Genomic DNA, 57671 nt, shown 5'->3' with positions numbered 1-57671 from the left:
AACCGCATTGCGAACCGTGCAGATCGACCATTGCGCTCTGGACTGGATGAGGTTCATCACTTGGGCCGCTTGCGCCCTCGACGGTGCGGACGGCTCTGCCATGCAGTTGGGGTAAGAACAGGATGCAGGCGTTCAGGGCCTTGGCGCTGCCCTCTTCGGTGACCATCACGGTGCAGGCGCCGCAATCGCCTTCGTTGCAGCCTTCTTTCGTGCCGGTCAGGCCACGCTCTTCGCGCAGCCAGTCCAGCAGGGTGACCGTCGGACTGACATCCGAAAGCTGCACTGTCTCTCCGTTCAGAAGAAACGTGATGTCCATTCGTGAAACCCGTCGCCTTACCCGGTTGCGCCCGTTGGGCCCTCCTTCGATGCGACGTAGAAAGAGTGGCGGGCGAAGTGCTTGCCGTCAGATGTTAGAAACAGCGCACCTTATCTGGCAAGAAAAACTGCCTATATGATGCACCATTGGACCCGTGCGACCTGTGAATGTTGTAGTTGTTTAGAAGCCAGGCATTTGTAAATAAAGACCATTTTTGAAGCGGTGCTGAGTCTGACCCGAAGCACCTTCTAAAAAATCAGAATAATCGCTGCTGATTTTTTAAGCAGTCAACAGAGTCGGTTCCCGCTTTTTCGTCGCTGCTGACTGGGATAGCGTGCGGGGTATGAGCAGTACCCCTCGATTCATTCACCTTCGCGTTCACACTGAATATTCCCTGCTGGAAGGCGCTGTGCGGCTCAAAAAGCTGCCCGGTCTTTGCGAGAAGGCCGAGATGCCCGCCGTTGCGGTGACAGACACCAATTCGATGTTCTCGGCGCTGGAGTTTTCGGTGACCGCCAGCGGGGCTGGAATACAGCCGATAATGGGGTGTCAGGTTGATCTAACCTATGTGCAACCGCAACCCGGTGAAAAGCCGAAAGCGCCTGCGCCTCTGGTGCTGCTGGCGCAGTCTGAGGTTGGGTATGAGAACCTCATGAAGCTGAGCTCCTGTCTCTATGTGGACAAGGGCGGGCAGTTGCCGCAGGTCACCTTGGAAGAGCTGGCGGATCGGTCCGAGGGTCTGATCTGTCTGACTGGTGGACCAGAAGGCCCAGTGGGAATGTTGCTCCAGCAAGGGCAGCGCCCGGCGGCTGAGGCTCTGGTCGACCGTTTGGCGGGGATGTTCCCGGATCGGTTGTATATCGAACTGCAACGCCATCCGGGCGAGGACGGCCAGCCTGAGGCCGAGCGCCTGACCGAGCGTGGTCATGTCGAAATGGCCTATGCCAAGAACCTGCCTCTGGTCGCCACCAATGACGTCTACTTTCCAACCTCGGATATGTATGAGGCCCATGATGCGCTGATCTGTATCGCCGAGGGGGCCTATGTCGATCAGCAAGCCGGTCGCCGCCGTCTGACCGCGCAGCATTATTTCAAGTCGCAGCATGAAATGGTGACTCTGTTCGCGGACCTGCCCGAAGCCATCGAGAACACGGTCGAGATCGCGCGCCGTTGCGCCTTTATGGCGTATCGCCGTGATCCGATCTTGCCGAAATTTGCCGATGATGAAGTGGCCGAACTGCGCCGCATTGCGAATGAAGGTCTCCAGAAGCGGCTGGCCGTGATCCCTCATGCGGTGACGCCTGAGGAATATCAGGAACGTTTGGATTTTGAGCTCGGGATCATCGAAGGCATGGGGTTCCCAGGCTACTTCCTGATCGTTGCGGACTTTATCCAATGGTCCAAGGATCATGACATTCCGGTGGGGCCGGGGCGGGGCTCGGGTGCGGGGTCTCTGGTGGCCTATGCGCTGACGATCACCGACCTTGACCCGCTGCGCTATAGCCTGCTGTTCGAACGGTTCCTGAACCCCGAGCGAGTCTCGATGCCCGACTTCGACATCGATTTCTGTATGGACCGCCGGGAAGAGGTGATCCGCTACGTGCAGCAGAAATATGGGCGTGACAAGGTGGGGCAGATCATCACCTTTGGTGCGTTGCTGTCCAAGGCTGCCGTGCGTGACATCGGGCGGGTTTTGCAGATGCCTTATGGGCAAGTCGACCGGCTGTCCAAGATGATCCCGGTCGAGGGCGTCAAACCGGTTTCGATCGAAAAGGCCCTGAAGGACGAACCGCGCTTGCGCGAGGAGGCGCGGAATGAAGAGGTTGTGGAGCGGTTGCTGAATTACGGCCAGCAAGTCGAAGGGCTGTTGCGAAACGCCTCGACACACGCGGCGGGGGTTGTGATAGGCGACCGGCCGTTGGACGCACTGGTACCGCTTTATCAGGATCCACGCTCCGATATGCCTGCGACCCAGTTCAATATGAAATGGGTCGAACAGGCCGGGCTGGTGAAGTTCGACTTTCTCGGTCTGAAAACCCTGACCGTGATCCAGAATGCCATGGATCTGATCTTCAAATCCGGGCGGCCTCTGCATGTCGCGGCGGACGGGACCGAGCTCTATGAACCAGCTGAAGGGGCCGAGAACCAGATCAACGCCATCCCGCTGGATGATGAGGCGACATACAAGCTCTATTCCGCGGCCAAGACAGTGGCGGTGTTCCAGGTGGAATCCTCGGGCATGATGGACGCGCTCAAACGCATGAAACCTACCTGTATCGAGGATATCGTGGCCCTTGTGGCGCTCTATCGCCCCGGTCCGATGGAGAACATCCCGACCTATTGTGAGGTCAAAAACGGGTTGCGGAAAATCGAATCCGTGCATCCGCTGATCGATTATATCCTTGAGGAAACGCAGGGCATCATCGTCTACCAGGAACAGGTGATGCAGATCGCTCAGGTGATGGCCGGGTATTCCCTCGGCGGCGCTGACCTGCTGCGCCGCGCGATGGGTAAGAAGATCAAAGAGGCGATGGATGCCGAACGCCCGAAATTCGAAAAGGGCGCCGCAGAGAATGGTGTGGATGCCAAGAAAGCCTCCGAGGTGTTCGACCTGCTGGAGAAATTCGCCAACTACGGCTTCAACAAATCCCACGCGGCCGCCTATGCGGTGGTCAGCTATCAGACCGGCTGGCTGAAGGCGAACCATCCGGTTGAGTTCATGGCGGGCGTCATGAACTGCGATATCCACCTGACCGATAAACTGGCCGTTTACTTTGAAGAGGTCCGCAAGGGGCTGGACCTGCCTTACATCCCGCCTTGTGTGAACCGCTCTCAGGCCACGTTTGATGTGGACAATGGGCATCTTGTCTATGCGCTGGGCGCGTTGAAAAACGTGGGTGTCGAGGCGATGAGCCTTGTGGTTGATGGTCGGGGTGATAAACCGTTTGTCAACCTGTTCGACTTCGCGCGCCGGGTTGATCTGAAAAAGGTCGGCAAGCGCCCGTTGGAGATGCTGGCACGGGCCGGGGCCTTTGATGAACTGGACAAGAACCGCCGCCGCGTGTTCGAAAGCCTTGATCCGCTGGTGCAGTATTCGACGGCGATCCACGAACAGAAGAACTCGAACCAGGTGTCATTGTTTGGTGAGGCCGGGGACGACCTGCCCGAACCGCGCTTGTCGCCGACGTCGGACTGGTTGCCTGCTGAACGGCTCAGCGAAGAGTTCAAGGCTATCGGTTTCTACCTTTCGGGACACCCGCTGGACGACTACATGCCAGCACTGAAACGCAAACAGGTGCTGACCTTGGATGAGGTGACGGAAAAAGCCCGCTCTGGCCCTCTGATCGTGAAGATGGCCGGAGTTGTCGCTGGCCGTCAGGAAAGGAAGTCTGCCCGTGGTAACCGCTTTGCCTTTGCGCAGCTTTCGGACCCGACCGGCGCGTATGAGGTCACGCTGTTCTCGGAAACGCTGGAGAAATCGCGCGAATATCTTGAGACAGGCGCGCAGGTTGTTCTGACCGCCGAGGCGACAATGGAGGCCGATCAGTTGAAACTGCTGGGTCGTTCGGTTGGCCCGGTGGATTCGGTTGTGGCCGAGGCGGGCGCGACCGGCCTGCGCATCTTCGTCGATCAGCCGCAGGTGTTGCCCACGGTGGCAACCGTGCTGGCAGACGCGGTCAGCGCTGCGAAAGGGGCTGCCAAGGGGCCGATCCAGCTGTGCCTGATGGACCCAGGACTTCCAGGCGATGTCGAGATGGATTTGGGGCAGGACTTCCCGATCAACCCGCAGATCAAAGGCGCGATCAAGTCGCTGGATGGCGTTCTGTCAGTGGAAGAGGTCTGATCCCGGCTTTGTTGCCACAGCGATGTCCCCCGGCTAGGCTGTACCTGCATATTCTGTGAAAGATGAAACAGGAGGGTTAGGGTTTGGCACTTTCAGCTATGGGCTCCAAAGCGTTGGTATTGGCGGGGGCGATCTCGCTTTCCGTGGCGACTGCGGCTTTTGCGGACGACAAAAAGAAGAAGCAGACAATCGAAGGTGCGTTGATCGGCGCCGGAGTTGGGGCCCTGATCGGTGACGGCAAGGGCGCGGCAATCGGCGGTGTGGCCGGTGCGATTATCGGACATAACTGGAAGTGATTGCGATGCGGATGAAAACTCTCAAGCCAGTTGTCTTGGTATCACTTTTGGTGGCTCCGGTCTTTGCTTTGGCCGACGAAGCCGCCCAGCAGATGGTTGACGATGCCCTGCCTGTCATGCACTACACCTGCGCCTCAATCGCTGAAGAGGCGGACGGGGATGAGGCCTTTGTTGTCGAGGTCGTGGGCAAGATGACGGCCCTGTCGCTCTATAATCGTCAGATCAATATCGAAGACCACGCCGCCACGGATGAAGACAAAGCGCAACTGCGCGAAGCGTTCATCGCCGCTCTGTCTGAGGGCTGTGCTGCGGATAAAAACGCCCTTCTAGGCGGGGTCGTCGACAACGCGGTGAAAGCGTCGCTGGGGTTGTGAGCCTGGATACTCTATTTAGCGTCCCGACGCGGGCAAATCGTGGCCGAATTTCAGTTGCTTGATCGTAGAGCCGGTAAACCCACGCCAGTGCTTTCGAACCCGCCGTCGGACGCGATCACCTGACCCGTGACGTAGCTAGCGTTGTCCGAGCAAAGGAAATAGATCACTTGCGCGATCTCATCCTCCGAACCGTATCGGTTTAGTGGAATAGCGTCATGATATGCGGCGATGATTTCGGGCGAGTGGACTGCCATCGCGAGCTTGGTCCGGACCGGGCCTGGACACACGCAATTGGCGCGTATACCGAATTCTCCTAGTTCGGCGGCTTGTTGCTTGGTCAGATGGATGACACCCGCCTTCGACGTTCCGTATGCGACGCGAAGTGTACTAGCCCTTAGTCCCGAAATCGATGCGATGTTGACGATAGCACCACGGCTTTTGCGTAGGGCCGGTATAGTAGCCTGAGAGACCAGAAACACGCCATCAAGGTTGGTTTCCATAACCCGACGCCACACCGCGAAATCGTGTTCTTCAATTGGCCCGAAATCTGCGACACCCGCGTTGTTCACCACAGCATCAATGCGATTGAATTCGGTGAGAACGGTCTTCACCATGTTATCAACCTGGTTCTGATCAGAAACGTCCGCGACGAACGCCACCGCACCGTCTAGATCCTTTGCGGCAAGAGAAAGCGCCTCAGAGTCACGATCGATCATCGCAACGTTCCAGCCGTTTTGTAGAAACAGTTTTGTTGTCGCCAGCCCGATGCCACGCGCGGCACCTGTGACAAGAGCAAGTTTGTTGGCCAATGAACGTCTCCTGCCAGTGAACTGATGTTAAAGTGTTAGACTACCAACAAGATTTCGGAAGGTAACCCCGTGATTAGTCTTGGACGTGACCAGCAAGAACCGGAAAAGCAGGCAGCAACATCGAAATCGCTCTTAGTAGTGCGGCGGGCGTTCGTCTCCGAACACGACCCCGCCCGAGCCTTCCTGCGCCCGTTCGGCCTCGCGCTGCAGCAGCATTTCGACGCGGCGCGTCAGGCGGTCGATCTCGGATTGCTGGCGTGTGACGACGGTGTTCAGCTCTTCGACCGTGCGGGTCAGATGGGCGATCTGTTCTTCCAGATGCTGCATGTTGGTTTCCTGTGGGGTCTGCTTCAGGGACGGTCATAGCGGGCCTGCAAAGCCAAGACCAGCGAAAGCGCGCCTTGCCCCGATGCGGGCCATGGGATAGACCGCGCGCGGAACAATACCCGTGAAGGACGCCCCGATGGCCAAGCCCAAGAAACAGCCCCGCCCCAAGGCCGTAACGCCGAAAGGGTTCCGTGACTATTTCGGCGAGGAAGTCACGCAGCGCACCGAGATGCTGCGGACGATTGCGGGCGTGTATCATCGGTACGGGTTCGACGCTTTGGACAGCAGCGCGGTCGAGACCGTCGAGGCGCTGGGCAAGTTCCTGCCCGACGTGGACCGCCCGAACGAGGGCGTCTTCGCATGGCAGGAATTCGACGAGGGCGGCAATGGCGATTGGATGGCCCTGCGCTATGACCTGACCGCGCCTCTGGCCCGCGTCTATGCGCAGCACCGCAACGACCTGCCGACGCCCTATCGCCGCTATGCGATGGGGCCTGTGTGGCGGAACGAAAAGCCGGGGCCGGGGCGGTATCGTCAATTCTATCAGTGCGATGCGGACACTGTAGGCACCGCCTCAATGGCTGCGGATGCCGAGATCTGCGCGATGCTGTCGGACACGCTGGAGACCGTTGGCATTCCGCGCGGCGATTACCTTGTGAGCGTGAATAACCGCAAGGTTCTGAACGGTGTGCTCGAGGCGATGGGGCTGGGCGAAGACGCCGCCGCCCGCGACAACGTTCTGCGCACCATCGACAAGTTCGACAAGGTCGGTGAGGCCGGTGTCCGAGAGCTGCTGACCAAGGGCCGTCTGGACGCCTCTGGTGCGTTTATCGATGGTGTGGGTCTGAGCGACGATCAGGCCGAGCCTGTGCTTGCCTTCCTGACCTCCAAAGCTGCGGATACCGCCGGAACGCTCGCGAACCTGCGTGCGGCGGTTGGCGACAGCAAGATCGGTGCGGATGGCATTGCTGAACTGGAACAGATCGGTTCGCTGCTGGATGCGGGCGGCTACGGTTCGGACCGGATCGAGATCGACCCGTCGGTAGTACGCGGTCTCGGCTACTACACCGGCCCGGTCTATGAAGCCGAGCTAACTTTTGAGATTTTCGACGAAAAAGGCCGCAAGCGTCAGTTCGGTTCCGTCTCAGGTGGTGGTCGTTACGACGATCTGGTCAAGCGCTTCACCGGGCAGGAGGTGCCTGCAACTGGTGTCTCCATCGGTGTCGATCGCCTGCTGGCCGCTTTGCGCGAAAAGGGTCGTCTCAGCGCGCAGGCGACAGGGCCTGTGGTCGTCACCGTTATGGATCGCGACCGTATGGCCGATTATCAGGCGATGGTGGCTGAGCTGCGGAATGCCGGCATTCGGGCCGAAGTCTACTTGGGCAATCCGAAGAACTTCGGCAATCAGCTGAAATATGCAGACAAACGGAATTCTCCCATCGCGGTGATCGAAGGCGGTGACGAAAAGGCCAATGGCATCGTTCAGATCAAAGACTTGATCCTTGGTGCCAAAATCGCCGAAAGTGCCACGCTGGAGGAATGGAAAGAACGCCCCAGCCAGTTCGAAGTGCCGCGCGGTGATCTGGTCGCCAAGGTGCGTGAAATTCTGGACAGTCAGGACTGAGCCATGGCCAACCGTTCCCAGATACAGGCCCGCGCCGCGATGATGCGCGTCCGGTTCGAGGCCGCAGGTGCGCAGGTGGTTGATACACCATTGCTGCAACCGGCCGAGACACTGTTGGACCTCTATGGCGAAGACATCCGCGGACGTGCTTATGTCACGACTGACGCCCTGCGGGGCGAGCAGATGCTGCGCCCGGATTTCACTCTACCAGTGGTGCAGATGCACATGAGCGACGGCGCAGAACCCGCGCGTTATACCTATTCCGGAGAGGTCTTTCGCCGTCAGGAGCATGACCCGGACCGGTCGAATGAATATATCCAGGTGGGCTATGAGGTCTTTGATCGCGACGACCCATCCGGCGCGGATGCCGAGGTGTTTTCGCTGTTTGCGTTGCAGTTGCGGGGCCTGCCTCTGCGGGCGGCGACCGGGGATATCGGAATTCTGACCGCAGCCGTTGAGGGCCTTCGCACGACCGAGCGTCGCAAGACCGCCCTGATGCGGCACCTCTGGCGCCCGCGCCGATTCCGTATTCTTCTGGATCGGTTTGCAGGTCGCAAACCGGGCCCCGAAGGGCGCGACGAGTTGCTGAATGCCGCAGATCCTCTGGACAATGACATTCCGATGATCGGCAAGCGCCGTGCCTCCGAGATCGAGGCGCGGATCGAAGCTTTACGTGAAGATCGCGACACGCCGCCCATCTCAGACAACGAACTGGCCGGGTTGGAGACGCTTTTGAATGTGCGTGAGACCATGCCATTTGCACTGGAACAGCTGCGCGATGTGGCGGTCGACCTGCCTCAGATCACGCAGGCGCTTGATCGTCTTGAAGCCCGGATCGCAGCGATGCAGGCGCGGGGTGTGGATGTTGAACGGTTGGATTTCGAGGCTGCGTATGGCCGGACCTCGATGGAGTATTACGACGGGTTTGTCTTTGGCTTCTACGCTGAAGGCCGCCCCGATCTGCCACCCATCGCGACCGGTGGTCGCTATGATGCGCTGACACGGCAGCTTGGCAATGGCGAAGAAATTCCAGCTGTTGGCGGCGTCATCCGTCCGGACCTGATGCTCGAGATCGAGGAGGACGCGCAATGAGCCTGAAACTGGGCGTGCCTTCGAAGGGCCGTTTGATGGAAAAGACCTTCTCGTGGTTCGAAAAGCGCGGCATCACTCTGTCCCGCAGTGGGTCGGACCGGGAATATGCGGGCAAGGTTGAGGGGATCGATGATGTCTCGTTGATCCTGCTGTCAGCGGGGGAAATCCCGCGTGAGCTGGCCGCGGGTCGTATTCACCTCGGGGTCACGGGTGTTGACCTTGTGCAGGAAAAGCTGCCGCGCTGGGAACAGCAGGTCGAAGAGGTTGCCGCGCTTGGCTTTGGCAAGGCGGATCTGATCATCGCCACGCCTGCTTGTTGGGTGGATGTGAATACGCTGGACGATCTGGATGCAGCCGCCGCTGCGTTCCGCAGAACACATGGTCACCGGCTGCGGATTGCGACAAAGTACCACCGTTTGGTTCGTGAGTTTCTGACCGATGCCGGGGTGGCCGACTATGCTCTGGTTGACAGCCAGGGCGCGACTGAAGGCACCGTGATGAACGAAACGGCCGAAGCCGTTGCCGATATCACCTCGACCGGTGAAACACTGCGGGCCAACCACCTCAAGATCCTGTCGGACGGTCTCATCCTGCAATCGCAAGCGACCCTGTGGCGCAGCCGTGTGGCGAGCTACGATGCTGGCGACAAAGCGGTTTTGTCCGAGCTGTTGGATCGCCTGCGCTGACTACAATATGCCGATTTCGGCCAGAGCGCGGTTCAGATCGTCTGGCAGGGCATCGTCCTGCTCACGCGATTTTGGAAGATCGGCTGGGGTGTCTTCGGGTTTCAGATAACGCCAGCCTTGAAAGGGGCGTTTCAACGCGTTCTGAGTGCGATGTACCTCGGGGTCGAGAACAATGGCGCAGCGGCGGATGCCGTCCTCACCGCGTACCTCATCAAGGCGCAGGATGCGCTGGCGGCATTGGATCACGCCTTTGATCACCCAAAAGATCGAACCTCCGTTCAGGATCTCGGCCTCGCGCTTTGGCCACATGCGCGTCACGTGGCGCGGGCAACCATCCGCGTAAAGCGGTTTGCGGCTGTCCTGCCATGCCATCAGCGTGTCGACGCTCTCTGACCCGACCGAAAGTTTGACGAGATTTACGAATTTATCCACAGTCTACCCACAGAGTCGCCCCAAAGGAATTGGTTAAGAAGGTAGGGTTAACGGCCTATTGCATCAAGTCATAGTAGCGCTAGGTGACCAATTTGGTCTATCTTGTATGCCTCGCAGCTGAATAGGAATCACCAATGAGCCGCTTTGCCGCCCCCATCGCCGAGCAGATCTGGGACATGAAATACCGCTTTAAACAGGCGGATGGCACGCCTATCGACCAGACGGTCGAGGACAGCTGGCGACGTATTGCGCGCGATCTGGCGCGGGTCGAGAAAGACCCCGCCCATTGGGAAGAAAAGTTCTACGCCGCGCTGGAGGATTTCAAATACCTGCCTGCCGGCCGCATAACCGCAGGCGCTGGGACCGCGCGACAGGTGACCCTGTTTAACTGCTTCGTCATGGGCACCGTGCCCGATAGCATGGGCGGCATCTTCGATATGCTGAAAGAGGCCGCGCTGACCATGCAGCAGGGTGGGGGGATCGGCTATGATTTCTCAACCATCCGTCCGCGGGGTGCGGATGTGAAAGGGGTGGCAGCGGATGCATCGGGGCCGTTGTCGTTCATGGATGTATGGGACGCAATGTGCCGCACGATCATGTCCGCAGGCTCGCGCCGGGGCGCGATGATGGCGACGATGCGATGCGATCACCCGGATATCGAACAGTTCATCACTGCCAAGTCTGACCCGGCCCGTCTGCGCATGTTCAACATGTCCGTGCTGGTGACCGACCCGTTCATGGAGGCCGTCAAGGCCGACGGACCGTGGGAGTTGGTGTTCGGCGGCAAGGTCTATCACACCGTTCAGGCGCGGGACCTATGGAACAAGATCATGCAGGCGACCTATGACTATGCCGAGCCGGGCGTGATCTTCATCGACCGCATCAACGCGGCCAACAATCTGAGCTATGTCGAAACGATTGTCGCCACCAACCCCTGTGGCGAGCAACCTCTGCCGCCTTACGGCGCATGCCTGTTGGGGTCGATCAATCTGGCTCGGTTGGTGGCCGAGCCTTTCGAAGACGCCGCGCATCTGGACGAGGATGCTCTGAAAGAGCTGGTCGCGACCGCTGTGCGCATGATGGACAATGTGGTGGACGCGTCGAAATTCCCTCTGCCCGAACAGGAGGCCGAGGCGCAGGCCAAGCGCCGAATCGGGCTGGGTGTGACAGGTCTGGCAGATGCGCTTTTGATGCTGGGCCTGCGCTATGGCTCTGACGAGGCGGCGCGTCAGACCGAGCGCTGGTTGCACGCAATCGCCCGCGCCGCGTATCTGGCCTCGGTGCAATTGGCGAAGGAGAAGGGGGTGTTTCCCTTGTTCGATGCCGAGAAGTTCCTGGCCAGCGGCACGATGCAGCAGATGGATGACGATGTGCGCGATGAAATCCGCAGGCATGGGATCCGCAACGCGCTGCTGACCTCAATCGCGCCCACAGGCACGATCTCTCTCTACGCTGGGAACGTGTCGTCGGGGATCGAGCCGGTTTTTGCTTATGCCTACACGCGTAAGGTGTTGCAGAAGGATGGCTCGCGCACCGAAGAAGAGGTGGTGGACTATGCCGTGCAGATGTGGCGCGACAAGTTTGGCAACAAGGACCTGCCGGAGTTTTTCGTGAATGCGCAGACGCTGTCTCCGTCGGATCACGTGAAAATGCAGGCCGCGGCGCAGAAATGGATCGACAGTTCGATTTCGAAAACAATCAACTGCCCCGAGGACATCAGTTTTGATGCCTTCAAGGATGTCTACATGCAGGCCTGGGATCAGGGCTGCAAAGGCTGTACGACCTATCGCCCCAATGATGTGACCGGCTCGGTTCTGACCGTATCGGAAAGTGCAGACACGGCGCCGGGTGAAAGCGCGGCTGCACCGCATGAGGTCGATGGCGGTGACGTCGTTTACATGTCCGAGCCGCTGGACCGCCCGCAATCGCTTGAGGGGTCGACCTACAAGTTGAAATGGCCGGACAGTGAGCATGCGATCTATCTGACGATCAACGATATTGTCATCGGAGGCCGCCGCCGTCCGTTCGAGGTGTTCATCAACTCGAAGAACATGGAGCATTACGCCTGGACGCTGGCGCTGACCCGCATGATCTCGGCCGTGTTCCGGCGGGGCGGGGATGTGTCCTTCGTGGTCGAAGAGCTCAAGGCTGTCTTCGACCCGCGCGGTGGAGCCTGGGTGAAGGGCAAGTATATCCCCTCGATCCTGGCAGCGATTGGCGGGGTGATCGAGCAGCACATGGTCAATATCGGCTTTCTCGAGGGAGAGGGGATGGGACTGAAGTCCGATCCTCAGGCACAGGTCGTCAACATGGATGCACCGCGCGGCAAGGCATGCCCGTCCTGTGGGCAGTATGACATGGTGATGATCGAAGGCTGCATGACGTGCAGAAGCTGCGGTCACTCGAAATGTGGCTGAGGTGAGGGTGCAGAACCTGTGTTGTGTGGGTGAGCATAAATAGCCCATAGTGCTGATTTTTGCGCCCATTTGAACGGTCTTTAATGCCCACAGATTCCTAAGGAACTGAAATAAAATAAAAAAGATTCCTTTAGAGTTTTGAGATTGTTCTGCTTTGGGCGACCATCGATAGCAATCGCGCTATTGACCAGGACCAGAAAATCTCAAGACTGTGGCCATGGAACCAAATCGTCTCATACGCGTCACACGCAAAAGCTGACCAGAATGTTGTACTTGCCCAGCAAAACCGCTCGAGCAGTTCCATGGCTATCGGATACCGAATTTATGAAAAACAAATCGCCTATCGAGGATTCCCCTCAATACTCCGAATTGAACGCTCGATTTTCCCGTTTTCTGCTGGACTTCCGAAAGGAAAAACTCGCGCAGCAACTTGCCGGAGACGACGAAAACCGTGGCGAGATCACTCGCGGAGACTTTCAGTCATTCAAAGCGCGGATGACTGAGGGTTTAGAACTAACCGATTACGATCTAGATCGTATTCACCGCCGAGTATTGTCTATACTTCTCCGCGCCTAGGCGGGCTCGGTGCTGCAAGACGAATGAGGCCGGAAGGCTTGAAACTGGCGCGTAGACCGATCCGCTTTGACAATGAGTCAGTCCTGAATCTCACTTGAACGTCTACGGTTACTTCACTGCGCACTCTCCAGTGAAACAACAAACACGTTGTTCTAAGCTACTCCCGCTCTTCTCTTCAATGCGCATCATCAGCGGGTCGCAGCCCAAACCAGACATTCAACAGCGATGTTTGTTGATCCCGAGGAGCGGATTGGTCCGTTCATGCAACGATGCTACCAAAAGTGGAAACCGCGCATACAGCCAGTATCCGGGATATGAAAACCTTTCTATTCGGGCAATCCACCAGCAACCATCGCACCAAAATACCGGTCCTGGTCCTCAGTATGCATAAAGGGTGTGTTTCTGTGTGTAGAAACACGGAAGTCCGGCCGGATTTCGAGTAATTTCTTTGCTTCAACCTGTGCATCTTCCAGACGTCCCATTTCAGCAAGAGTTGCGACCAAGATACGGCGCGGAGGAAGCGACTTTGGATAAGTTGAGATACCGGTTTTTGCCAGCAGAATTGCCTGTTTGTAATCTCTGATTAAGAAATGAGAAAGGGCCGCGTTAAAATTGTACCAGCCGGGATAACGCGGGTTGACCTTTTTTGCCTTGTTGTTCCACTCAATCGCTTCGGCTGGCTCACCCATAAGCGACCGTAGAAAGCCCATACCATATAGAACCTCAGGATCATTGGGGTTCTCCCGTATTGCCCGCTGAAATGCCTGGTATGCGAGTTGATGATCGTGGTCAGCAAACAAATGTAGCTGGCCCAAGCGGTGTTGAACGCGATAGTCCGATTGATCCAGTTCTAACGCACGCTGTGCGTGCCTGCGGGCTTTGTTCAGCGCGGTTTCTGGATCGTCCGACCCACCAAAGCGCCAAAGACTAAGGTAGCGACCGCTCAATTCAATATGTGCAGAAAGGTAGTCTGGATCGAGCACTATGGCTCGTTCCAGTAGTTCAATTGCCTCTTGCCGACTGGCAGTATTCAGCAGCTTGCTATTGGCGACAGCCCTCAGAAAAAGTTCATACGCTTCTAGATCATCGGTTGGCCGTTTCCTAAGCGACGCGATTTCTTCTTCCTCAACTACTATTTTCAGGGTGGATGCGATTTCCCGAATAAGGTCGGCCTGAGCGGAAAACAATTCTTCGATCCCAATGTCATATTGTTCCGACCATAGAGCGTGCCCCGACTCTGACTCTATCAGTGTTGAGTTAATCGAAATAGTCTCGCCAACGCTCTGAACGCTACCTGACAAAACATATCGCACACCGAGTTCTCGACCTATTTCTCGCGGTTTGACCAAGCTGTCCGCAAAGGTAATCGAAGTCGAACCAGCAATCACAAATAGCTGTGGAAACTTCGAAAGCTGCGTCGTGATTGCTGTTCCAAAACCTTCTGCCAGATAGCCGACCTCTTCAATTTTTGAGCGGTTCTCAAAGGGCAAAACGACGATGGACGGTTCGTCTGGGATGGCAAGCGCAAACTCCTCTTGTTCGGTCAGGGGTGCCGCATCTCTGGATCGCCACCATACGACCGAAACCAGCACCAAACAGATGCATGCTGCACCGATTAGAGTTGGCACCCACTTGGATATAGTTGGTTTCGTATGCGCAATTGGTTTTGATAAAGCCAAAGCCTTGGCCTTGTCATCCAGAACGATTTCGAAGGCTCGGACTGGTCTCTCTATGTTTTTGACTTCGGTCTCACCCAGATCCTCGAAATTCAGATCCAGCTTGTCCTGTACCTGATCCCGCACGCTGCGGTGAATGCAAATACCTCCGGGCTCAGCCAAACCTTCAAGGCGGGCGGCGACATTGACGCCATCTCCATATATGTCTCCGCCCTCGGCAATCACATCTCCGATATTGATGCCGATCCGAAACACAATTCGTTCGCTTTCTGGAACGTCCGAATTTCGAGAGAGCATTTCGTTTTGAACAGAAACGGCAAATTTCATTGCCTGTACGGTGCTTTCGAACTCCAGTAGAGCACCATCACCTATCAATTTGATCGTCTTGCCACCATAACTCGCCGCAAAGGGGTCAATGAGTTCAGACCGATGCGACTTTAGTGCTGCCAGCGTTGCTGCCTCATCGCGTTCCATCAGTCGCGAGTAGCCCACGACGTCAATACTCAAGATAGTGGTAAGGCGGCGTTCCACTCCCGTTCTCCCCTAGACCCAAGATTATCCATCCTGATCTATTGAATCCATAGTTCTGCTATTCGCCCTATACCAAATCGCATATTTGAGGCGCCGGTCAGGCTTCGACAAAGTCAGATTTTTCATGACGGAGACCAAGCATGGTAACCAATAGACGCTGACACTGTGTGGGCGATGAGGTGGTGCGTGGCGGTGTGGAGTATTCGTCATGCAAGCTTTAAATCTACCCGTCATTCGAGTTGGCCGATCAGCGTGGAACAAAGGTCGGGTTATTGGCCAGAAGCGCCCGCTTTTGCCAAGGCATGTCTGGGCAATACGCGTTCGCTTAGAAATTTCAGAAGATCATAGGAACTTAGCACTCTTCAATTTAGCAATAGATAGTAAGCTCCGTGGTTGCGATCTTGTTCGCCTTAAAGTTGCAGACGTATTTGCCGCTGGACAAGTAAAGGAACGCGCGTCTGTCAACCAAAGCAAGACAAAGATACCCGTTCGTTTTGAAATTAGTAGTGGTACGCGAAACTCGCTTTTGAATTGGCTGAAACAACCTGCGATGAAAAGATCCGAGTACTTGTGGCCAGGGCGTTTTCAGCATCGGCTGCATATTTCTACTCGTCAGTACGCGAGGTTGGTTCAGTCATGGGTCGCTTCGATTGGGCTTGATCCCAGCCAATATGGGACCCATTCAATGCGACGCACAAAAGTGGCGCAGATTTATCGTAGAACAGGTAACTTGCGAGCAGTGCAGCTATTGCTTGGTCACACCAAGATGGACAGTACAGTGCGTTACCTGGGTGTAGACATCGAAGACGCACTCGCCATCGCGGAAGCCACCGAGGTGTGATCCATCAGGCCGCTTTCGAGCGGCCTTTTTTGCGCGAACCCCGAGAGTAGAACTATCAGCCCGAAGCGGACATTCGCGACCAGACTTTAAAATACCAGCTTCGCGGACAAAGCGGTCTATTGCCTGTGCCCCCAACGTCTGCTTTTTGAGGCAAGCTCTAGCGCTGCTTCAATGAATAAGAGAAGAGAGACGTTCTACAGCACCGCGCACTTCTTCTTCCGTATTGTAGTAATGGGGCGCGATGCGCAGCAGCGTTGGTAAGTTACGACGTTCCGAGTCGATCCGCGTACTCGAGGGGTCTGATGCCCCGATGACATAACCTGACGCTGCCATTTGCTTGACGATTGATTGGGTTTCAAACCCCTCAATAGAGAAACTGACAATTCCGCAACGAGATTTGCCCAAATCTCGCACCGTTACAGCCGACACTTCCGAGAGAGCTTTTCGCGCTTCCTCGGCTAGAAACGTAACACGATCATTGATCTGGTCGATCCCAATCTGGTCGGCATAGTCGATTGCCGCTCCAAGTCCTGCCCGTAGTGCATAGGAGTTTTCCCAGGTTTCAAACCGCCTGGCGTCTTCACGCAGTTCATACTTGTCTCGAGCTACCCAAGGTGCACCAAAATGGTCGATCATTGCGGGTTCCAAGAAGTCCAACCATTTGTCTTTGATGTAGAGAAACCCTGTCCCCCGCGGCCCGCGCAGGTATTTTCGACCTGTGGCTGACAGAAAATCGCATCCGAGTTCTTCAACATCGATCCGCATCTGGCCCGCTGCTTGACATGCATCCAAAAGGTAGGGAACGCCGTGCGCATTTGCGATACGACCAACTTCGACGGCCGGGTTCACCAAGCCACCGTTCGTAGGGACCCAAGTGATTGCAACAACACCGACATCATCCCCCATCGCTTCCTCAAGCGCGGCCAGATCCATCGCTCCGTTTTCATCAGACGGTATGACTTCGATTTTCAAGTTGTCGTGTTTTGCTCTTTGGAGAAACGCAACATAGTTGGCCGCATACTCCGCTTCACAGGTAAGAATCCGCGAACCCTGTTTTAGCGGAAGGGCATAGAACGCATGGCACCAAGCGACTGTTGCGTTCTCCATCAAGGCTATTTCCTGAGCAGCAGCACCAATATGTCCGGCCACCGAACGATACACTTTTTCTAAAGGTTCGGCCTGACTGGCTTGAGCCTCATAACCCCCGATTTGCGCTTCAAGCTGGGTATGCGCGACAACGGCCTTAACAACGCATGTGGGCATGAGCGCTGAGCCACAGGCCAAAAGGTGAGTTGAATGAGCAATACCTTGGGTATCGGCACGAACTTGATCGACATCGATCATCTTAAACTAACCTCATAGTGTGCTTGAAATCAGACATTGGCGGCAACGCAGGAAGGAAGCAAGTTCGCGCTCGACGACGTCATACGCAGTATTTTTGTGATTGTCTGCCACGCGGACTTAGCAACCCTTCGAACTCAGTCGAAATAACTTCTCGAGCAGAGTTGTGGTAAGGTGCCTTCAATTATGGAGGAAAAATTGTTTCGCTATGTTTTGCCAGCAGCTCTCATTCTGGGGAGCCCAGTCTTAGCTCAGGATGCAATAAATCCGTCAGGACTTACCGGTCCTTCCGGTCGACCCTATTCACCTTACGCTGAGCGCGCATATCCAACTCAAGTCTATTTTGGTGACACTCACGTTCATACTGGTCTTTCCGGGGATGCTGGTGGAGGCGGTACGCGCCTCATGCCGCGCGATGCCTATCGGTTTGCGCGTGGAGAAGAAGTTGTGTCGAACACGGGGCAACCTGTAAAGTTGTCGATGCCTCTCGATTTCTTCATGATTACAGATCATTCGGATGCGATGGGTGCTATTACCGACATCATCGGGGGTGCTCCCAACATCTTGGCAGATGAGCAAGGCAGATATTTCCATGAAGAATTCAATAAGGGTGGAGAAGCCGCTCTAGCGGCTGCGCTCGAGCTTACAGCGGCGTTTGCTCAAGGACAGGTTTCCCCTGCGCTGAACTATCAACCGGGCAACCCAGCGTATGCCCGTGTTTGGGACGAAATTATCGATGCCGCGGAAGAGTACAATGACCCCGGCGTGTTCAGCACCTTTATCGCCTATGAATGGACATCTCTTGTTGCAGGGAACAATTTGCACCGAAATGTGATCTTTCGCGACGGCCCTGAGCTCACAAAACAGATACTGCCTTATACAACAACGCCACCTGTGGGCTCACCCAACCCTCGTGATCTTTGGAAGTGGTTGGAGAACTATGAGCAAACGACAGGTGGGCGTGTTCTTGCTATTCCCCACAATGGGAACTTGTCTAACGGTTGGATGTTCCCGTTAGTTGATGACTTCGCGGATGGGGTGCCGTTAGATCCCGCATACGCAGAAGCGCGAAACAAATGGGAAAGACTATACGAACCAACTCAGATTAAGGGAGATGGTGAGGCCCACCCGTTCCTGTCACCTGACGATGAATTTGCTGACTTCGAAACATGGGATTACGGCAATCTGGATGCCTCGGTTCCTAAACAGCCAGAAATGTTGCCAGGTGAGTACGTTCGATCCGGGTTACTTCGAGGCTTATCTTTGGAAAAGGCTTTGGGAGTAAACCCTTTCAAGTTTGGCCTAGGTGGGGCCAGTGACACACACACTGGCTTAACGGCTCCAGATAACGACAATTTCTTCGGGAAATTCACCGGTTACGAGCCCAGCGAAGAGCGCAGCCAACATGTCAGTAAGACCTATGCTGACGGGACTGTTGCGCTGCGTTCGTCGCAATACATTACTGGTGGTCTGACCGCTGTATGGGCGCAAGAGAATTCCCGCGAAGCCATTTGGGATGCGATGCATCGGCGTGAAACCTACGCAACTACAGGACCTCGAATGCGCGTCCGTATGTTCGGAGGATATTCATTTACCGAAGATGATGCCTTGCGGCGGGACTTGGCGCTAGTGGGATACACCAAGGGTGTGCCGATGGGTGGGGATCTTGGCCCAGGGGAAGGCGTACCTTCTTTTCTCGTATATGCGCTTCGTGATCCGATGGGAGCAAACCTGGATCGAATCCAGATCATAAAGGGCTGGTTAGATGCAGATGGAGAGCAACGGGAAAAAGTCTACGACGTGGCCTGGTCTGGTTCCCGCGAACGAGATGCCGCTGGTAAGTTGCCCTCAGTAGGCACCACAGTGGACCTTTCTATCCCCTCGTGGACTAACACAATTGGAGCCTCTGAGCTGGGAACCGTCTGGGAAGACCCAGATTTTGATCCTTCGGAAAGCGCATTTTATTATGCCCGGGTAATAGAAATTCCGACCCCCCGATGGACGGCGTATGATGCAGTGAAGTTCGGAATAGACATGCCGGATGGTGTCCAGTTAACAGCACAGGAACGTGCCTACACTTCGCCGATTTGGTACTCGCCACAACAATAGTTCGATTTACGATGTCGGTCGGGTATGGGCTCAGTACTGTTGTTCTCTGTGGTTTGCCTGATTGGTGGTTCCCAGCCCTAAGCATGCGTAATTGGGCAAACCTTAAAAGCGAGGGTCAAATCTCTAATGCGTTTCTGAATCTCCGCTCGAAGAAGTTACCACAGTCAATATGTTCGCGTGTTTAAGTTTCTGTCGCAGACTCTGCTCCAGTTCATCCGAAAGAGTGTCTACTTCAATTGCGGACACTGGTCGCTGAGGATCAAACAAGACAACGACAGAGTGACTTCTCCCTGCTTTTACAACCAGTAGTTCAACCAATTTGCCTCCAAATGACGCTATCGGCTCATTGACGACACCCAACACCATTTCATAACTGGCCTTTGGCGCTGCGACCCCTGCCAACTCGGCCAATCCCGCTCGAAAGTCCGCAAAATAACGAATTGCAGCCATCGAGCATAAGACTAGAACGATCAGAGAATCTCCGATGGGGGCGACAACCGCCAACGGCCCATCTTCTATCGAAGCGACCAAAAACAAACCAACACCCGCGGCGGCGGTTACAGCGCCGTCAAAGGCAGCCGCATTGGCCTCCAGCTTTAAGATATCACTGCGCTTTCCGCCCTTCCTCCAGGCTCTCTGATGAAACAACCAAAGAACCAGGCAAGTCATCAAGATGGCAGCGAGATAAACTGCGATGGGCTCAAACAGCAATGGTGGCGGCAGCTGACCGTTCGCGTATGAGCCGATGCTACGAAGCGCATTGATGATTGCGAAGAGCACCACACCAAGCAGCGAGAGAGCCCTAAATGTTGTGAAAATTGACTCTTCCGACCCGTAGCCAAAAGGGCGAATGCGGTCGGGCGCCTTTTGGACCCTTCCAATTACTCTTAGTGCAAATAGTGCCGCTGCAAAACCGACAAATGAAAACAACCCATCTAGGAGAACAGCCTGGGAGTTTGAAAGAATGGCTGCGCCGATACCCGCGAGCCCCATCCAGAGCGTGCCAATCATACTAATGGTTAGAGCACGTTGCTCAGATGCATGTTCATTCTGCACGAGTGCCTCACAAAACTCTTGAGTGGACCGCTAAAGGTACAGTGCTTGAAAGGATCTGGCTGTCAAACGCCACGGCGTGGAATGCGATCTGGGATGAACTGCCGCAAATATGAGATCGATGCAGAAAGCCCATCGTCAATCATCTCGGGGGTCAGAGCCCCATGCCTCTGAAATGATAGGCTAAGGAACAGATCAAATATCTCAATTGCATGGAAGAAACGTAATTCGCGTTGGTCAATTTCAGGCAAAACAAAGTAGCTGTCCATGAGTTCCGCGAATTGTGCACCAAGCTCAAAGTCGTTCTGTCTATCGGTAGCCTTGATCGCAGGTGCCGTTGTACTCCCCAAGATAAGTCGGCAATAGCCTGGCTTCCTTTGGTACAAAGCGACGCCTCGGCGTGCTGCGTGTTCGAACAAGCTACGCCAATTCTCCAAGGCAGTGCCTGAGTAGGGCGAAATTATGTCTCCGATTAACTGCTCGCCAAAACGACCGGCCGCAGCTGCAAACACCTCGTTGGCCCCCTTGAAAAAGTGGTAAGCAGAACCTGACGGGATATCGGCTTCTGCCGCGATCCTGTGCATGGTGATATCTGGAAGGTCTTCATTTTCCAGAAGTGTTTCGGCAGCGAGGATCAACTTCAATCGTCGCTCCTCGCCTTTAGCGTAGTGTTTCATTCACAGTCTTAACCATTGGTATTTGACACGTCCGTACCAACATCAGAACCCGCGCGTCAAATTCCAGCTGCCCTACATCTTTGCTGTTTCATCTAGAATCGCTGGAACAACCTGTAGGAAAATCATTGAATTCATGCGTTCTGTTTCCGTCTGCGGGTAGCCACCGTTCATTGCAATGACGGTTTCACTTTCTGGCTCAACCACCAAAACCTGACCGTGTATTCCGACAAACGCCGCGAATTTGTGGTCACCAATTTCCAAGATCCGGATCTGATCTTTATACCACCCGTTTGGCGCGAGTACGGCCTCTTTTCCGTTGCTCCAAGCACCGCGGACCCTGTCGTTTCCCATCCACAGGGCGTCCAGGAAAGCGGCAGGGATGACTTGATCTCCAGCGTAGTTCTTACCTCTGGCGAGCATCATACGTCCGACGCGCGCGAGGTCACGCGTTCTCATGTTCAATCCCCCGGAGGCAACTGTTGCACCCGACGGGTCAGCCATCCAATATGCCTCGCCCTCAGCTCCTAGCTTTGACCACAACTTGTCTTGCAAGTACTCGGCCAATCCAACACCGGTCGCCGCTTCGACAGCAAGACCCAGAACTTCTGTGTTGGGGTCCTGGTACTGATAATGTGTGCCTGGTTCATACTTTCGTTGCGCGATTGTAACCAGGTAATCTTCGATGCCGTTCAAACCGCTATCATTGGGTCCGTTCCATTCCTGAGACTCGGTGAATTTTGGGTCCCAAGAAAGAAAGGGCGGTGTGGGAATGTCGAGGCCTGAATTCATGTCGGCCACGTCTTGCAGCGAAACGCCTTCAAATGCTGTCCCTTTGAACCTTGGCAGATAAGATTCCACCGGTGCCGTCATGTCCAGTTTACCCTCGGCCGCAGCAATTCCAGCAAGAATGGCAGTGAAGGACTTTGTTACTGACATGTCCAAGTGGGTAGATGTTTCATCCATCCCGTTCCAAAAATGCTGGTGCAGCAGGTCGTCGCCCTTCAGAATTACCATTGAATGGTTCTTGAGCCTGTCCCGCAACAAAGTCTCGATATCCAGTGGACCATCAGCGTCTTCAGCAGTCAGTTCGGACAAGTCGAGACTAATGGACTCCGTCCAGCTCTCGGGCTCAATGTCACCGCTCGGTTCAACAACGTAGTGACGCGTGAACTTGTAGGCATTGGGAAAGGTTACGGCTGCGTTTTCGCCGCTATCCCAGTTTTCTTGGGTGACACCAAAGCCTTCGACTTGATCGAGGAACGCCTGATCTGGAGGCAGTATTGACTGAGCATATGCTGCTGATGACAGGAGAAAGCTAACTGCTACTATACAATTGATTTTGTTCATCTGTTTTCCTTGATGCCGTTGAGCTTATTTCTAATGACTGCGCTGCATGTCTTATGAAATCGAAGCGCAGTCAGATCTGAGAAGTGTGCTTTGCGCCATGGGCTGAGCGCGGAATTTGTTATTCGAGTCCAGCTTCACCGATATGGTTACACCAAGAATGGCGATGTCGACAACAGTCGAGTTTTGGCTGGGATTTCAACTATACCGGGCTGTCGCTGACGCGCACCCTTGCTAAAAAAATGAGCAATTTAATAACTATGTGGCAAATCAGCTTCGACAATTTCCCAAACCCAAACCCACTGCTCTCGAAGTTATCGACAAGAGTCGAAAATAAACTATAAAAATCTCGTGGGAGAATCTGGTGTATTTGACGTTAGGAGCATCCCTTGTCTTGCATAATTATTAGGCCCTGGGGCCGGGCAACTCAGTTGAGCACGCTAGCCAAACGACTATGTGTACCTTCCAGGCTGGTTCTCTTTGGTATTTGCTGCTCGGTATTTTTAACCTCTTTCGCCAAAGCACAAGAAGAGTGCGATGCCGCGTGTCAGGCCGCACGTAAGGCACAGGACCCGCTCGCCGCAGTCACCGCACTACTTACGGATAACACAATCGGCTTTGGCCCCAATAGCGACAGCACAACCTACAATTTTCAGCTTCAACCAGTTTACACGTTCGAGGGAGAAGCCGCGAATGTGATTTTGCGCGGATTGATACCTTATGTTGGATTGCCTGGCGGTGTAGCGGGCGCAGATGCCAGTCTGCCAGAATTCGCCCTTTCCGACAGTGGCGGAGGAACAGATTTCGGCTTTAGCGATACTATTGTTCAGGCTTTTTATGTTCCGGAAGTGGAACCAGGGACATTCAAGATCGGATACGGCGTCCAACTCTCATTTGATACAGCTGAAGACGGATTTAACGGGCCTGGAAACGGAGCGGGCCTTGCACTTGTTGGGTTCAATTTTGCTGGCGATTTGTCTTATGGTGGTGTGGTCGGACATCTTTGGGGAGAGGATGATTTTTCGCTCACCACCATACAGCCGATAGTCTTCTACAATTTGGAGAATTTCCTCGGAGGCTCTTACGTCGGCTACTCCAATACGAGTAGCTATAATTGGAACACAGGTGACTGGGTTGTTCCCGTCGGAGCGACCTTCGGGAAGACGTTCGTCGTGGGTGGCGGAAATGCTATCGACCTGAATGTTGGTGCCTACTATCTCGCCGAGGCGCCGGACAACAGCAATGACTGGCAGCTCAAATTCGGCGTTTCGTGGTTCTTGCCGTGAAATCAACTCATGAGGATAAGTCAGCGCACTAGTTTCAAATAGGGCGCAAGTTGAGGCGTTATTTATGGGAATTCGAAGAAAACTAACTTCAGTAGCACTATGTGCGTCACTAAGTGCGCTGTTTTCTCCGTCAGTTGTATCTGGTGACACAACTGAAGACCTCGAAGACGTCGGTGATGTTCTCCAGTTGGCAATTCCTCTCGCGGCCCTTGGGATAACTTACACTAAGGACGACAAGGAAGGACGACAACAACTCGCAAAGGGTGTTGGCACGACCTTTCTGACCGCTCAGAGTCTTAAGTTTCTTGTGGAGAAATGGCGCCCCAATTACTCAGCAGACAATTCGTTTCCATCAGGACACACCGCGGCTGCATTCTCGGGTGCTGCCTTCCTTCAAACACGGTACGGATCCAGCTACGGCGTACCAGCTTATCTGCTAGCGTCATTTGTCGGCTACACCCGCGTTCGCGCTGAGAAGCACTTCTCCGACGATGTCCTGGCCGGTGCAAGTATCGCAATGCTTAGCAATTGGTTGTACGCGACGCCTTTAGAGAACGGAGTCAGGGTTTTACCAACAGTTTCGCAGGATGCGGTCGGTTTGCAGGTTTCGATGCTTACCGGTTCAAACAAATCAGCAGAGACAAAAGCGTCAGAACCCTTCAAACCCAGATTTAGGTTTTCATTCTCCTTTGGCGCCAGCAGCCTGGACAACAATGACGTACGATCTCCCAGTTCAACCGGCTCACAGCTAGACCTTGAACAGTTTGATACCTTTTCAAACCCGACCACAAGTTCCGCTGCGAGTTTCGAGTACTTCATGACTGATCGGCACGAGTTCTACGCGGTCCTAAATCCGTTAGAGGTACGAGACGAAGGCACTTTTTCAAACCCCGTTCGGTTTGACGGCACGGTATACCCGGCAGACACCACGACTGCGATGGATTACGTTATGAATGAAATTCGTGGCGGTTACCTGTACAACGCCGTCCCTGAAGGTCGGTTCGATTTGAAAGTTGGCGGGGGTCTGACCTTTCAAAATACCTATGTGCGACTTGTTTCCGGCAATCTGGATCAAGAAGTCGAAAACAACGACTTTGCGCCATATGCGAGCATCCATGCCAGCTATGAACTGTCTGATCGGTTAGAATTTCAGTTGGGTGTCGACGGCACTTCGTTTGACTCTGTCGAGTTTCTAGATGCGGTCGCCTTGCTGAGCTACGAGCTCACACCACAATGGGATATTGGAGTAGGCGTTCAAAGTTTCAGCCGAAAGCTGGATGTGGCTGAATTAGAGAACAGATATGACGCCACCAGTGTCTTTTTGAATGTTGGGTATTCATTTTGAAAACTTGGAAGGAACCCAAATAGGCTGTCGAGGCTCAATCAGTCGACCTTCGCTGCTTCCCGTGCCTATGACTGGAGGCAGCCCAAACCAGACATTCAGCGTCGGACTTTGCAAAGTCCGGCGGACGGAATAGGCGGACTTTCTTGCCTATTTGAAGATCATGCAAACTTCATTCAACTTGAGAACCGGTGTGGTAGCTTGGTCGAGTGAGTTCATGAGATCAGATCAGTCCAATTGGAGAACGACCATGCGTCATATCGAGTTATTTCGGATATTACCAAAAGCGACCATAGCCTTTGTGGCTTCAGTATCGATGGCCTGGGGATGCACTGGCATCATGTTGACAGGGCAGGATGGAAGCATCGTTCGCGCAAGGACCGCCGAATGGGGGCCGTTCGATCTTGAGACAAAGATCAACATTATTCCGCGAGGTTTCACTTATACCGCAGGCGAAATGCCAGATGGGCAAGACGGAGCAAACTGGACCGGCCGATTTGGAATGGTCGGTATCAGCATGTTGGATCATGGGGCTCCCGCAGATGGGATCAACGAAGCTGGGTTGACCGCCGGGTTGTTTTATCTGCCCGGCTTCACCGAGTATCAGGAGTACGACCCTGACCTTTCCGGCAACACGATTCCCGGCGATTTGCTCGCCAGCTATGTCCTTTCCCAATTTGAGACAGTTGAAGAGGCTGCCACAGGGTTGGCGAATGTCCGTGTCGTCGGGGTCGTGGATGAGACCTTAGGATTTCCATTCCCGTTTCATATGTTGGTTGCTGACCGGTTCGGCGGAAGGATCGTCGTCGAGTACATTGATGGTGACCTGACGGTTTTCGATGCCCCGCTTGGCGTGATCACCAATTCGCCAAACTACGATTGGCACATGACGAACCTAAACAACTATGTAAACCTGTCGGCTCTTGGGCTTCCCGAAGTTGAGGCAAGCGGCGTTACTTTCGCGCCCCTGGGCGCTGGGAGCGGTATGATAGGACTGCCAGGCGACTTCACACCCCCATCCCGGTTTGTCCGCGCAGTCGCCTTTTCCCAGACAGCGCGGGAGACGCAAGGTGGCTATGACACCGTACGCGAGGCATTCCGAATACTGGACAACTTCAACATTCCTGCCGATGCCGCTGAGGGCGCTCAAGACGATGTGCAGTCGGATGACCTACTTTACAGCGCAACACAGATCACAACCGCTGCGGACTCCCTGAACCTCGTTTACTACTATCACACGATGTACGACCGAACGGTGCACATGGTTGATATGAAGCAGATTGACTTCGGAGCTATGGGAGGCGAGATGATCGTCTTTGAAACCAGCGGTGATCGCGAACCAACGTTAATCGATGTGACCCCAACGAATTGACGTTTTACCACGTGGGCCGTGGCGGCATCACCGCTAGCTGCGGCCCAATAAAACTTCGGAATGGAGGGTTTACCGCTCCAGCGAGTTACCGGCGCTAGGCTCGAAGCCGCGTTCACCACTGTTCGCACTAGTGACTGGAGGCAGCCCTAACCGGACATTCCAAACTGAACTTTGCAAATCCCGACAAGCGGACAAAGCGGCCTTCGAATCAGCATATGTGATTGGCCGTGATCCGCTTTCTAGCTCCATGCACTCTCTGTCTTGGTCAAAATCGGCAAAATCTGAAACAGTATAGCGCTACGTCGAATACTAAAAAGGTGCATTGGTACGGAATGGAAGAGGGAGCATGACCTTTTCAATAATACAACCAATTCAAAAAACTGCTCACAGCATCCATTCTACCGGTAGCCACCTGACGACTGTAGTAAGACCTCTCTGTAGGCCATTGGTTTCCGGATCCGTAGTATGCACAGTGACTGTGCCATCTTGTTCTTCTTGAACCCAAATCAATTCATTTCTGTTATTGAGTTCAACGCGATACGAAATCTCCGGTATGTTCAATTGCTCTGTTAGTGATGCAGCAATCGTTGGACTTTCGATCATGATGCCCATTTCAGTGTTGAGATGCGCAGACCTTGGATCGAGATTAAATGAGCCAATAAAGATCCGCTCGCCATCCGCCCCAAAGGTTTTTGCATGCAGCCCTGACGCCGACCCAGCTAGGATCTCTGGCAGGCTTCTGTCGCGATGTTCCCGCCGCAAGGCACGTAGCGCCAGCAGTTCTACTCCGCTATTCAACAAATCATATCTGTAACTCATATACGCAGCGTGAACCGGCATGACGTCTGTCGCGTCCAAAGAATTGGTCAAGATACGGACCCTAACACCTGACTTGGCCAACTCCTCCAAGACGCTAGAGCCTCTTTCACCAGGAATAAAGTATGCCGAAACAAGGTCCAGTGAGGTCCGTGAGCTTTTAGCGAATTCGATCAGTTGTTCGACCAATAGGTCTTCACTTTTGACTTCGCCCAAGCCCTTCGCCGGATCGTCGACAAAAAGTGTAACCTCGCTCCAATCAAATTTCAGAGTATGTGCTGCGATGTTGTCGGCCAGTTCACTTTCCTGAATTGCCTTTTGGTAACCTGCGCCTACGGCGGTTCGCCGTGCCGCATCCGCCTTAGCTTGCAGACTGCGTACGGCTGGAGGATCTAAGAATAGTCCAGCATCGTAAGAAGATGCACTGTTCCAGTAAACGTCGAACGATTTAGAAACCTCGTCCACAATCGGCCCGATGGCTATCGCATCTAAATCAAGATAGTGCGTTCCACCCCCATATTCGAAATAGATGTCGCCGATGTTGCGCCCTCCAACAATCGTTGCGACTCCATCTACAGTCATTGACTTGTTGTGCATCCGCCGATTCAGTCGGCTGAAGTCAAATGCGTAAGAGAGTAACTTGGGTTTTCTCAGCGTAAACGGATTGAAAATACGCACATTCGCGTTGGGGAGCGTGTCTAGCTCTGAAAGCAGATCGTCCAACCCTGAGATACCGTTGTCGTCGACCAGTAGTCTGACGCGAACATCGCGTTCTGCTGCCGCCCTCAGCTCATCAAGGAGCATGAGACCTGTAACGTCATCTTGCCAAATATAGTATTGCGCATCGATTGAGGAGGCCGCTTCTCTCGCAAGGATAGCCCTGGCTGCAAATGCAGCGCGACCATCGCCCAAAGGCCGAACTCCGTCGAGACCGGGGTTGCGATTAAGAGCATATTGAATGGTTTCGCCCAATGCTCCAGCCCAATCGGCGTCCAGTTTCAGCGTTTGCCGAGAAAAATTCTGCTCAGGCAGCGGAAAAGCCAACCTTAAGCCAACTACGGAGAGTGCAATCACCGTTGTCGCAATCAAGCATAATCTGATCAGCCGCATTTAGTTTCCCGTGTTTGCAAGGCCGGGTTGCCCCTTTTGTCGAATTTGGGCTCAGATGTAGTTGAGTTTCTTGTTGATCCAAAACAGGATTTCCGCAAGCACTGAGATTGCGCCAGCCCCTTCGGTTATTACCAATGCGGTTCCTGACGTACCAAGCTGTGCACGATCAGACGGAAGGCCTTCTGGGATATCGATAGTTACGATGTAGCTCGACGCGCCTGTAAGTTCGCGCAGGCTAGGCAGCCCGCCCCTCGTATCCAACGCGCCCTCTCGTGTTCCCGGAGGGATTGACCGTATTGTGGTCTCAAATTCCTGACCTGGCATAGTGCCCAAAGCAATCCGGATCGTATCGCCAACTGCCACGTTGGGATAGCTGCTTTGCGGCAACGCCGCAATGAGCAGCCGATCTGAAGGGAGTAGAAAATTCACGGCGCCTTGTAATGTCGTAACACGATTGCCTGGGCGGAGTGAGAGCGCCGTTACAACACCGTCATCCGGCGCACGAACGACTGTCTGCTGCAATGCCCACTCAGCTTGGGCCAGCGCCTCCTGAACTTCAACGACACCGACGTCGACTCCGTCGACCTGAGCCGCGATGCGTCGTTCAAGGCTTTGCCTACGCGCTTGTGCTGCTCGGAGCCCGGCTTCAAGTTGCTCAATCGTTGAAACGGCTTCCTGCAATTGGAACTCAGCCGCGGCACCGCGTCCGGTAAGCTGGACGATGTCATCGCGACGCTGCACACCGAAAGAAAGTTGGGCTTCAAGAGAATCAATTTCTGCAAGCGCCGCCTCATAGTCTGTCTGCAACTGGTCTGCTGCGGACTGTGCTGATGCGAGCGAGGCTTGAAGTCGGGCAACTTCAGCCGCGTAAGTGGTATCATCTATTCGAAACAACACATCACCCTTCGCCACCGGTTGGTTTGCCGTGACCGCTACTTCAGTGACTGGGCCGGATACGTTCGGCGCAATGTTGATGACAGCACCTTGCACGGACACAGTCCCGGATGGTGTCGTGTGGTTTAAGGCTCCAACAACAACCAACGCGATGACCAAAGCTCCACCGTACACGACCGTCTTGAAGAACCCGTTCCAAGGCAGGATTTTGAGCTTCGCAAAAACCAGCCAAACAATACCAAAATAAAGACCGAGAATAATGAGCATCGTGAATTGCCCTCACTGTGTTTCTTTTGTTCAGTTGCCGTCAAAACTCGTGCGTATAGCTGATGCCAACCAGATCACGTGTTCCAAAAGTGTTGTCGATATGGCTGCCAAATACGCTGATGCTGTCGTTCGGCGACGCATTAAAGGTAACGCCTGCACCAACGGTGTACCCAGAGTAATCGTTGGAACCGGCAGATAGGACACCACCGGTCTTCACAACCCATCGTTCTGACAATGGCTTGAGGCCAAGTATACCGATATAACCGCCCTTGCTGGCAATTTCAGCGGGAAAGGCATCAGCAAACTCAATATCGCTATTGCCGATCCGACCGTCAGTATAGTTTGCTCCCAGTGCCGGGAATAAAAGCCATCCTTTCGGTTGAACGCCCAACGCGGCAAGCGGCACAAAGGTCCCTATGGCGTATTGCGTTTGTTTGACGCCATCTTCCAGCTCTTGCTCGGACGCTGAAAAGTTAACTATCCCAAAACCGAAGAGATAAGAGCCACCAACGCGCCACTGATCGTCTTCTGAGACCGAGACATTGATCTTCGTTACGGGCCCGAAAGCAACCGAGCCGAATACGGTGCCAAAGTCACTATAACGAACGCCGATTTTCGTTACGATCTTTGTCGGATCATCCGATAGTTTTTCGTCTTCTCCGGTTTGAGCCCAAGAAGTGGAAGCAGCTATAGCGAGCATGGTTGCAAGATATTTTCGCGATGTCGTTCGCCCAATCGTCATGTATTGGTGCCTCTGTCATCACTACCAGATTGGCTATGCCGTTTTCTTGCCACTGCGCAGGCAATAGTGAATACAAGGTTGATTGGAACCATCAGCATCATGAAGGCCAGAACGCTCGCTGAATAGGCCGGATCAAAGCAGCACGCATCCACAAGTAGATAGACAAGACCGACATTGCGAAGGTTTGTACAGGTCGCAAGGACCTGCCGATACTCCTTATTCTCGCCGCCTAAAAACCAGCCGAGCGCCATTAGGGACAGAATGAAAACCAATATCGCGATCAGGCTCGAAGGTCCCAATCCAACAGCGGCTTCCTGCCGGATGCTGATGCTTGCTACGACAGATGCAATGAAGGAGACTGTCGATATAAGCATCGCCGGTTTGTAGATATGCTCGGCGACATCCGGGTAAAATCGTCGGATCAAAATCCCAAGAAGCAAGGGAATTCCGATCACACCCACGATGCGGATCATTAGTTGGTTCCAAGCGACACGTTCCAGCGCGGCGGTTGGCAAAACGACCTGAGCGGCCGACGGCGCAAGAACCAAGCCGATGATTGAAAGTAAAACCAGCAGGGCCCCGGCCGCGCTGACTTGTCCCGGCGCTTTGGTCGAAAACTGGACAGCGTTGATGCCGCCGGGGGCGACCGCTAACAAAAACAAAACGGCACTGACCGGTCTGGGTAGGGGGAAAATCCCGATAATCAGGATTGCAATGACGGGCGGTATAAAGACATTTGCAGCAAGCAGGTGCGTTAGCTTTTCGCGTTCCAGAACCGCAGCACCCATTTCGCGCAGCGTGGCACTCATCCCGATGCAAAGCATGGCCAGAGTAATGAAGATATGGATGAACAGGGTGACGGATTGCTCAAAGGGCAGCGGCGACTCCATCACAATGGTTCCACATTCCAAAGGATGCTGATTGTAGCGTAAATAGCGACCGCCAAGATCAACCCGGCTGAGACCAGCGCTGGTGAAATCGGAAATGGCTTTCCGGAGATATCAGAAATCCGCTTGAGAAAGGTAATTTGCTGAACTAGCGCAACTGACAGCATTAGAACCGCCAGTATCAGCATGAACAATCCGACAAAACGTGCATGTTCCACCGGAACTTCTTCCAACCCAGGCACTTCAGTCAGAATTCTGAATAGTGCAGGTATAGAGAAGCCAAACCCAATGAGCGACGTAGCCGTTCTCATATATCCCATGGTTGTCCTGTCCGACGCGAGCCGGGACCTCTCGAACGCCAGATCTGTTCGTTCGCCGGCCAACTGATTGTTAGAACGCTGCGGCATGTCCTCGTCGTCAAAGTCCATTGGAGGCCTCAGTCAGAAAATTAGGTTTCACTTGTTTTATCCTCGACTCTCTCCTCGCGAATTTCCCGAACGAGGAAATAGTCGAGAAAGGTTCGGACGAAGGCGATGGCTGTCAGTTTCGCCAATTCTTCGATTGTTGGGTCTGTTGCAGTCGCTATAATATCCGCGCCTAGTTGCAGTTCGAGCGCTACAATCAGGTATTTTCCAAGGATGCGCCGTGCGATAGGCTCGGCATCCGACTTCCGATGCATAATGAACGCTCGTGCAAAGGCGATGCCTCCAGCAGCAACGACGATGACGCTCGCCGCTTCGAATAGAACCTGGATGTAGCTCGCCGCTTGAACGATCAGGATTTCCAACTCATGCATGGTAACTATCCTGTTGCGACAGTTACAACTTCGCTATTTTCGTTCCCGACAGACGAACCAGAGCAAGCATCGAACAACTCACACAAGTGCGCTTGATCAAGAGTTGTTTTGTGTGCGATGGCAACGATCCGGTTTGCCGGATCCTCGCCCCCCCAAGGGCGGTCTTTTGTCAACTCGACCCGCCGCCCGACAACTTGCAGCAAATAACGGCTGTTTGGGTCGTCATCCAGGTAAACAAATCCCTTGCAGCGATAGATATTTGAAGGCAGTTCTCTCTTGATCATTCGTTCCAATGCTTTGCGCTGCAATGGAGCGTTGCGCGTATAACTCCAGGTGCTAAAGAAAGAACCGTGATTGCGCTTATGATGATGTTCGTGGTCGTGGCTATGCGCTTGATCAGCCATTGCGCGAGAAACATCGAAACGACCGACAGACAGTAGGATTTCGAGCGGAACGTTACATTTGACGGCAGGAACGATGCGAACCCTTGAGAAGAAGCCGTCTATCCACCTCTTTACCTTTGCAGTTTCCTCGACTCCTGCCAAATCAACTTTGTTAAGGATTACAAGATCCGCAAATCCGATCTGCTGCAGCTTGAGCTTGGCAAGGTCCGGGTCGTCATAAGTAAAGACTTGATCGGCGTCGACGACACACGTCACACTGTCAAGCCGTATCAGATCGCGATATGCTGAATCCACGAAGGTCATATAGATGCTTGCCGGATCTGCAACTCCGCTGGCTTCAAGCAGTATGTACTCAATGGGATCATCACGCTCGATCAACGCTGCGACCGACTCAACGAGATCATCTCGGATTTGACAACAGACGCAGCCGTTCGCGAGGCTAATCATCCCATCTTCGACGTCGACAACCAGTTCTGCATCGACATTGATCGAGCCGAAATCATTCACAAGAATGCCAATTTTCAACCCATGTTCACCCTTTAAAATCCGGTTCAGCAGAGTAGTTTTTCCCGCACCCAGAAACCCTGTTAGGATCGTCAGCGGGACAGGTTCTTTTGGGGCGTTGTTCATGGCTACATCCTTTTGCAAGAACTGTGATCGCGCCGCGTGGCTCAGAAACGCGGCGCTTATTTTTAGTCAATAATCAGATCAATCCGTATGATCGCGCGCAGCAATCAGGGCGTGGAGGTCGAAGCGGAAAGTTTCTTCGTCGTAGTGCTGCGTCAGTGGACGGAGTACGTCCTCAGGCATGTAGAGGGCCGGATCTAGTTCCCGTTCCCGCAGGAAGGCATCCTGTTGTTCCTCACGCGGCAAACGCGGTTTCGGAATCTGAATGTAATCCGGCATCTCGCCATCCGGGAACGGTATCGTTCTGGGATCTGGTGGCTGCATCGCCGGCATTTCCGGACGCAGGGCCATACGTTCCCAGATACGATCCTTTGTGACGTTGATTACCTTGGTGTCTGGTCCACCAAAGAGGAATAGACCATCCCAATGCGCGCGAATTTCCGCGATGGCTTCGCCCGCCGATTCCTCGGTGTAGTGGCAGATCACACCGGCCCGAGGTTGAATTTCGTTCATCAGATATCCCGCCGCATAGTAAGGCGTGTGGTAGGTATCCAGAGTGAATTCCAGAACTTCTTTGGGCGTGCCGTATTTGTAGTTGAGTAGTTGCGGTAGATCGGCTTGTCCTTCGGTCACGAAAATATCGCAGCCTTTCGCAAACTCGATTGTGCTTTCATCAGGGCGCCCGTCGCCTGTCCAGACAAAGGACAATCCGGCTTCTTCCCAATCCACGCGATATGCTGACGCACCGCTTTTCACGTGGCTTCGCGCCCAGTGTGTGACTTTCAAACCGGGTTCTTCCAGAACCACACCGCCTTCGTCTTTGTAGTCGAACTCAACAACTTCGGTGTCGTAGCCGGCGCCAATCGGGCAGTGGTCAAAGTTCTCAAGATGCCATGTCATCATCTCATGCATCTTGTCGACCATATATTGGGTGCCCGTCTCTGGCCGGTCACCTGATGGGCCGAAAATGCGCAAACCGTTGCGCCAGCCTCCCGACCATGCGCGGAACGGCATGAAGTAGGGCAAGTCTGCATAGTGGTCGACGTGCAAGTGGCTGATGAAGATGTCGCGCACCATCGGCGGCAAAATGCCAAGCTGAATAATATTCCTTACGCAGCCATTGCCGAAATCAAAGAACAGGCGGCGCGGGAATGGAGTACCGTTCCCCAGCTCCAAGACAATGCATGTGCCGGACTGTACCATCGTCGGAGGCCAAGGCGTGCTACCCGGAAAACAAATCCGCATCTCGCCTTTTGGCAAAAGCTCGTTGGGTGGGAAAAAGTTGTTGCTTGTACAGCCGGGTGTCGGCCGGAAATACTCCGGCAGCGTAATGCCACCGCCGGGGCGTTGCCCGTAAGGGTTGCGTGATTGGCTCATTTTTGGATCCTCCGAGAGTTTTTTTGGTGCACAGTTTTTTGTTTTTTCTTGGTTCCTGAAGACAAGGACCTGCGTTTCCTAACCATCGCCGATATCAACTAGCATCGCTGAGCCTCTGCGTAAGTCGTCGAATTTCGGACAGCAGCTCGTCTCGAACAGTCTCCCATTCTTTTCGTACAGGAGACTTTTCTGGTGAGAGGGCTACATGCTTAAGAACTTCATCAAGGTCTTCCACCGCCTCACGTACATTTTCGTTCCTTAGCGCTCGGGACAGAGCCGCCTCGGAATACTCAGGTATGAGGGCGTGGAGTTCCCTGCAGTTCATGGTTGAGTGTGGCCTTTTTGTATTCACTTTAGCCAATATGTTAGAAGGTGGGTGGAGCGGAAAGAAAGTGAGTTACGGTGAGCTAGGGGTGAGTTCAGCTTAGATTCAGAGAGGCGGGATGGTCATTAAAACACTGAAAAAAAATAAGAAAATGGATGTGATTCTGGGGAAATGATAGAGGCTGAAGAAATTAGGCGAACACTTGAGCGGGTCCTTTCATCCGCAGAGTTTGCAGGCTCACCCAGGCTGCAGTCCTTCCTAAGATACATTGTCGAACAGGAACTTGACGGTCACGGGCGCTCCTTAAAGGGCAAAGTTATCGCGACAGATGTCTACGAAAAGGAGCTTGACGAGACCGGTGGGGCACTAAACCTCGTTCGGGTTGAGGCCCGTCGCCTTAGGCGTGCCTTGGAGAACTACTACAGTGACGCGGGCAAATCAGACCCTTTACGCATAACTATGCAAACCGGGGGGTATCGACCACAATTTGAACCATCCGTCGCGACGAAGCCAAGTAGTGGGCAAAGCCAGTCGGCATCATCGCACTCTGGCGGTTTTTGGCGTCGCAAATTCCTGTTACCGCTCATCGGAACAACGCTTTTGTTGGCATGTGTCCTAGGATATTTTGGACTACGCGGTTCCCAATCGAACACACAGTTCGCAACCAATAAAAACCCCGCAGAATTGGCTGCGCTTCGGGAGAAGTCATTCACCAGTGTTCAGGCTGCAAACTTAGCTGAGCAAACACGGGGATTGTTTTTTCCTTTGTTCGACCTCCGACGGCAAGCCATTAACTTGGAAACGTTTCGGTATGTGATTGACCTCGATCCGCAACTTGCTGCAGGTTATGCGGGTTCGGCCCAGGTGCTCACACTTAAGTCACTTCTGACAAGCGATGCTGACGCTTCAACCGCTTTAGTTGCTGAAGCTTTGGAAATGGCCGAACGCGCTACCACGCTAGATCCCTTGGATGGTTGGTCGCAAGCCGCTCATGGCTGGACCCTTGCTGTGACTGGAGATAGTGAAGGAGCGCTTAGACGTGCCCGAATTGCCTTGGATCTTAGCCCTCAAGACGGACATACTTTGGATCTGATAGGCATCACGGCCCTAGTTGTAGATGATCCTGTGTTAATGGCCGAAGTTTCTAATCCACAACGGTCTCGACTAGGCGTGGGTCGTTTCGCATTCAACAACATCTATGGGGCTGCACAACTTATGTTGGAGAACTATGGTGAAGTCATCGATGCCTTTTCCAAAGCAGCAGAGCGAGGCCATCCTGTGAGTCCGCCAAGCCTCTTTTTGCTCGCCACCGCCTATCACGAAACAGGTAATACTGTGGGGGCGGAGAAGGCAATTGTCGAAATGCTGGACACTTGGCCAGACTTCCCTGCCCGCAGCGTCGTAGAACGTTTTTTTGTGAAAGATCGTGAGACTCGTTCACGTGTGCTATCCGTGCTTGATCTTTATTCACCAAGTTGAGTTAGCGGACGTGAAGCGAGCCGAAGGGTTAACAGCCTTAATACTGTTGTTTTCGCCGCCCCAGTCGCGAGTACTCATACGCTTTTTCTCCGAGCCGTTGCGCGCGATCAGTTGGGAAAACCAGAATACCCGAGCCCATGCCGGTCCTTTTGACCCATTGGACTGCGTGGGTCGAAGATGGGGCCGTTCATTTCCGTGAGGACCCATACGAACGAGATGCTCGAATACTTGCAGCTTTGGACCGATGAACACGTCATCCTCAAGGGGACGCGCAATTCTAATCGTGCTAAATTGCTAGTAGGATTGGTGACTTCCAATTGGCGTAAATACGAAGCAATGTGAGCTGCAATAGGGGAGCGCATGAGGGTTTGGCTATTTAGGATAATTGGGATTGTTGCACTTCTCGCTTTCGCAGCAGTTGCGTTTGTTTGGTTGTTGTTTGCTGCTCCGATGTTCTCGGACATGCGGCGCGACCTTGTGGAAAGAGTTCTTTCGGAACAAATTGGTCGGCCACTTCTTGTCAACGATGATGTAAGCGTCGCGCTTGGCAGCACGAGTTACATTTACGTTGGTGGTGTTGTCATCCCGAGCCTGACAATGCCAGGATCAGCTCTAGTGGAATTGAACCTGCTGGAGCTGGAGCTGGATATTGCCGCTTTGGCCAACAGGCGTCTGGACTTTGACAATCTCGTCGTGGAAGGCCTCCAAGCAAATCTTCTGACGGCCGAAGACGGCACTACAAGCTGGCGAACAGACAGGCCAACACGCAGGCCCGAATCTGACGAAACAGTATCAACGGAAGATCAAGAAGACGTCGCGAGCGCTGATAGTACCAATGAGAGCGGTACGGAAGGCGGTGGGATCCTGAACTTTCTGAGCGACAAGAACGTCAGTTTCACATCAATCGGGTTAAACATTGACGACAAGGTCTCGGGCTTCTCATTTGTATTTGACCTTCAGTCACTCGCGCTCGAACAAGTAGATAATGGACAAAGAACAAAGGTCTCTGGTACCGGCTCCGTCAACGGTCAGGGTTTCGAAATCGAAGGCGACTACCCACACGCCGCACCGTTTACGACACGCGCCAGTTTTGGAGAAATGACCGTAAGCTACGATGGCGAGCCCTTCTCGGCAGACGAAGGGGGCGGTTATCGCGCAGTCTTGGAAATGGACACAGGTGAGTTCGGTGATTTTCTGGACGTCATTGGGCTGGAACGCGTTTTAGAAGGCAATGGTCAGCTGCAAGCAGAACTCGTTTCTCAGGACGCTTTGAAGATCGAGGCGTTTACAACAACTGTAAGCCTGGAGGATGGGCAAAAACTCGAAGCTGAAGGTTCGATAGATGACCTCTACACCGCTCAGGGCGTCGATCTGCTTTTTAACGCGCGGCTTCATCCCGAAGGACAGCCGCCGCCAGCAGCAAAAAGTATCCAGGAACTTAAATTCACTGGCTTTGAAATGCATATGGTCGGATCCCTGGCTTCCTTCGAATTTGAGAAGTTGCTGTTCCAAACCAATGCATTCGACCAAGGGCTGGACGTAATCGGCCCAGCCTCAATCGAAAGTATTCGCCGCATGCCAGACGGACGGCTTGCCATGCTGGGCATTGCACTACAAGCGGGTCCAATTGAAGAGCCTGTCCTGAAAGCCGAAGGTGAAATCCTCGATCTGCTTCAGCTTCAGGACGTGACTTTCGATGGGGAGCTAAACGGGCCCGCCAAGTTGATTTTGCCCAACCTCGATGAAGACTACGTTGACCAGTTCGGCGGCATCAAAGCCGATTTCAACATATCCAACGCGGGTGGGCCGGTTTCACTCAACAGGTTTAACGCGACCACCTACGGCACCGATCTCTGGGCACTCGATCTCGCACTATCTGTCAACGAGATAAGAGGCCTTGCCGGTCTCGATTTCGACGTGGAATTGGACGTCGACGACAGCGCGGATTTTCTGACCGCAGTGAATCTGCAACCTGTCGAAATCGGATCACTAGCTATCAATGCTGAAACCTCCAAACAGGGCGAGGACTTTGATGCCGCAATCCAGTTCGAAGCAGGGTCCTCGCATCTTCTTGCGGCTTTGGACGCAAAATTTCCCGAGGGTGCTTCTGTTGTTCGGGGCAACATCACGAGCGAAAGGCTCGATCTCAACGACCTGAAGAACCTGACTGCCGTGCTGGACCAACTGAAGAGCTTGGTAGGCGAGACCACAAAGGAACCTGAAGCCGAAGTTCAACCTTTGGTTTTACCGAAGGAGACAGACGTCCAGCCCTTGGTATTGCCAAAGGAAAAAGGGAAACCTGCCGATCTTCTGGATGTACAGCGCGTGCTGCGAGAAGCTGACGTCGAGGTACAGATCGAATTCAAAGAGATTGTAGGCCAGCAAGGGGTAACGTCTGTTTCAAGCCAATTGTCTGCAAAAGAGGGAACCGTGGATTTCGGACCTCTTCAGATGGCTTATGGCGGTGGAAACTTCAGCTTGCGGGCGGTCATGGATCTGATTGACTCTCCTGATTGGCTTTCATTGTCGGGATCGACCTCAGGATGGGAATTCGGCGAAATCTTGGATGAGTTGGGCATTGGTATTGAGGCCTATGGACGTTTGAGCGGAGAGTTCAACGTTTCTGGCAATACTGCCTCGGGCAAGGCCTTCGTCAACTCGATGCGCGGCAAAGCGTCTTTGTCGATGTCGCAGGGATATATCAGCACCAGCCTATTGGAGCTGGCAGGTCTAGGTATTTTCCCCTGGCTCTTTTCAGAAGAGTTCCGACAAGGCTATACCGACATCACTTGCGTGGTCGCCCCGGTTGATATTCAAGCCGGACGGGTCAGTTCAAACTCCATCGTCATCGAAACAGGATCGGTTCAATTGGTGGCCAGGGGGCAAGTGGACTGGCTGAACGATAGCATCGCACTAAGAGCCGAGCCTCGTCGCGTCGGCAAACCCCTATCCCGGAGTGCTTGGCCATTTGATGTAACGGGTCAGCTTTCGTCGCCAAAGTTCAAGCTGGATGTGGTTGGGTCTAGAAGCAAGGCTCCAGAGGGCGCTGACGCTATGCCTGTCAACAGGCAACCCTGTGTGCCGGACATCAATCAATTGCAGTAGTCGGGCGCGACCTAGTTCTTCAGTGGTTCCGGCTGTTCGGCCTGACACGTCAGAACGGCCTCAATGGCTTTTGCAGACCCGCTGAGGTCGAGTTCAACCTCGGCGCCACTTTCACCAATAATCGTAACGCTTTGGCGTTTTCCAAACTCGGTCACAAACGCCGGGTTGTCGAAAAAGGCGTAGCCACCGGGAACTCCATTCTTGTAGACACCAACCGCTTCGCCTTCGAATTTTGCATCACCAAAGTCGAACTTTACGATGCCGGTCGCGCCGTCCTCTAGCTGCACCCAGGCCGGATTGTAGGCGGCAAAAAAACCGCCGGCCTGATTGGGCGCCGCGCCAATTTCAACGGTCATTTCGTCTTCAAAGGGCTTCCAAGCAAGACAGCCGTTGCCCTTTTTGGGATCAATCAGGATTGTCCAGTCACCGGATTCACCCCACCGTTCCATACCGGCGGCGTGAAGTAAGCTTGCACAACACAAAGCCAGTATTGTCGGCACACACCTGTACATTTTTAACCCCGGATTAGTTTTGAAGGTTCACCAATCTTACCGTACAAGGAAGATCAATCAAACGATACAGACGAAGCTCACTCAGGACACAAGTTGTTAGGGCGCAACCGTGAAGTCTGCTTCCAGCCCAAAGCGGACATTGAGAACCGAGTTTTGCTCCCTCAGTGGGGAGCACCTGAACATAAATCTTCAAAAGCAGTTTGGGTGCCGCACAACACTGTATTGATGCGAGGCTCGCGGCCGCACTCGCTTCGAACAATGTCAGATGAAGCACCATTCAGGTTGAGCTTAGCGGTTACCGGCCAATCATCTCTATTGCGCTAGAACCAGCTGTGATCACCTGCGAAAGGAGTTTCAAAGCTGCCCTCACCATCAATTTGACCGGCCTTTTCCGCCCATGATCACTCCATACAGTCATTGATTGAAGCGCATCGAGCATATCCCTCAAAGAAACTCTGTGACTTCTATCGTATGCCCTCTAAACTCCGGTCTTGTGTGTTTCATTAGTTTGCGCGGGGGCACGAACGCAGGTGGGTGGAAAGAAGGCATCAACAGAGACTGCTGACTCAGCGTCGTCATCTGCGCAAAGCTCTGGGCTCAGCGCGGATGATCAGCAGGCTCGGTTCGAAGCCACCGCGCGGGTTATGCAAGCGATCTCCGAGACCAAGGATGACATCCAGCCAGTATGCGACCTGATTGTAACGCTGGCAAAAGATCTGTGTGATGCCTTTTTTGCCGGTCTGGTGCTCGGGCAAGAAGGGGATGCTCGTCAGCAACTGGTTGCAAGCGTCAATTTACACCCGGATATTCAGCAGCTCTGGCTCGATGGCAAATACACGATGGAGCCAGGCAACTCCATTGTGACTGACACTATTCTCAGCGGTAAGACAAAACGTGTTGTCGACATGGGCGACACCGATTTCCATAAATCGGGAGATGAGCGCTTTAAGCTCATTGTCGACACGCATGGGTGCAGGAGCAATCTCTTTGTTCCATTGAAAGTGGGTGGCAGCGCAATCGGATGCCTGATGTTGGCACGGGATGAGGTGCGACCTTATTCCGACGATCAGGTCCAGCTGGTTGAAACTTTCGCCGCACAAGCGGTCATTGCAATCGAAAATGTTCGACAGTTTAGCGAGTTGCAGGTGCGTCTGGCGCGTGAAGGTGCCACGCGTGATGTTCTGGAGACGATCAGTCGGTCTCGGGATGATGAAGCGCCGGTATTTCAGACGATCTTGGAAAACACGGCCCGGCTTTGCGAAACAGATGTAGCCACGTTGAGCCTGCTAAATGAGGCAGGAACGCATTTGGAATACGCCGCCCATTTTGGTGATCAATTGGCTACATACAAGGTCGGCGTGGATCGCTGGTCTCTGGACTCAAATTTACAAATTGCCGAGTCCGTGCGGGAAGCGCGCGTCATTCACAATGTCGATTTGCGCGAGACAGACCACTACATCAACGGGGATCCTTGGCGCCGGCAACTGGTTGATGAGGAAGGTGTTCGTTCGTTTCTGACGGTTCCTTTGATGTCAGCAAATGGTGACCCTGTAGGTGTCATCGGGATCTACCGGCGCGAAGTGCGACCCTTTTCCGATGACGAGATTTCTTTGGTCGAGAGCTTTGCCGCGCAAGCCGTCATTGCCCTCGATAACACTCGTCAACTGAAAGAGCTGCACACTCAGCTGGAACGCCAAGCGGCGACGCAGGAGGTTCTGAGTGTTATCAGCAAAAGCCGGGACAATGACGCACGAGTCTTTGAAGCCGTGCTTCAGCAGGCCACTGAAATCTGTGACGCAGATCAGGCGGCGCTGGTTTTGGTCAACGCTGCGGGAACCCATATTCAATTGGCCGGTGCATGGGGGCACGATAGAACCGACGTCGAATTGGGCGAAGAGTGGCCTCTTGATGGGTCGGTCACGGCGGCGGCTGCGATACGAAATTGCAAGGTTGTACGCGTCGAGGACATCGCCGACACAGAGTTCTACCGCTCGGGTGATCCTACTGCTGTTACAATGGTCGAGGTCGAAGGCATCAGGTCACGGGTCGTTGTGCCCCTGATGCAGGGGGAACAGGCGATAGGTGCTATTGCGGTAAGTCGCCGCGAAGTGCGCCCGTTTTCTGATCCCGACGTGCAATTCATCGAAGAGTTCGCCAAACACGCTGTCATAGCGATAGAAAACACGCGCCAATTTCGAGAAGTTCAGGAACGACTTGAGCGCGAAAAAGCATCGCGAGAAATCCTCGAAGTCATCAGCCGGAGCCGCGACGACGAAAGACCTGTATTCCAAAGCATTCTCGAAAACTCCAGCCGTTTGTGCAAAGCCCCACTGGCGTTTTTATGTGTCGCTGATAACGAACGCGGGCTCGCAACGATCCCGGCTAATATCGGCGCAAGAACCGATTTTGACGAAGCGCTCAAAAACTTTGTCGAGCCGCTAACCCGCACGGAATTAATTGCGATCAAACCAATGGTCGATGGCGAGGTCATTCGCCAGGACGATATCGCGGACGACCCCCTGTACTTCAGGGATCGTGACCCGAAACGGGTTCAGATGGTTGAGATTGAAGGAGCCCGCTCGGTTCTGGCAGTTCCGTTGATGAAGGATGGCACCGGTCTAGGGGTGATCGTGCTCTACCGTCGTGAAGTTGCGCCATTCTCAGACGACGACGTAGCACTAGTCCAAACCTTCGCGGCTCAAGCCGTTATCGCAATGGAGAACGTCCGCCAGTTCCGCGAAGTTCAGGATCGCACAGCGGAAGTAACGCAGGCTTTGGAATACCAGACTTCCACATCTGAAGTGCTGCGGGTGATTTCGGCGTCACCAAATGAGTTGGCCCCTGTTCTCGATGCTATCCTCAAAGAAGCGTCGCGGATTTGCGAGTTGCAGGATGCCTATGTTGCGATGTTGAACCCCGACGATCAGCTTTTTCATGTTCATGCGATACTCACGCAGGACACGACCTTTGCGGAATATGTCAAAGCGCATCCTATTTCGCCTGATGAAAGCGGTGTAAGCGGGCGAGCCATTCTGTCGAAACGCACTGTCTATATCGAAGATATTGAAACCGAGACCTCCTATACTTGGATAGAAGACAGCGGCGTCGGGGAATATCGGTCCGTGCTCGGGGTCCCATTGGTCAAGAATGGCGAGGTCGTGGGTGTGATTTCGGTCGGATCAACCGAGGTTTCGGGATTTTCCGACAAGCAGATTCAGTTGTTAGAAACCTTTGCCGACCAAGCCACTATCGCCATTACGAATGCCAACCTATTCCGGGAAGTGGAGGAACGCACTGCCGAAGTCGTGCAGTCGCTAGAATACCAGACTGCCACGTCAGAGGTTTTAGATGTCATCTCTCGCTCGCCCAACGATCTTCCTCGAGTGCTGGATGCAATCCTGGAAGTTTCCTCACGTATCTGCGACCCAGAATATGCATTCTTCGCCATGCGGGATGCAGACGATGGGTTGTACCGTGTGGCCATGTCCCACAACGTGAGCGACGCGTTTCTTAACTATTTGTCAGACAACCCTATTGCCCCAGAGGAAGGCTCGTGCATCGGCCGCACGGCTCTTCATGGCAAGACTGTTTACATAAAAGATACGAGCAAGGATCCAACTTACACATGGAAGGTGGCGGCGGAGATCGGTGACTACCTCACCACCCTCGGCGTCCCTTTGGTCAGCGACGGCGTGACCGTTGGTGTTATAGTCATGGCGCACCGGAAGCCCGGGGCGTTTAGTGAAAAACAGGTCAACCTGTTAGAGACATTCGCATCCCAGGCTGTGATAGCCATCAACAACACCCGGTTGTTCAGAGAAGTGCAGGCACGCACCGCAGAAGTTGAAGAAGCGCTCGACTATCAAACGGCCACGTCTGAAGTACTGGGAGTGATCTCACGCTCGCCAAATGAACTTGATCCAGTTCTCAAAGCTATTTTGCAGGTGGCGGTTCGCATCTGCAAACCTGAAGCGTCTTACGTCGCACTTCTGAACGAAGAAACCGGAATTTATGACGTTGCTGCGACCCACAATTCCGCCGCAGCTCACAACGACATCATAAACCGTCAGGTGTTCGTTCCAGACAAGGGCACAACCACGGGACGCGTCGCGCTAACAGGCAAAACGGTGTACATTGAAGATTTTGAGCACGACCCGGATTACGCTTGGAAAGAAGAAGCACTGGGCGCCGGATTTCGTTCATCTTTGGGGGTTCCGCTCGTAAAGGATGGGGTCACGCTCGGCGTGATTTCACTTGCTCATTCGAAAATTGGGGCGTTCTCGGACAAGCAGATAGCCTTAGTTGAAACATTCGCCTCGCAAGCGGTAATTGCACTTGGAAATGCGCACCTATTCGACGAGGTGACAGCCCGAACGGCGGAAGTTGAGGAATCGTTAGAGTATCAAAAAGCCACAAACGAGGTACTCGAAGTTATTTCTCGGTCTCCTGATGCATTGGAGCCTGTACTGGAAGCATTGCTGGCCGTTTCATCCCGTATTTGCCGCCTACAGGATGCCTTTGTGGCACTTAAGACACCCGAAGATGGAAAGTACCATTATTTTGCCGGACACAATGTATCGGCCAAATTCGCGGATTTTTTAAAGGCGCATCCTTTTGAACCCGGGGAAACGTCGGCCACAGCACGTGCGCTTTTGCATGGAAGGGCTGACTATGTTGAAGATACGCAAGCTGACACTAACTACGATCCGCTGCTCAAGTCCAATCTCGAAGGCTATCGATCCGTTCTTTCCGTGCCACTAATCCGTGATGGTGACACAATTGGTGTTATCAGCATGGGCAGTCGAACAGCGGCCGCTTTTGACGAAAAACAAATAAAGCAAATGGAGACCTTCGCGTCTCAGGCAATAATTGCAATTCAGAACTCGCAACTCTTCAACGAAACGCAGACCGCCCTCGCGCGCCAAACCGCAAGCGCGGACGTCTTAAGAGTAATCTCTGAATCCCCAACAGATACCAAGCCGGTTTTTGAAAAGATTGTCGGACTGGCGACGACCCTCATAGATTGCGACCTGTCGATTGCTATTCAGGCGAACAAGACTGAACTTTGGCAGATCGCTGCTGCGACACCTGATGGTGTCGAAGAAATCACATGGAACGAGCGCCTGCCAATTGATCCCGAAGACAATTTGCCCTCTAAGGCAATCAAGAGCGGCAAGACCTTGCATTTGCCCGAATGGCGGTACGATGAGCTACCCCCACGCGATCAAGAAATCATCCGCCGGAAAGGGTTCAAGTCTTCGCTGACAGTGCCTCTGATGCGCGGGACGGAATGTTTCGGTGCCTTGGTGTTCATCCGAAAAACGGCCAAAGTTTTCAGCGAAGATGAGGTCGCCATTGCCGAGTCCTTCGCCGATCAGGCCATCATCGCGCTGGAAAACGTTCGCCTGTTTAATGAAACGCAAGCTTCCCTTGCACGTCAGACTGCGAGTGCGGACGTTCTACGGGTGATCAGCCAGTCTCCTGACGACATCAAGCCAGTCTTCGAAGCAATCGCAGAAGCAGGTGTGCGGTTGGTTTCCTCTGATATGGTTGCGGCCATGACCGCTCAAGGTAACACGTTCGAGGTGCTCGCGCGGGTGAGTGCAGACGGTGTTGCCACCCTTGAAGGAAACCAAAGTTTCCCTATCGACCCGGATCCAATGTCCAGCTTTCCCGCTCAGGTTCTTCATGAGAAGAAAATGCTACATCTTCCGGATTGGGATACGCTCGAACTCTCACCGTTCGAGCAGATTACGTATGACCGGCATGGCGTTCGCGCCGCTCTGTTGCTGCCACTGATAAAAGGCAAGGCGTGTCTGGGTGTGTTGGTGTTCGCTCGGAAAACAGCTGGCGCCTTTACCAAAGATGAGATCGACCTCGCCTACTCGTTTGCAGACCAGGCGGTAATTGCCATCGAGAATGTTCGTCTTTTCCGCGAGGCCGAAGAGGCGCGAAAAGTTGCTGAGGAAGCAAACGAAGCAAAAAGCGCCTTCTTGGCGACGATGTCTCACGAAATTCGAACGCCAATGAATGCCGTTATCGGGATGAGCGGGCTGTTGATGGACACAGAGTTGGATGCAGAACAAAGCGACTACGCCAATACGATCCGCGATAGCGGCGATGCGCTTTTAGGTATCATCAACGAGATCCTCGATTTCTCGAAAATTGAGGCCGGACAAATGGACATCGAAAACCATCCGTTTGACCTGCGCGAATGCGTAGAAAGCGCGCTCGATTTAATCAGCGGCAAGGCTGCCGAGAAACAACTCGATCTGGCCTATGAGTTCGATGACTCGCTACCGTTGGCGATTAGCGCCGATCTAACGAGATTGCGGCAGATTCTGCTAAACCTTCTTTCCAACGCAGTGAAGTTTACCGAAAGCGGCGAAGTGGTTCTGTCTGTTGAGCAATCTGCCAAGGTACAGGGAATGCTCGAACTGACGTTTAAAGTCCGAGACACCGGAATCGGCCTATCCAAAAAAGGCATGAGTCGATTATTTCAGTCATTCAGTCAGGCAGATAGTTCAACGACCAGGAAATATGGCGGCACTGGTCTGGGTCTTGCGATCTCAAAACGTCTTGCGGAACTCATGGGCGGGACCATGTGGGCTGAAAGCGATGGCGAGGGGAGCGGTTCCACTTTTGTTTTCAAGATCCAGGCAAAACCTGCAAAGCCGGTTAAGTCATCTTCACGCATTCTCGTCGGCGTTCAGCCTGAACTCGAAGGCAAACGAATTTTGATGGTGGACGACAATGCCACCAATCGTAAAATCCTGTCTCTTCAAACCGAGAAATGGGGCACGCAGACCACGACCTGTGAGTCTCCGTTCGAGGCGCTGAGCATACTAGAAGAAGGCGTCGAGTTCGATTTGGCCATTCTTGACATGCATATGCCCGAAATGGATGGAGAAGAGCTTGCCAAAAAGGTTCGCGCCAAGAAGCCAGGTTTGCCACTCATCCTTTTCAGTTCACTTGGCCCGCGAGATATAGACCTGGAAGATGGGCTCTTCGCCGCCAACCTCGCCAAACCTTTGCGCCAATCCCACTTGTTCGACACCCTGGTCACACTGTTCGCGACTGAAAAGGTGCGCGTAAAGCCGTCCAAACCACAGGACAAACCTCAAACAGATCCGGATATGGCAACGCGACATCCACTGCGCATTTTGCTGGCTGAGGATAATTTGGTGAACCAGAAACTTGCACTCCGACTGCTCGAGCAGATGGGTTACCGCGCGGATTTGGCCAGCAATGGTGCTGAGGCGGTCGAAAGCGTAAACCGGCAAACATACGATGTCGTTTTTATGGATGTGCAAATGCCCGAGATGGATGGTCTTGAAGCGTCTCGTCGTATCAACAAATCGCATTCGGACGGAAGTCGCCCTCGCATAATCGCGATGACCGCGAACGCAATGCAGGGGGACCGTGAGATGTGCCTGGATGCAGGGATGGACGACTATATCACCAAACCGATCCGTGTACCTGTCCTAATCGAAGCCCTGTTAAATTCCCCAAGAATAAGAAGGTGATTCATGACTGACAGCCCAATTGATCATGAAATCTTGGCAGAGCTTAAAGACGCCACAGGCGAAGAATTTGCAGCCGAACTTGTGAACACCTTTCTCGACGAAGCGCCCGGCATGATTGACGAATTGAAAGCGGCTGCGGCTGCGGCCGATGCCGACCGTTACCGGCGTGCTGCGCATTCTATCAAGTCAAACGCCAACACATTTGGTGCGACGGCTCTTGCCGAACTGGCCAAGAAAGTCGAGCTTGGAGAACTGCCCGAGGCTGGAGACCTAAAAGATGCGACGGCGTTGGAGACAGCCCTCACCACTGCGGCCACGGCTTTACGGAGTCTGATTGATGACTGACGCTCCCGGCCATTTGCTCATCGTCGACGACAACAAGGTGAACCGCTTGCTTTTGTCGCGCAGCGTAGAGCTTTTGGGTCACCAAGCATCGGTCGCGGAAAACGGCCGGGTTGCTATGGAGATGCTGTCTAGCCAGCCGTTTGACTTGCTTCTACTGGATATCGAAATGCCGGAAATGGACGGCTTTCAGGTTTTGGAAGCTGTCAAATCCGACACCGACCTGCGCGATCTGCCGGTAATTGTAACGTCTTCTGTTGAGGGTCTGGACAATGTCGTGCGGTGCATTGAATTGGGCGCTGAAGACTACCTGCCAAAACCAGTCAATAAGACACTCCTCAGTGCACGCGTCTCCAGCGGTCTTGAAAAGAAAAGGCTCAGGGACGAACAAAAGAGACTGCTAGAGCGCTTTGCAACAACGGAGGTTGCACAAGACCTGCAAGAATCCGGTTTTGCGATAGGAGGCAAACGTGCCAACGCTTCGGTCCTTTTCTGTGACATTCGCGGCTTCACGACCCTATCGGAAGATCTCGCTCCCGAGGAAACAATCGACCTGCTCAACACTTTCTACACGCTGATGTTCGAGGCTGTTACCAGCAATGGCGGGATTGTCAGCCTGATGTTGGGAGACGGTTTGATGGCTCTGTTCGGAGTTCCGCAGTCGCTGTCCAACTCCGCGCAAAGCGCAGTGGCGGCAGGGCATGAAATGCACAACATGATTGAGATATTAAATCTCGAACGGCGCTCGGAAGGGAAAAGTGACCTAAAAATCGGTATCGGAATAGCGACTGGAGAAGTCGTCGCTGGTTATGCCGGTACAGACAACAGGGCGACGTATACTTGTATCGGATCGACCGTAAACCTTGCTGCTCGCCTGGAAGCAGAAACGCAGAAAACTGGAAGTCGAATTCTGGTTGATCAAGAAACCTGCGATCTGTTGGAAACGGTTAATGTACTGGAGACATTTGTCGGCACTAGGATCAAAGGTTTCTCCGATCCGTTCGACATCCATGCGCTATGACCATTCATTCAATGTTGTAAGCGCATTCGCGTCGGGTGCGGGTGCGCTCACAGCTTTGTTTTTCGCCCAAAGATTTCATTTTGGCCAGGTAATTAGGGACTAGATATTGTTAGGAATTGAAGAGTCCTCTTTCTGTGCTTAACTGTCATTCGAGCAGCATGCAGCATCCTTTGATATTGTATTGCGACAACGTCGGGTTGTCGTTGTGGGCGGGCATGGCGGACCAGAGGATCAACCATGGAGGCCCCAAAGTTACCTACCATTCGAGCACTTCGCGCAGCCTGGAATCAAAGGCGTATTGTAGGCGAATAAACACCCTCTTAATCCAAAACACGTCTCGGCGATTCGAGTACGTCTCGAACTTGCCGAAATCTATCGCGATCTGGCGCTCTTCAACACGGCGAACGACAGTAAGCTCGGGGGCTGCGATCTGGTGAAGTTGAAGGTGGCCGATGTCATGGCGTCGGGTCATATCATGGAAGGGGCTTCTGTACTGCAAAGCAAGACGCAGAAACCTGTGCGCTTCGAAATACCCGAGGGCACACGTGCCTCTATTGGGAAAATGGATGGAAGACGAACTCATGGTCGGTTCAGAATACCTTTGGCACGGCCGATTTCATGAGCGATTACTCATATCGACGCGTCAATACGCGCGGATTGTGCGAGACTGGGTCACGTTGATCGGTCTTGAGGCGAGCGCATACGGCAACCACTCAATAAGGAGAACCAAGGTCACTCAGATCTACAAGAAGACCGGAAACTTAGAGCGGTTCAGCTTCTTCTCGGCCATACCAAGATGGACAGCATAGTTCGATATCTTGGCGTCGAACTCGAGGATGCCTTAGCAATCGCCGAAACTATGGAGATCTAACGCTAACGGGTCGCTCGCACGGTTGGCCCAACGCTGCATTTCGTAGCTTAGTTTATATATGAGGCGTTGCGGTCCACAAAAGGACACATTCAATGCGCTAGTATGGCCTAGTGCCGCGCGCACTCGCACATCGTAGAAATATCTCTCTTCAAAGAAAAATCATCAAATACGTGCAGCTAATTGGCAAGTTGCGCAATTCTGGAATGCTGGGGCAAGAACCGACCTACTCGGTTGATCTGAAGGTAAAGATATTCTGCAGCTATTCATTCAAGGTCATCCCGTTTTGAATGCGTATTCTTGATTAGTGATGCGTATCCCAGCATGATCCAAAGATGTCGGTCGAAATTATAAAGTGGTTGAAAGATCTCGAACTGAGCCAGTACGCAGATGTTTTTGCGGCAAATGATATCGATGCGCGAGTTTTGCCACTTCTGTCAGACGACGACTTAAAAGAGCTCGGGGTGAGCCTTGGCCACCGCAAGATCATCCTCGCCGCAGTGCAAGAGCTAATCGGCCAGCAACGCGCAACTTCATCGCCACAAGCATCCCGTGAACACCCGCCGGAAAACGCAAACGCGCCCATATCAAATCATTCACAAAGTGACGATCCGCTCAAAAGTAAGCATGGTGAGCCGGCCACTGCTGAGAAGCGCCACGTAACCGTTTTGTTTGCCGATCTCGTCGGCTCGACGGAACTCACCAATCGTTTTGACCCCGAAGATATGCGGGACTTGCTACAGAACTACCAAGACGCCGTTGCGGGCGTCGTAAGTCGATATGGTGGCTATGTTGCAAAATACTTGGGCGACGGTCTTCTCGTGTTTTTTGGCTGGCCAAGGGCCTACGAAGATCACGCAATTCGGGCGATCAAAGCCGGTCTTGAGGCCGTTCATCGCGTTGGCGAACTCAAAACCCCGGACGGCGAGCGCTTGTCAGTAAGGCTGGGCATTGCGAGTGGTGATGTCGTTGTCGGCGATAATATCGGTGAAAACACATATGAAGAAGGGGCCATGACGGGTCCGGTTGTCAATCTTGCGGCGCGGATTCAAGAATTTGCGGAACCAAACTCGGTCGTGTTGTCGGCGGAGGAAACCGAGACAGCGTTGCATCGGATATTTGAATACAAGTCTCTTGGGAAAAAAGAACTGAAGGGTTTTGCAAAACCCCGTACTCTACTGAAAGTGGTGTCAGAACGCAGTGCGGAAAGCCGGTTTTGGGCCGCACATCGCGATGATGTCGACAGTGTTATGATCGGCCGGGACTACGAAAAGGGTATTCTGCTGCAATCATGGCAACGTGCCCAGAATGGTCATGGAGAGGTTGTGCTGCTGTCCGGTGAAGCCGGGATTGGGAAATCGCGACTTACAGAGGAATTCCTCGCAGATACCACCGCGAACGACCAGGGAGATATCATAAGGCTGAATTGTTCTCCTTATCTCAGCAGTAGCCCCTTTCATCCGGTTGCCCAACGGATATCCCAGGACGCAGGTGTCGAACCGGACTTTGATGACAATCTGATCCTTGAACATGTCAAGAAGATGCTGGAAGGACGGCCGGGACTGGACTGGGAACAAGTTCTACCTGTCTTCGCAGCTTTGGTTGCACCTCGTAGTGCGCTGGCCCAAAAGGTGCTCGAGATGTCGCCGCAGGAGCAGCGCGACATGACAATCCAAACTTTGATTCACACAGTGCAGGTGCGATCAGACGTGTGCCCAGTTGTTCTGTGTGTAGAAGATGCGCATTGGATTGATCCTTCCACACAAGCCTTGTTGGAGCGTTTTAAGTCGATATCCAGCGACCTTCCTCTTATGATCTTGATTACCCACAGGCCTGGGTGGGAATTGGCCCGCGAGGACGGGGGCACGCACGTTCAGTCTCTTGTACTGCGCCGGTTCGATTCTGCGCATGTTTCACACCTCGTCGAAAATATCACAGGGAAGAAACCGGACGATGCCTTGATTGCCAAAATCATTGAAAAGACCGACGGTGTACCTTTGTTCGTGGAGGAATTGACGCGAACGATTGTGGAGGCGGGTGAGCAAGGGCAAATCCACATACCCTCGTCTCTGAAAGGCGCGTTGATGGCGCGTCTTGATGCGGTTTCGCCTAAGGCAAAACAGGTCGCGCTAACAGGGTCTGTTATTGGCAGAGAGTTTGAGCCGAGCATTTTGAATGCGGCGATGCGTCTTGAAGATTCTGATATCAACAATTGCCTCGAAGAACTTTCGCGAACAGGCATAATCTTCGAAAGCGGTCACAATCGCGGGCACTTTGTATTCCGTCATGCCCTTATCCGCGATACTGCCTATCAGTCCATGCTAAGCTCAACTCGAAAACAACAACACGCAGATGTGGCGCGTGCGTTGATACAGACAAGGTCCGCCGAGATCGCGCGTCGCCCCGAACTGGTCGCCCGTCACCTATCAGAAGCTGAGGATTGGAGGGCTGCGTTCGAAAAATGGCAAATTGCGACAGAAATGGCGTTGGCGCGGTCTGCCAGCCAAGAGGCGATGACGAACGCCAGAGAAACGCTGCAAGCTGCTGAAAAACTTGGCTCAATCTCCAAAACAGAATTAATCCAAGGCAAGATCCTTGTTGGCCGCAGCCACGACAGCCTGGGTCAATTGCCTGAAGGGATTGCAGTTCTAAAAGACGCCTCCAACGCGGCGCGGGCGGTGCACGATGTGGAGTTGGCCGCTGACGCGGCCAACCATTTCGCTGACTCATGCATGATGTCCAGCGAAAGGCACAATGAAGCAATCAATCTTTGCGACAATGCATTAAAAGACTTGCCCGATGCTGATGAAGTCCGTCGGTGCAGATTGATGAGCCAACTCGCGCGCGCGCACATGTTCGTCGGTCAGTTCTCCGAAGGTGCGCGTTTCGGCCAGCAGTCCATGGAGCTGGCCGCAAAACTGGGAGACTATAAATCCCAGTTCTCGGTAATGATGATGCATTTTGGGGCCCCATTCGTTGCGCGTAAGGGGAGAGAAGCCCGCCATTGGCGCGAAAATCTGGAGGCTATGCATAGTGTGGCCGAGCATCTTGGTAGTATCGATCAAGGACGGGACCGAACTCTGAGCTTGTTTGTAGGCGCCGAGATGGCCGATCGTGAGTTGATGGACCATTCTTTGGGTTTGCTTACCGAAATTTCGGAAAAGGATAATCATCTGCAGCTCTATTGGGTTCAGAAACACGCACGCGCCATGGTTGCAATTATGGACGGCGATTTTGAGCAAGCTGAGAAACACGCCACAGAGGCGGTGAAAATTGGCCGAAAGACCCACGGCGAACATGTTGAGGGCGTCTTTGGAGTTCAAATGTTCACGATCCGCCGCGAACAAAACCGACTGCACGAGGTCGCGCCTGTGATCAAGAAACTGATGACAGACAGCCCCGAAGACATTTCATGGAAGCCCGGTTTTGGTCTTATCGCTGCGGAGCTTGGATACAAAGAACCCGCCGAACGAATACTGAATGAAATGGCTGCCAATGGCTTCGATCTTCCCCCCGACGCCATGTATTCAACGACATTGTCCTATCTGGCTGACATATGTGTCGCCATTGAGCATCAGGAACACGCCAAGACACTCTATGGAATGCTTGCTCCTTATGAAGACCTGACGATCACCGCTGGGGCTACTACAGTGTGCACCGGCGCCGCTGCGCGACGCCTCGGACGTCTGGCTACGGTTCTGAAGGACTGGGATGCCGCTGAGAAGATGTTCGAGAAGGCCATAGAAATTGACACGCGCATGAAATGCCCCCCTTGGGTCGCGCACAGCAAGGCGGCATATGCAACGGCACTAAGACGACGCGGGCGCCAGAATGATGTGGAACAGGCGTTTCAACTGGAAGGGGAAGCGTTGGCAATTTCACAGAAATTGAGTATGGTTTCCCTTAGGTCAAAGCTCGAAGGAGTAGCGAGTTAAGGTAGTTAATCTGGTTTGGGGGACTTTATGCCAAGGTACATAATTGAAAGAAATTTCGCCGAGCAGCTCAACGTCACAGACGATGACAAGATTCACATCAAAGAGATCAATGACGAAGTCGGCGTCGAGTGGATTTTTTCGTTTCTCAGCGCAGACAAGCGCAAAACCTACTGCTTGTACGAAGCCCCGGATGAGGAAAGCCTGAGAAAGGCGGCCGAACGCCTGAACATTCCCGCCGATGTGATAACGCCTGTGGATCGGATTGATCCGGCAGTTTTCGCCTAATCAGCATCGTATTTTACCTAATTCAGTGAAACGTCTTCGCGAGGCAACGCGACGTAGTCATTAGTTAACTGAGGCAGCCCTGCAAGAAGCCCGACCTGACAATAGGGAGGCCAATGCATGTTTGATCTAAAAACACTTGATGGTAGTACGGCAACTGTGAACCAAGACGCTTTAGACGCTCTTGATTTGTCGCTTCGCGGCGCGGTCTACAACAAAAGCACCCCGGAATACGAAGATGCCAGGACCACGTGGAATAGCATGTTCGAACGTTACCCCGGTTTCGTAATCCGCGCCTTGGGTGCAAGCGATGTGCAGAAGGCCGTGAACTTCGTACGCGACAATGGCCTCATAATGTCCATTCGGTCAGGTGGGCATCAGATAGCGGGACATGCAGTCGCGGATGAAACGGTCATGCTCGATTTGTCCCAGATGCGGTCGGTTCACGTCGACCCTGTCAGCAAAACTGCTCGGGTTGCGCCAGGAGCACTGCTAGGAGATGTGGATCGCGAAACTCAGGCACATGCACTTACCGTTCCCGTTGGCATCAATTCGACTACGGGCATCGCAGGCCTCACACTTGGCGGCGGCTTTGGATGGACCACTCGAAAATTTGGTATGACGATCGACAATTTGCTCTCTGCGGAAGTCGTGACCGCGGACGGAGCCATTGTAACCGCCTCGACCACAAGCCACTCGGAGCTTTTCTGGGCCATTCGAGGAGGGGGTGGAAACTTTGGTGTGGTGACATCTTTCGAGTTTCAACTGCATGAGCTAGGTCCCGAGGTCCTCTCTGGCCTCGTTGTTCATCCGATAGAAAATGCTCCAGAACTTCTCGCTGAATTTGCCGCCATTGCGGACAATTCCCCGGATGAGCTGACCGTCTGGAGCGTGATCCGGAAAGCGCCTCCTCTACCGTTTTTGCCAGCTGAGTGGCATGGACGAGAGGTGTTGATCTTTGCTGCCTGCTATAGCGGACCCATGGACGAAGGTGAAAAAGCTATGGCGGCAATACGCGCGCTTGGCGAACCAATTGCCGACGTGATCTCTCCCCATAAGTTTGTAGATTGGCAGGCCGCTTTTGACCCGCTTTTAACACCAGGTGCTAGGAACTATTGGAAGAGCCATGATTTAGATGAACTTTCTTCTGACGCGATCTCAAGTTTACTGAACGCTATTGCAAATCTTCCTGACCCGGCGTGCGAAGTTTTTATTGCCCATGTGGGCGGAGCTATGGCGCGCGTCGAGGCCGGTTCAACGGCTTATCCTCAGAGATCCGCTCACTTCATCATGAATGTTCACACGCGTTGGGAAGATCCCGGCAAGGATGCCGAGTGTATTGATTGGGCGCGAAAGCTTTATGACCAGATGCAACCGCACGCGAGCGGAAGTGCGTATGTCAACTTCATGCCTGAAGACGAAGCAGACCACATGGCCGGGGCATACGGCGGCAACGGGGACAAGCTGTCTAGGATCAAGGGCATATATGACCCGGCCAATTTGTTCAGGGTAAACCACAACATCTTGCCCGCGTGATGGAATTCAGAACTGCGTAAACCGGTCCGGACTAAAGTTGAGCGTTGTGCCTGAACATCACGTAGCTTTTCTCCTTGACGAATTGTAAGGTCAAGTGAAGCCGCCAGACGACAATCGCATTTGCGACCTTGCCCTTACCTGGTTGCGGTTTCTGTTGATGCGGTAAGGAAATTCAATGTGCGTAACTTAGCTACGCTTTCCGATTGAGTACGTTGGCTTTGAATTCGATACGTCAAGCCAACATTTCTAGTTCGGTTTGAAGGCAGAAGGGTTTGAAGTTGTCTGCATGAAAGCGTGTCAGTTGAGCGCCCCTCTGTAGGTGACGAGAACTATTGCAGGTCTGCAGATCAAGCCATGGGGACACGATTGGTGCGCACTGGCTGGCGCCGCCGTTGCACGCAAGCTTGCCGCTCCAATCCACCACATATGAACCAGATCAGCGTCGATAGTCATGACCAACGAAGGAGGCAAGCCTGACCCAAGCGTTAGGTTAGAAACTGGTAGTGTTCGAATTTTGACAAACCATTTCCGCGCAATTCAGGCGTACGCTGCGCACTTCCAACAAAAGCGTTGAATTCGTACCTGCCATTTTTCCTTAATCAAAAAAATGGCAGATCTAGGGTCAGAACCATTTTGAAACCAATACTCACAGGCCTTTAGATGGTTCAAAGCTTTGCAGTTCGAAAGTTCGCTTTCCGTCCGCGCTGAACTTCTGGACCGAGTCCCCTACACGCAGCACTGTCATACAGCGATAGCGCCCATTGTCAGCGGCCATGGAAACACAAACCTTATCTGTATCGGTGATGGCAAATGCGCCGGCACCGCTCCAGCCACCGTTCGTAAGCTCACCGCTCACGACATTGTTCGGGTCATAGAAAAAGCGAAATCTCTTCTTTCCGGACGTGGCGGTGACAGTATTTCCGATCAATAGCTCTGCGATCTGATCGGCGTTGAGGCGTTCGGCGCCGCTATTCAATGCCGCCTCAAGATCCGTTTCAGCGAGCGCAGTGCTGCCCGCCAGAGCGAACGCGGCCGTCATGCAAAGTGTTTTTAGTTGTACCATGTCTTGTCTCCTTGTTGCTTTAGGGAATGCTACGGAGCGCTAACCCCCGAAAACGCTACGCCCGGCGAACACGCCGTGCTTGATCGGAAGCTGATTTTTTCTGACATTCATCTAACAATCTGCAAACTTCGTTGAGCCAAGGACATGGCGGAGTGTAGGTTTCAGTATGTACCGTTTCTTAGAGTTCCAACTTGATCCGACACAGGGATTGAACCGCAGTGGCGAACCGGTTGCTCTGGAACCTCAGGCCCTGCAATTGCTGGAATTTCTTGTCAGGAATCGAGACAGGATTGTTGGCAAGCAAGAGATCATTGACGAGATTTGGGGCGGCGCAGCGATTACGGATGCCGCGCTGAACACGCGCATTCGGTCTGTTCGCAAAGCCTTGGGTGATACTGCGGCAAGCTCAGACTACATCAAGACCTTTCCAAAGCGCGGATTCCAATTTGTGGCCCCGGTTGCATCGGATGACCCGCCTGAGCGTGTTGCCAAGGCGCCCAAACGCGGCTTTCTAGTTGCGGGTGTTCTGTTGACCTTGGCAATTGCGATGCTGTCGTTCTCCATATTTGCTGATCGGCAGCGATTGCCGGACTCCGGGAAACCCTCTTTGGCCGTTGTGCAGTTTGACAATATCGGGGACGAAAGAACGGGTCAGTATTTCGTCGACGGTCTCACCGACGACCTGATCGCGCATTTGTCGCGCAACCGGGAACTGTTCGTTGTATCCAGCGCGACGATGTTCTCGTACGCTAGGGATCAGGCAACTCCAATCGAAATCGCACGCGACCTTGGGGTTGGCTATGTTGTCCGCGGCAGCGTCCGCCGCGCCGATGGTCAGATGCGCGTCAGCGGAGAACTTATTGATGTCGACAGCGCCGAAACCATCTGGGCCGAGGTTTTTGACCGTCAAGTAACGGATGTCTTTGACGTTCAGGACGAGATAAGCAGGGCCATCGCGGGTCAGTTATTACCTGAGATATATCAGTCCGGCGAAGCACGATCGCACGAAAAACCGACCGAGGACATGGGGGCATGGGATCTGTATTTGCGCGGTCGGGCGCGGCAGGCCGTTTTTTCGCAAGAGGCTCAGCAGGACGCGGTGACGTTTGCACAGTCCGCCATCGCTGCGGACCCGGAATTCGCGGCAGCGCACAGCCTGTTGGCCCGCGCGCTGGGAACGATATTCTTCTTTCAGTGGTCAGATACCCCTCAGGACACGTTGATTGCCGCGACTGAAGCGGCCAAGCGAGCAATTGAACTGGACGATCAGATCGCTCGGAAGACAAAGTTCTAGCGCATAAGCGGCTTGCTAATCTACTGCCCAAGATTCATGCCTGGCATAAATGGTTTTACGAGCATCGTGATCCCGAAGCCTCTGGTCTCGTTGCGATC

At 53.6% G+C, this 57671-nt stretch carries 40 protein-coding genes and 2 pseudogenes (1 of these 42 running past the window's edge); 23 read left to right on the top strand and 19 right to left on the bottom strand.

What is annotated here, in order from left to right:
• A protein-coding gene (xdhA, locus tag ACR0JF_RS07985; protein WP_170659153.1) for a xanthine dehydrogenase small subunit crosses the window boundary here: on the bottom strand, positions 1 to 316 show its 5' end (the start). It extends 1082 nt beyond the left edge of the window; 316 of the gene's 1398 nt are visible here — the first part of the coding sequence; the start codon lies at positions 314 to 316; its stop codon lies off the left edge, out of view.
• 343 nt (positions 317 to 659) lie between these two features.
• Between xdhA and dnaE the strand changes: the two genes are divergently transcribed.
• The 3 genes from dnaE to ACR0JF_RS07970 all read left to right on the top strand — a co-directional run bounded on the left by dnaE (position 660) and on the right by ACR0JF_RS07970 (position 4830).
• Entirely contained in the window at positions 660 to 4160 is a 3501-nt protein-coding gene (gene dnaE, locus ACR0JF_RS07980) for a DNA polymerase III subunit alpha (protein WP_170659154.1), read from the top strand.
• 83 nt (positions 4161 to 4243) lie between these two features.
• A complete protein-coding gene (locus tag ACR0JF_RS07975) occupies positions 4244 to 4456 on the top strand; it encodes a YMGG-like glycine zipper-containing protein (RefSeq protein WP_419738497.1) in 213 nt (70 codons plus the stop codon).
• Between the two features lie 5 nt (positions 4457 to 4461).
• Positions 4462 to 4830, top strand: coding sequence for a YmgD family protein (locus tag ACR0JF_RS07970; protein ID WP_170659155.1), 369 nt, complete (start codon positions 4462 to 4464; stop codon positions 4828 to 4830).
• Positions 4831 to 4880: 50 nt separating this feature from the next.
• Here the strand turns inward: ACR0JF_RS07970 and ACR0JF_RS07965 are convergent, their stop codons facing one another.
• Together ACR0JF_RS07965 and ACR0JF_RS07960 are read right to left on the bottom strand one after the other, a co-directional pair.
• Positions 4881 to 5639 carry an SDR family oxidoreductase gene (locus ACR0JF_RS07965; RefSeq protein ID WP_170659156.1) on the bottom strand — a complete coding sequence of 253 codons (759 nt, stop codon included), beginning with the start codon at positions 5637 to 5639 and terminating at the stop codon, positions 4881 to 4883.
• A gap of 132 nt (positions 5640 to 5771) precedes the next feature.
• A complete protein-coding gene (locus ACR0JF_RS07960; protein ID WP_170440680.1) occupies positions 5772 to 5966 on the bottom strand; it encodes a SlyX family protein in 195 nt (64 codons plus the stop codon).
• Between the two features lie 136 nt (positions 5967 to 6102).
• Between ACR0JF_RS07960 and hisS the strand changes: the two genes are divergently transcribed.
• The 3 genes from hisS to hisG are packed head-to-tail and all read left to right on the top strand — an operon-like array spanning position 6103 to position 9368.
• The gene (hisS, locus tag ACR0JF_RS07955) at positions 6103 to 7590 is read left to right on the top strand and encodes a histidine--tRNA ligase (protein ID WP_170659157.1); all 1488 of its coding nucleotides are present in this window, start codon (positions 6103 to 6105) and stop codon (positions 7588 to 7590) included.
• Between the two features lie 3 nt (positions 7591 to 7593).
• Positions 7594 to 8682 carry an ATP phosphoribosyltransferase regulatory subunit gene (locus ACR0JF_RS07950; RefSeq protein WP_170555897.1) on the top strand — a complete coding sequence of 363 codons (1089 nt, stop codon included), beginning with the start codon at positions 7594 to 7596 and terminating at the stop codon, positions 8680 to 8682.
• On the top strand, positions 8679 to 9368 hold the full coding sequence (gene hisG / locus ACR0JF_RS07945; RefSeq protein ID WP_480669116.1) for an ATP phosphoribosyltransferase: 690 nt from the start codon (positions 8679 to 8681) through the stop codon (positions 9366 to 9368). Before ACR0JF_RS07950 ends, hisG begins: the two co-directional genes overlap by 4 nt.
• On the opposite strand, the gene ACR0JF_RS07940 is transcribed toward hisG, so the two are convergent.
• A complete protein-coding gene (locus ACR0JF_RS07940; protein ID WP_170659158.1) occupies positions 9369 to 9800 on the bottom strand; it encodes a DUF1489 domain-containing protein in 432 nt (143 codons plus the stop codon).
• 134 nt (positions 9801 to 9934) lie between these two features.
• On the opposite strand from ACR0JF_RS07940, the gene ACR0JF_RS07935 reads away from it, so the two are divergent.
• Positions 9935 to 12217 (top strand): adenosylcobalamin-dependent ribonucleoside-diphosphate reductase, encoded by a 2283-nt coding sequence (locus tag ACR0JF_RS07935; protein WP_170659159.1) that lies wholly within the window; start codon positions 9935 to 9937, stop codon positions 12215 to 12217.
• A gap of 902 nt (positions 12218 to 13119) precedes the next feature.
• Here ACR0JF_RS07935 and ACR0JF_RS07930 read toward each other — a convergent pair.
• Positions 13120 to 15000: a tetratricopeptide repeat protein gene (locus ACR0JF_RS07930; RefSeq protein ID WP_170659160.1), complete on the bottom strand. Its 1881-nt coding sequence runs from the start codon at positions 14998 to 15000 to the stop codon at positions 13120 to 13122.
• A 208-nt stretch (positions 15001 to 15208) separates the two neighbouring features.
• Here ACR0JF_RS07930 and ACR0JF_RS07925 point away from each other — a divergent pair, with 208 nt between their 5' ends.
• The gene (locus ACR0JF_RS07925; protein WP_170465021.1) at positions 15209 to 15841 is read left to right on the top strand and encodes a tyrosine-type recombinase/integrase; all 633 of its coding nucleotides are present in this window, start codon (positions 15209 to 15211) and stop codon (positions 15839 to 15841) included.
• A 168-nt stretch (positions 15842 to 16009) separates the two neighbouring features.
• Here the strand turns inward: ACR0JF_RS07925 and ACR0JF_RS07920 are convergent, their stop codons facing one another.
• Positions 16010 to 17185: an aminotransferase class V-fold PLP-dependent enzyme gene (locus ACR0JF_RS07920; protein ID WP_170659161.1), complete on the bottom strand. Its 1176-nt coding sequence runs from the start codon at positions 17183 to 17185 to the stop codon at positions 16010 to 16012.
• A 183-nt stretch (positions 17186 to 17368) separates the two neighbouring features.
• On the opposite strand from ACR0JF_RS07920, the gene ACR0JF_RS07915 reads away from it, so the two are divergent.
• Positions 17369 to 19291 (top strand): DUF3604 domain-containing protein, encoded by a 1923-nt coding sequence (locus tag ACR0JF_RS07915; RefSeq protein ID WP_170557557.1) that lies wholly within the window; start codon positions 17369 to 17371, stop codon positions 19289 to 19291.
• Between the two features lie 123 nt (positions 19292 to 19414).
• Here the strand turns inward: ACR0JF_RS07915 and ACR0JF_RS07910 are convergent, their stop codons facing one another.
• The 3 genes from ACR0JF_RS07910 to ACR0JF_RS07900 all read right to left on the bottom strand — a co-directional run bounded on the left by ACR0JF_RS07910 (position 19415) and on the right by ACR0JF_RS07900 (position 22368).
• Positions 19415 to 20347 carry a cation efflux transmembrane domain-containing protein gene (locus ACR0JF_RS07910; protein ID WP_170557559.1) on the bottom strand — a complete coding sequence of 311 codons (933 nt, stop codon included), beginning with the start codon at positions 20345 to 20347 and terminating at the stop codon, positions 19415 to 19417.
• Positions 20348 to 20409: 62 nt separating this feature from the next.
• Positions 20410 to 21021 (bottom strand): TetR/AcrR family transcriptional regulator, encoded by a 612-nt coding sequence (locus ACR0JF_RS07905; RefSeq protein ID WP_170557561.1) that lies wholly within the window; start codon positions 21019 to 21021, stop codon positions 20410 to 20412.
• A 72-nt stretch (positions 21022 to 21093) separates the two neighbouring features.
• Positions 21094 to 22368, bottom strand: coding sequence for a serine hydrolase domain-containing protein (locus tag ACR0JF_RS07900; protein ID WP_170557563.1), 1275 nt, complete (start codon positions 22366 to 22368; stop codon positions 21094 to 21096).
• Positions 22369 to 22796: 428 nt separating this feature from the next.
• Between ACR0JF_RS07900 and ACR0JF_RS07895 the strand changes: the two genes are divergently transcribed.
• The 3 genes from ACR0JF_RS07895 (at position 22797) to ACR0JF_RS07885 (ending at position 26365) form a co-directional block, all read left to right on the top strand.
• Positions 22797 to 23651, top strand: coding sequence for a hypothetical protein (locus tag ACR0JF_RS07895; protein ID WP_170659164.1), 855 nt, complete (start codon positions 22797 to 22799; stop codon positions 23649 to 23651).
• A gap of 64 nt (positions 23652 to 23715) precedes the next feature.
• Positions 23716 to 24996 carry a phosphatase PAP2 family protein gene (locus ACR0JF_RS07890; RefSeq protein ID WP_480669111.1) on the top strand — a complete coding sequence of 427 codons (1281 nt, stop codon included), beginning with the start codon at positions 23716 to 23718 and terminating at the stop codon, positions 24994 to 24996.
• A 337-nt stretch (positions 24997 to 25333) separates the two neighbouring features.
• A complete protein-coding gene (locus ACR0JF_RS07885; RefSeq protein WP_170659166.1) occupies positions 25334 to 26365 on the top strand; it encodes a linear amide C-N hydrolase in 1032 nt (343 codons plus the stop codon).
• A gap of 384 nt (positions 26366 to 26749) precedes the next feature.
• Here ACR0JF_RS07885 and ACR0JF_RS07880 read toward each other — a convergent pair whose 3' ends face one another.
• The 8 genes from ACR0JF_RS07880 to gntH form a co-directional block, all read right to left on the bottom strand.
• Complete coding sequence (locus ACR0JF_RS07880; RefSeq protein WP_170659167.1) at positions 26750 to 28291, bottom strand: phospholipase D family protein; 1542 nt, start codon at positions 28289 to 28291, stop codon at positions 26750 to 26752.
• A gap of 51 nt (positions 28292 to 28342) precedes the next feature.
• Positions 28343 to 29452 (bottom strand): HlyD family secretion protein, encoded by a 1110-nt coding sequence (locus ACR0JF_RS07875; protein ID WP_170659168.1) that lies wholly within the window; start codon positions 29450 to 29452, stop codon positions 28343 to 28345.
• A gap of 40 nt (positions 29453 to 29492) precedes the next feature.
• Positions 29493 to 30194, bottom strand: a complete 702-nt coding sequence (locus ACR0JF_RS07870; protein WP_170659170.1) for a hypothetical protein — start codon at positions 30192 to 30194, stop codon at positions 29493 to 29495.
• Entirely contained in the window at positions 30191 to 31084 is an 894-nt protein-coding gene (locus ACR0JF_RS07865) for a bile acid:sodium symporter family protein (RefSeq protein WP_170659172.1), read from the bottom strand. The genes ACR0JF_RS07870 and ACR0JF_RS07865 overlap by 4 nt, the downstream gene beginning before the upstream one ends.
• Complete coding sequence (locus ACR0JF_RS07860) at positions 31084 to 31509, bottom strand: YidH family protein (protein ID WP_170659173.1); 426 nt, start codon at positions 31507 to 31509, stop codon at positions 31084 to 31086. The genes ACR0JF_RS07865 and ACR0JF_RS07860 overlap by 1 nt, the downstream gene beginning before the upstream one ends.
• A gap of 20 nt (positions 31510 to 31529) precedes the next feature.
• On the bottom strand, positions 31530 to 31877 hold the full coding sequence (locus ACR0JF_RS07855) for a DUF1622 domain-containing protein (RefSeq protein WP_170659175.1): 348 nt from the start codon (positions 31875 to 31877) through the stop codon (positions 31530 to 31532).
• A 5-nt stretch (positions 31878 to 31882) separates the two neighbouring features.
• Positions 31883 to 32911, bottom strand: a complete 1029-nt coding sequence (locus tag ACR0JF_RS07850; protein WP_170659177.1) for a CobW family GTP-binding protein — start codon at positions 32909 to 32911, stop codon at positions 31883 to 31885.
• Between the two features lie 78 nt (positions 32912 to 32989).
• Positions 32990 to 34285 (bottom strand): guanitoxin biosynthesis MBL fold metallo-hydrolase GntH, encoded by a 1296-nt coding sequence (gene gntH / locus ACR0JF_RS07845; RefSeq protein ID WP_152456705.1) that lies wholly within the window; start codon positions 34283 to 34285, stop codon positions 32990 to 32992.
• Between the two features lie 496 nt (positions 34286 to 34781).
• On the opposite strand from gntH, the gene ACR0JF_RS07840 reads away from it, so the two are divergent.
• Together ACR0JF_RS07840 and ACR0JF_RS07835 are read left to right on the top strand one after the other, a co-directional pair.
• Positions 34782 to 36089 (top strand): hypothetical protein, encoded by a 1308-nt coding sequence (locus ACR0JF_RS07840; protein ID WP_170659179.1) that lies wholly within the window; start codon positions 34782 to 34784, stop codon positions 36087 to 36089.
• 360 nt (positions 36090 to 36449) lie between these two features.
• A complete protein-coding gene (locus tag ACR0JF_RS07835; protein WP_480669106.1) occupies positions 36450 to 39194 on the top strand; it encodes an AsmA family protein in 2745 nt (914 codons plus the stop codon).
• A gap of 11 nt (positions 39195 to 39205) precedes the next feature.
• On the opposite strand, the gene ACR0JF_RS07830 is transcribed toward ACR0JF_RS07835, so the two are convergent.
• Positions 39206 to 39550, bottom strand: a complete 345-nt coding sequence (locus tag ACR0JF_RS07830) for a hypothetical protein (RefSeq protein WP_480669104.1) — start codon at positions 39548 to 39550, stop codon at positions 39206 to 39208.
• A gap of 686 nt (positions 39551 to 40236) precedes the next feature.
• On the opposite strand from ACR0JF_RS07830, the gene ACR0JF_RS07825 reads away from it, so the two are divergent.
• The 7 genes and pseudogenes from ACR0JF_RS07825 to ACR0JF_RS07795 all read left to right on the top strand — a co-directional run bounded on the left by ACR0JF_RS07825 (position 40237) and on the right by ACR0JF_RS07795 (position 55216).
• Positions 40237 to 47232 carry a GAF domain-containing protein gene (locus ACR0JF_RS07825; RefSeq protein WP_170659184.1) on the top strand — a complete coding sequence of 2332 codons (6996 nt, stop codon included), beginning with the start codon at positions 40237 to 40239 and terminating at the stop codon, positions 47230 to 47232.
• Between the two features lie 3 nt (positions 47233 to 47235).
• Positions 47236 to 47577: an Hpt domain-containing protein gene (locus ACR0JF_RS07820; RefSeq protein ID WP_170380064.1), complete on the top strand. Its 342-nt coding sequence runs from the start codon at positions 47236 to 47238 to the stop codon at positions 47575 to 47577.
• Positions 47570 to 48595 (top strand): response regulator, encoded by a 1026-nt coding sequence (locus ACR0JF_RS07815; protein ID WP_170380065.1) that lies wholly within the window; start codon positions 47570 to 47572, stop codon positions 48593 to 48595. Before ACR0JF_RS07820 ends, ACR0JF_RS07815 begins: the two co-directional genes overlap by 8 nt.
• Positions 48596 to 48832: 237 nt before the next feature.
• A pseudogene (locus ACR0JF_RS07810) lies at positions 48833 to 49466 on the top strand (tyrosine-type recombinase/integrase).
• Between the two features lie 332 nt (positions 49467 to 49798).
• Positions 49799 to 53398, top strand: coding sequence for an adenylate/guanylate cyclase domain-containing protein (locus tag ACR0JF_RS07805; protein WP_170659187.1), 3600 nt, complete (start codon positions 49799 to 49801; stop codon positions 53396 to 53398).
• 27 nt (positions 53399 to 53425) lie between these two features.
• Entirely contained in the window at positions 53426 to 53683 is a 258-nt protein-coding gene (locus tag ACR0JF_RS07800) for a DUF4242 domain-containing protein (RefSeq protein WP_170659188.1), read from the top strand.
• A 117-nt stretch (positions 53684 to 53800) separates the two neighbouring features.
• On the top strand, positions 53801 to 55216 hold the full coding sequence (locus tag ACR0JF_RS07795; RefSeq protein WP_170659189.1) for an FAD-binding oxidoreductase: 1416 nt from the start codon (positions 53801 to 53803) through the stop codon (positions 55214 to 55216).
• A 646-nt stretch (positions 55217 to 55862) separates the two neighbouring features.
• Here ACR0JF_RS07795 and ACR0JF_RS07790 read toward each other — a convergent pair.
• Complete coding sequence (locus ACR0JF_RS07790; RefSeq protein WP_170659190.1) at positions 55863 to 56279, bottom strand: hypothetical protein; 417 nt, start codon at positions 56277 to 56279, stop codon at positions 55863 to 55865.
• Positions 56280 to 56445: 166 nt separating this feature from the next.
• On the opposite strand from ACR0JF_RS07790, the gene ACR0JF_RS07785 reads away from it, so the two are divergent.
• Together ACR0JF_RS07785 and ACR0JF_RS07780 are read left to right on the top strand one after the other, a co-directional pair.
• On the top strand, positions 56446 to 57573 hold the full coding sequence (locus ACR0JF_RS07785; protein WP_170659191.1) for a winged helix-turn-helix domain-containing protein: 1128 nt from the start codon (positions 56446 to 56448) through the stop codon (positions 57571 to 57573).
• Positions 57574 to 57584: 11 nt separating this feature from the next.
• Positions 57585 to 57671: pseudogene (locus ACR0JF_RS07780) on the top strand (MGH1-like glycoside hydrolase domain-containing protein); the annotation flags it as partial.

This window comes from Ruegeria sp. BG11 (assembly GCF_056538565.1).
The sequence above is the reverse complement of the archived record's forward strand: the minus strand, read 5'-3'. Positions and strand labels throughout refer to the sequence as shown.

Coding starts and splice junctions, on each gene's coding strand:
- hisS (WP_170659157.1), top strand. CDS start 6,103: ATGGCCAAGCCCAAGAAACAGCCCCGCCCCAAGGCCGTAACGCCGAAA.
- ACR0JF_RS07885 (WP_170659166.1), top strand. CDS start 25,334: ATGTTGACAGGGCAGGATGGAAGCATCGTTCGCGCAAGGACCGCCGAA.
- ACR0JF_RS07890 (WP_480669111.1), top strand. CDS start 23,716: ATGGGAATTCGAAGAAAACTAACTTCAGTAGCACTATGTGCGTCACTA.
- ACR0JF_RS07815 (WP_170380065.1), top strand. CDS start 47,570: ATGACTGACGCTCCCGGCCATTTGCTCATCGTCGACGACAACAAGGTG.
- ACR0JF_RS07935 (WP_170659159.1), top strand. CDS start 9,935: ATGAGCCGCTTTGCCGCCCCCATCGCCGAGCAGATCTGGGACATGAAA.
- ACR0JF_RS07785 (WP_170659191.1), top strand. CDS start 56,446: ATGTACCGTTTCTTAGAGTTCCAACTTGATCCGACACAGGGATTGAAC.
- ACR0JF_RS07880 (WP_170659167.1), bottom strand. CDS start 28,291: ATGCGGCTGATCAGATTATGCTTGATTGCGACAACGGTGATTGCACTC.
- ACR0JF_RS07870 (WP_170659170.1), bottom strand. CDS start 30,194: ATGACGATTGGGCGAACGACATCGCGAAAATATCTTGCAACCATGCTC.
- dnaE (WP_170659154.1), top strand. CDS start 660: ATGAGCAGTACCCCTCGATTCATTCACCTTCGCGTTCACACTGAATAT.
- ACR0JF_RS07795 (WP_170659189.1), top strand. CDS start 53,801: ATGTTTGATCTAAAAACACTTGATGGTAGTACGGCAACTGTGAACCAA.
- ACR0JF_RS07960 (WP_170440680.1), bottom strand. CDS start 5,966: ATGCAGCATCTGGAAGAACAGATCGCCCATCTGACCCGCACGGTCGAA.
- ACR0JF_RS07905 (WP_170557561.1), bottom strand. CDS start 21,021: ATGAAACACTACGCTAAAGGCGAGGAGCGACGATTGAAGTTGATCCTC.
- ACR0JF_RS07970 (WP_170659155.1), top strand. CDS start 4,462: ATGCGGATGAAAACTCTCAAGCCAGTTGTCTTGGTATCACTTTTGGTG.
- ACR0JF_RS07835 (WP_480669106.1), top strand. CDS start 36,450: ATGAGGGTTTGGCTATTTAGGATAATTGGGATTGTTGCACTTCTCGCT.
- hisG (WP_480669116.1), top strand. CDS start 8,679: ATGAGCCTGAAACTGGGCGTGCCTTCGAAGGGCCGTTTGATGGAAAAG.
- ACR0JF_RS07805 (WP_170659187.1), top strand. CDS start 49,799: ATGTCGGTCGAAATTATAAAGTGGTTGAAAGATCTCGAACTGAGCCAG.
- ACR0JF_RS07920 (WP_170659161.1), bottom strand. CDS start 17,185: ATGATCGATGTCGATCAAGTTCGTGCCGATACCCAAGGTATTGCTCAT.
- ACR0JF_RS07915 (WP_170557557.1), top strand. CDS start 17,369: ATGGAGGAAAAATTGTTTCGCTATGTTTTGCCAGCAGCTCTCATTCTG.
- ACR0JF_RS07840 (WP_170659179.1), top strand. CDS start 34,782: ATGATAGAGGCTGAAGAAATTAGGCGAACACTTGAGCGGGTCCTTTCA.
- ACR0JF_RS07950 (WP_170555897.1), top strand. CDS start 7,594: ATGGCCAACCGTTCCCAGATACAGGCCCGCGCCGCGATGATGCGCGTC.
- ACR0JF_RS07860 (WP_170659173.1), bottom strand. CDS start 31,509: ATGGACTTTGACGACGAGGACATGCCGCAGCGTTCTAACAATCAGTTG.
- ACR0JF_RS07865 (WP_170659172.1), bottom strand. CDS start 31,084: ATGGAGTCGCCGCTGCCCTTTGAGCAATCCGTCACCCTGTTCATCCAT.
- ACR0JF_RS07830 (WP_480669104.1), bottom strand. CDS start 39,550: ATGACCGTTGAAATTGGCGCGGCGCCCAATCAGGCCGGCGGTTTTTTT.
- ACR0JF_RS07800 (WP_170659188.1), top strand. CDS start 53,426: ATGCCAAGGTACATAATTGAAAGAAATTTCGCCGAGCAGCTCAACGTC.
- gntH (WP_152456705.1), bottom strand. CDS start 34,285: ATGAGCCAATCACGCAACCCTTACGGGCAACGCCCCGGCGGTGGCATT.
- ACR0JF_RS07925 (WP_170465021.1), top strand. CDS start 15,209: ATGCAAGCTTTAAATCTACCCGTCATTCGAGTTGGCCGATCAGCGTGG.
- ACR0JF_RS07850 (WP_170659177.1), bottom strand. CDS start 32,911: ATGAACAACGCCCCAAAAGAACCTGTCCCGCTGACGATCCTAACAGGG.
- ACR0JF_RS07790 (WP_170659190.1), bottom strand. CDS start 56,279: ATGGTACAACTAAAAACACTTTGCATGACGGCCGCGTTCGCTCTGGCG.
- ACR0JF_RS07875 (WP_170659168.1), bottom strand. CDS start 29,452: ATGCTCATTATTCTCGGTCTTTATTTTGGTATTGTTTGGCTGGTTTTT.
- ACR0JF_RS07820 (WP_170380064.1), top strand. CDS start 47,236: ATGACTGACAGCCCAATTGATCATGAAATCTTGGCAGAGCTTAAAGAC.
- ACR0JF_RS07855 (WP_170659175.1), bottom strand. CDS start 31,877: ATGCATGAGTTGGAAATCCTGATCGTTCAAGCGGCGAGCTACATCCAG.
- ACR0JF_RS07900 (WP_170557563.1), bottom strand. CDS start 22,368: ATGAACAAAATCAATTGTATAGTAGCAGTTAGCTTTCTCCTGTCATCA.